This window comes from Paenibacillus sp. NEAU-GSW1, from assembly GCF_009737085.1.
Classification (GTDB): Bacteria; Bacillota; Bacilli; order Paenibacillales; family Paenibacillaceae; genus Pristimantibacillus.
In genome coordinates this window covers 115,343-173,013 of record NZ_WOVL01000003.1, presented here as the reverse complement: position 1 = coordinate 173,013, position 57,671 = coordinate 115,343, and the positions used below count along the sequence as shown (strand labels likewise).

The following is a 57,671-nucleotide window of genomic DNA, read 5'->3' as shown; positions in this document are numbered from 1 at the left end:
CGTTTTCACATGTACCATCTACATTTGTTCTGAAGATTACAGACTTGCTAAGACAGATAGACAACCGTGACAATTTACTGGAAGGTGTCCTTCCAGACGTTAATATTTATGCCGTGACGGTTAAAGAGCAAATGGCTCATTTAATTAATGTACTTTGTAATGAACAACGAAAACATCAGACAGCAGAGAAAATGCTGCTAATCATCGATGGAATTGATGAAATCCCATATTATGAGGGGATATCAATCATGGGCTTGATCCCAACAGCAGAAATGCTGGATCCGGGAAATTATATCTTATTGACCTGTCGTACGAATGAAGAATTATCACCTTTTACGAAGAAGCAGCTTAATTTAACAACCTTCTCGGAGGTTATTGCTCTTAATAAAACAGATCATCATTATCGGAACTTGCTAGTAAGGTTCATCCGATCTCGTATCAAATCAAATGCTGCGGAAGAAGCTAAGTTAATTGAAACATCGGATGGCAAGTTGGTATATCTTCAAATTATAATAAGGGCTTATATGGAGTATGGGATCGACTGGGTCGACACTCAACCGGTGGTGGCGGAAAAGCATTATATAAACATATTGAAGAAACTCTATGGTGAGCCCTATTTTCAGAACATGCTTCGTATGTTAATTGCGATAACGCTGTCCCCGACGGGTTTATCAGTAAAGATGCTCTCTCGCCTGTGCGGAGAAGAAGAAATTAGCTTTCGTTTTCTTTGTTTCCTCCAAGAACTTCTGCCATTGGTTAATATCCAACGATCGACTAAAGGGAATCAGTTTAGTATTCACAAGATAGAAGCGGTAGAGTTTGCCGATGAATATAAGGATGTTCAAGAATATCTTCTTTCTTTATTTTTGAAAGAATTGCACCTCCTATCGTTCAGTAAGGGAAGGCTGTCCTATGCAGAAGAAGATCTTTATTTTGTACTGACTTTATTAAATATTATTATTCGAAATGAGTACGCTAGGACAAGTGAGGAGTTTATCTCTATATTCCCCTCTATTATTGAACATTTAGTGAATACGCTGTCTGAACACAGCGGTGTTCTAGACGAACACCTGAATCAGGGGTTTTATCTGCTCTATCTGCAGATTAACAAGGTTGTTCATGAAATTTTAAAGGTAAAGACATCGTTTAACCATGAGATGTATATGCGTTTGATGAATCTTCTGTGCATAGAATTGCTTAGCAGTAATTATTTGGAATGGGCAGCGCGCTATTTAGAAGAGGGATTAAATCTGTTAAGTCATTATGGTCATGCTATCAGCATAGCAATGCGATCTGAATGCTACAGCAAATTAGCGATTCTTCATTCCAAAATGGGTAATAAGGATCGCGCAGAAACCTATTTTCAATTGGAGGATGAAGTAAACGCCGAGTTGGACAAACAGTTGAGTAAAGATGTGAAAGGTAAGTCAGCAGCGTTTATTAGAAATGTTTCAAGTAAAATTGCGCAAGCGGTGCACTATAAAAATAGAAATCAGCCTATAATGGCTAAATTTCAATTAGATCGCTTACTAGAAGAAATAGTAAAAGCAGAACAGAATAATTTACCCCAACAATACATTATGGTTGCGAAAATCGATGTATTTAAAGCATATGGAAATACGATAAAACGCACAGATCCCAACAAGGCGTTTGATTACATTCAGAAAGCGATAGATTTATTTCATAAGTTAGACGAGTACGGTGATGAAAAGATTGATGTGGGTGCAGATATTTGTGATTTGCTGCTAAATTTAGGTCAGGTATATCGTCAATTGAATCAATATGATGACGCTATGGAATGTTATGATAAGGCGATTTCCATTCATGAGGATCAAAGTCGTTCCGGCAAGACGCGAAATCTAGAAGAGTTGATGAGTCTGTATAACAGTAGAGGTAATCTTGAACGTGACCGAGGGAGAGATGAAGAGTCAATTGACTTTTATAGCTTGGCATTACTACAGCATAAGATTGCAATTAAAGAAGGTAAACACATTAATAATAATTTATATCGTAATGTGCTATTAAGTCGATATGACGCTTATCTGAAATTAGGAGAGAAAGATAAAGCAAATATGGATTTAGATTTAGCTAATCAAATACCGTATGACCCGGAGTTAGCCGCTCAAATGTTAAAGGGGAAATTATAATAAATGGACGAGGGACACAGACACAGAGCAGCCTGACACAGCCCCTGTGGAGTCCGACGGCAAAGTATCTAGCAGCGTTGCATCGTCGGCTTCAGGTGCCGAGAAATCGGAGATCGTATCTATGATACCGGACGTGAAGAAAGTTCATTTTTACAGATTCAATTCGTCGGAGGGCAACTACAGCGATTATATTGTGAACGACTCGCTTATGTAGAGAGTCATTACCCGGCGATCGGAACGAAGGAAGGTCGTTATATTGGCGATCTGTCCATGGGCGGCTGGGTGGCGCTGCACAATGCGTTCACGCATCCCGATCTGTTCAGCAAGGTCGGCGGACACAGTCCTGCGATGACTTCTGAATTTATCAGGGGTCACCTTTCGTTCAGTAGTAAAATATTTACTATTAATGTAGAATATTAGTAGTTAACGAAACGACTGCGAGGGATAGTGTGAAAGAGATAATTTGGTTGTTTGTGATAATTGTGTTGTTGGGCGTTGTTTCAGGTTTTATGCAACCGAAGAAACGGAAGAGAAGCGTGAAAAAACGAAAAACAGCAACCAATAGAAGCACTTCACGAACTGTTAACAGCAGCTTCAATCGTGCTTCGAAAACATGTAGACCGGACGAAGTAATACTAACATCACCGCTAGATGCTTTGAATGGAGTAGAGTTTGAAAGACTGCTTGCATTATATTTCAGAGATCAAGGCTACAAGGTTCATGAGGTCGGTGTTGGCGGAAATGACGGTGGAGTGGATCTAGTCATTGTGGACAAGCGTGGGGAAAAGACGGCTGTTCAAGCGAAATGTTACGCAGATCACAATATGGTTTCAGTGCAGACTGTTCGGGAATTAGTCGCGGCTAAAAGGAATCACGATTGTATATTGACGTTGCTTGTGACGACATCGGATTTGACTGGTCCAGCTAAGAAAGAAGCAGATCAATTTCGGGTGGAGTATTGGCATGGCGGGGTTGTCGATCAAAAACTGAAAGTTTGGGAGAAATGGCAACCTATAAAGAAAATGAACGTGAGGTGAAATCTTATAATGGATTATGAATTGCGTGATCTGTTTGTGGAAATGAGAACAATCGCATATTATGAGTTAGCAATTGAGTCTGATTTCACCAAGCGAACATTAGATTTAGTCTACAAACGCATCCGTCAAAAGAATTTTATCGGTATGTTTATTCAGATATAAAACTTAAGCACTCCCAAAAAATATCCGTATCATCACACTCCGACGAATCGTGTTTTTGCACAACCACGGTTCGTCTCCTCCCCAAAAAGCCCGACCGCATGACGCATGAGGTCGAGCTTTTTTCATTTCCTCAGAATCGATCCATATTTATAGAGTAGCGGCATTGCAACGATGGTATCCTAGGTATAAGGAATTCGTTTTCTTGAAATGAGTACCCTTGGGAGGTAATGACTATGATCAACGTTCTTAATGTGGATGGTCAAAAATTAACCCCATGTGTGCTTGACCGGGCGTGGAGGGAAGTTAATCGAGCACGTGCCATATGGATAGACGAGCAGACCATCCAATTACTATATAACCCCTTTTTATTTCGGGATTATCGAAGAGCTGCGCTGAAACGGGATCATTACACATGCTTGTGGTGTGGACGTCCCGGAATGACGGTTGATCACATTATCCCTTCAAGCAAAGGCGGCTCGGATCTCCCCCGAAACTTACTCGCAGCTTGCATGGAGTGTAACACGAAGCGGGGAAACCGTTCAGCGTTCTCCTATTTTAGAAAAAAGATAGGGTCCTCACCGAATAGGATGAAGTTATTTTATCGTATTCTGAAAGCCAGATTTCACCATTATGTGAACGGATGAAAGTGTGCTTGAGACAGCTGCTGCACCCCATTTGCTAGACATCATCTAACAGTGGGGTGCAGTTTCAATGAGGATGTGGTCAGCAGCCCGAACAACTTTTCATGTGCCCGTTTAGAAACATGTAAAAGATTGAATAGACTGCAAGCTTAGTCCCGTGTACATCCAAAACCTTCCGTTCCATTGGAACCCTGAAACCGAGGTGCGTCCTACGAAAACCGGGAAAAACCAAAATTGATTTCCATTCCTGAGCCAAACGTACGTATTTCGAAACAAACAACCGGCAATCGCTCCCGGGTCGACAGCGAAGGGTGTAACCGCAGGTTGTTGAGGGATGAAGCTCGGGGGAGGTGAGCTGGGTCCCATAGTGCCTGGCTGTCCTCCCGGTCCTGACGGTCCTCCCGGCTGCCCAGGGAATCCTGGAAATCCTGGGGGTGGAGGCGGAAAAAATGACATGATCTTGTCACTCCTTATTGGATGGGCTAAAGCATTGTATGTAGGAGCGGAGTGATGGGAATGGGCATATAGTGTTTTTTCTTATCAACTCTCGCCCAAATTAAGATGTACGGAGTCCAGTATAGTGCTTGATGTCGACGGCACGTTCGTCTGAGAGCTTCAAGTTGCGCAGTACGTACCTCTCGTTCATGGGAATCCCCCGTTTTATTTAAGTCGGATGTGTTGCTTACTCCCAAGATAGCATAGAAAACAGAATAAAATAATATAACGTTATAATGTTTAAATTGGATAAAAAGAGCGTACGACAGCGGCATTACGCCGTTCGTACGCTCTTATTCATTTTACTCCGTATACGTCTTCAATGGCGTTTTCGCCGGTCCTTCAAGCACGTCGCCCCGATAAGAGAAGCGCGAGCCGTGGCACGGACAGTCCCATGTCCGCTCGCCGGCGTTCCATTCGACTTCGCAGCCCATATGGGTGCAGGTCGTATCGACGAGATGCAGCGTGCCGTCCGATTCACGATAAGCACCAGCCCGTTTGCCGTTTACTTGAACGACCGCGCCTTCGCCGCGCTCGACCTCCTCGGAACGGCGTGTTACCCATTCCAGCTTCCCCTCCAGCAAATGCTTGGCAACGTTGGCATTTTGCGTGAGGAACGTCTTCACGTCTGGATCGGCGTGGAAGCGGGAGGGGGTAAACAGCTCCTCGTAGCGGCTCTCTTTCTCAAGGATGAGGTCCTTCAGCAGCAGCGCGGCCGCCGTGCTGGTTGACATGCCCCATTTGCGATAGCCGGTCGCAACGAATACATTCGGATTCGTATGCGAAGCGCGGCCGATGTATGGGATTTTGTCCAGTGTGGTCAAATCCTGGGCTGACCAACGGTAAGCGATCTCGATGTCGTCGCCGAAATTTTCGCGGGCGAACTGTTCCAACGCTTCGTAATATTGGATCGTGCAGATGCCCTGGCCCGTCTTGTGGCGTTCGCCGCCGACGAGGATCAGTCGTTCTCCATTGTAATCGACTTCACGAATGGAGCGAGGCGGATCGTCGGCGCTGATATACATGCCTCCCGGGTATGTTTGCTCTGTGCGTACCCCTAGCACATAGGACCGTTCCGCGTACATGCGGGCGAAATAAAAGCCGCGCACGCTATAGAACGGAAAGTGCGAGCAGGAGGCTACCGCCTTGCAATTTATCGAGTGTCCGGTACTCGTCTGCACTGAAGAAATGGGATTGCCGTGATCTACATTCAGTGCGGTCGTCTGCTCAAAGATAAGTCCGCCCCGATCGATAAAAGCTTGAACAAGATGCTTCAGATAAGCAACGGGATGAAAACGCGCTTGTTTTTCCATGACAATGGCGGCTTTAGCGGTAATCTCCAATGGAATTTCATTTTCTCTTCTTCCCGGAATGCCAAGCTGTCTGTAAGCCGTCCATTCCTTGTCAATGTTTAAAACGTTCGTATCGGAGGTCGTATAGACATAGGCATCCTCTTCCGCGAAATCGCAGTCGATATGATTCTGTTGAACATAACGGCGGATAAAATCCAGCGCTTCCATGTTCGCATCATAATAGAGGCGGCTATTCTCCAGTCCAATATGATGGATGAGCTCGTCGTAGATCAGATCATGCTGCGCGGTTATTTTGGCCGTCGTATGCCCGGTTGTTCCGCCGAACAGATGCCCGGCTTCCAGCAACGCCACCCGCTGCCCTTCTTCGGCCAGCAAATAGGCGAGCGTAATGCCGGTGATGCCGCCGCCGACGACGCAAACGTCGACATCAAGATCCGAAGACAGCGGTTCGAAAGCTTGCTGTGAAGTCGAGCTGAGCCAGAAGGATATTGGCTGCTCGGGCAGACCGGACGGGGATAGCCATTGATTGTTGTCCATGGATTATGAACTCCTGTTTGTTATTTTCAACTATTACTTCACCATTGAATATATTTCCACATCGTTTGTTTTTTATGTGTCCATTTAAGCTCTACCATCTGAGCGGCTGGGCTTAATCGTAAAGATGGCGAGAATGGAAGAGACCAATGCACATCCTGCGAACAGGTAAAATAACCATTTATCGTGAATAACTGAAGCAATCAGTGGTCCGAGCGCAACGCCGATAAACCGGGCACTGCTATACAATGATGTAATCGTACCGCGTTGCTTTTTCTCGATTCCCTCCGTAATAAGCGCGTCAAGACTCGGAAGGACGAGGCCAATGCCAATCCCGCTGACGAGAATAAGCGTAATAAGCAGCCATAGCTTATGGGGGTTTATAAACCCGCAAATCAACATCGAAGACATAAGCAATAGAAGCCCGATAACGCTGAGCGCCTTCATCCTCCGTTTGTTTTCGCCAATGATTTTACCTGTGAAATAGGATAAAACGCAGATGGCGCTTAACGGTATGGCAAGCATAAATCCTTTCCGTATGCCATCGGTTTGAAAGTTATCTTCCAGTGTAGATGAAAGGAAATACAGAAAGCCAAACATCGTAAACATAACCAGGCAGCCTATTGTAAAGATTGCATATAGCCACCTATTGGTTGAGAGCAAAGAGGCGGTATTGCGGATGAAAGTACGAAATCTTTGCGATTTCGCCGCTTTTTCGTCCGTGCTGGCGTTTTCGGACTTTGGGATCTTAACCAGGAAACCTACAGCGAGAATGGAAATGACCGATATGACCGGAACGATTGCTAAAGGCAGAAACCAAACGACTAAGGCAAGAGCGGATCCTAATATGGGACTAAGCACCTTGCCGAATGTATTGGAGGTTTCAATCATGCCTAGTCCGCTGCTCACTTCGTCTTTGCTCTTGAACATATCGCCGACTAAAGGAATCACGATCGGGAATGCTCCGGCAGCTCCGATTCCTTGAATCGCTCTCCCGGTCAAAATAATGGCATAACCGCCGCTATGACCATTCATCAGCCAAGCAGCCAAGCCCGAAATGAATCCGCCTGCTGTTACTATGGATAAACTGATGAGAATAACTCGTTTGCGGCCGACGCGATCAGATAGGTAACCTGCGATTGGGATACATACTATTGAAAAGGCGGCATACACCGTTATGATCAAACTGGTTTGAAGTGCAGATATCTTTAATTGCCGCTGCATCAAAGGAAGTATCGGAATCAACATGGAATTCGCAAGCGTCATTATTAATGGAATCGAAGATAATGCGACTAGATCAAGTTTTTTCTTATTAGCTTTCATTACAGGAGCTCCTTCTTAGGCGCATTGTCGATCTCGAATTGTCGTAACAGCAACGATGCCTTCATCGATCCAATTCATGTAGGTTCCCTTCCGCAGTCGCGTCTTATCCAAATGTGAAATTTCGCGGCTTTCTCTTGTTGACTGCATAATACTTCCAATGTATATTTAGAGTAATTACTCTAAATTGGGAGTTGTAACTCTATTGCGTACAGCAGAGCGGATCATTCATACGGCTGTTCAACTGTTTAATGAACACGGCACGGGGAAAGTGTCGACGAATCACATTGCCAGTACGGCTCAGATGAGTCCGGGAAATTTGTATTATCATTTTAAAAATAAAGAAGAGATTATAAGAGCCATACTCGTTCAAATGTACGCGAAGTGGAACTTTGTATGGTTCCTCCCCAATGAGTCGAAGGTAACCCGTGAGGATTTGCGCAATCGTCTTATCATGAACTTTGAAATTTTGTGGGAGTTCCGTTTCTTTTATCGGGAGGCCATTGCGTTATTTCAGGCGGATGAGCAGCTCAAGCAGAAGCATATTCAGATGATAGACAGCCGGATGGCGGAACAGGAAACATTCGTTCAGCGATTTATTGAAGCGGGCGTATTAACGATTCACCCTGACAAGGACAATCTTCGTCAGCTGCTGACCGCATGCTGGATCGTCGCCAACAATTGGCTGGCTTTCCTGGAGATGAACGGCTCAGTCATTACAGCCGAGCATTTTCAAGAAGGAGTGGAGCTGATATGGTCCATACTAACCCCGTATTTAGCGATTAAACCTGCAGAGGAGGAGTCGTCATGGTGAGGCTGTCTCGCAGAAATTTTCTGAAGAGCGCTGTTGCGGCAGGGGTACTCTTGTCGGCAGGCGGCGTCATTCGAGCCATTGATCAGGGGGGATTCGCAACGGGAAGAGGCGCTGCATACGAGCCTTGGCACACATGGATGGAGGAAGAGGCAGGAAAAGACCCGATGCTCAGGCTGGTAAGAGCCTCTATTCTGGCAGCTAATGCCCATAATACACAGCCTTGGCTCTATCGTCTGAATGAACAGGGGATTAATATCTATGCGGATATATCACGAAATATCGGAACGATGGACCCGCTGTTTCGAGAAATGAATATCAGTTTGGGATGTGCGATCGAGAACGCAATCATTTCTGCCAAAGCCTATGGCTATGATGCGAAAGCAACGATAATCCCCGGCCAATTTGACAGCATTCATATTGCTAACATTGCGCTGACGCAAGGTTCGCCAGAGCAATCGGAGCTGTTTCATGCCATCGGCAGTCGCCACACCAATCGTGCGGCCTATGATCGGAATAAACAAGTAGACTCGGACGTATTGCAGCAACTGGACCGGCTAGCCGATGATCTGCCTGACGTGAAGGCAGTTTGGTTTGCGGACGCTTCCCTTAAGGAGAAGTTGGGACACTGCATTATTCGGGCGACTGAAGCTATTGTTAACGATCCTATTCAAGCGGGCGACAGCCATAAGTGGTACCGGCATGATTGGGATGAGATCCAGAGGCATAAAGATGGAACTACCTTGGATGCGACCGGGAACTCTGCATTGACTCGATTTTTTGGGAAGCTAACGCCCGTCTCGGAACAAACCTCAAACAACTATTGGCTGAAAATGACCAAGGAGATCCATGTGCCAACCGCAGCCGTGTTCGGCATGATTCTTGTCAAAGATCAATCGGATCGGGTACAGCTGCTGCAAGCGGGAAGGCTATGGCAGCGCATGCACTTATGGTCTGCTGTACATGGACTGGCCATGCAGCCATTGAATCAACCGCATGAACGGCGAGATCGTGAATTTCAGCTTGGAATTGAACCTGTTTTCGGGCAGGCTATAATGGAATTGACGGGGGAACCGGGGTTTGAGGGAGTATTTACTTTTCGTGCCGGCTACCCGGTCAGTGAAGGGCTAGCGAGCCCTAGACGATCGGCAGAAGAGGTTTTACTGGCTCGATAAGCTGTCTATTCATCATTTTTAGGAGGTGTACAATGATCTATCTGGAGACGGCAAGATTGCAATTACGCGACTGGGAGGAAACGGACATAGAGCCGTTCAGTCGGCTGAATGCGGACGAAGAGGTGATGAAGTATTTTCCTAAAACCTTATCAACTGAAGAAACAAAGGTGTTCTATGAATCCATTGTATCCGAGTTCAAAGAATGCGGATTTGGGCTATATGCCGTAGAAATCAAAGAAAGTAAAGAGTTTATAGGGTTTATTGGATTCCATAGGGCAAATTTCGAGGCTGATTTTACACCGTGTATCGAAATTGGATGGCGTCTGAAACAAGAGGCATGGGGAAAAGGGTATGCGACGGAGGGTGCGAAAGCTTGTTTGCAATATGGCTTTGACAAATTGGGCTTTACTGACGTTTATAGTTTTACGGCCGATGTGAATGCCCCTTCGAAGAGCGTTATGACGAAGATCGGAATGAGCTTCCTTAAAACCTTCAATCACCCGAAAGTAGATAGAAATAGTCCTTTATACAGACATGTTTTATTTCATGCCGATCTTGATTGTTACCACTCATAAACACTTTTATGAAAGTACCGTTAATTGTGTCGTTACGACACTTGCGCAAAAAAGCTCCCGCAGTATAGCGGGAGCTTTTTTGGTGAGGAGTGAACCGCATCCGCATGAGAATGTAAAAGAAGCGCATAAATTTGCAACAGCGCCTCTTTCTTTCAAGGCGGTCGATTCATTTTTGTACGCTATTGCTGAAATTTGTCAAACAAATTATAGTAGGAAAAAGAAGGAAATAAGAGAATCGATGAAAAAGAAAGAAGGGCTTTCATGACAACGATCGGGATTGATTTGGGAACTTCAAATAGTTTGGCGGCTTACTGGACGGAAGATGGACCGAAGCTCATTCCGAATGCGTTTGGAAGCTTTTTGACGCCGTCCGTTGTGAGCGTAGACGATAATGGAGAGATAATCATCGGCCAAATTGCCAAGGAGCGCCTTATTACGCATCCGCAAGTGACGGTGGCAGCTTTTAAACGATTCATGGGGACAGAGAAGCAGTTTCATCTCAAAAACTATATTCTTTCGGCTACAGAACTGTCGTCATTTGTTTTGCGGTCGCTGAAGGCTGATGCGGAGGCTTTTCTTGGCGAAGAAGTGACTGAGGCGGTCATAAGTGTTCCAGCCTATTTTAACGATGCGCAGCGCAAAGCGACCAAATACGCGGCCGAGATTGCCGGTCTTAAAGTGGAGCGTCTTATTAGTGAGCCGACTGCCGCCGCTCTTTCCTACGGTTTACACGAAAAATCGGATAACACGCAATTTTTGATTTTCGACCTGGGCGGAGGCACGTTTGACATATCCATTCTTGAATTTTTTGATGGCATTATGGAGGTTAAATCGGTCGCAGGCGACAACTTTCTGGGCGGAGAAGATTTCACCGAGCTGCTCGCCAGCTATTTTATGGAGGAAAGCGATCTTACATTTGAGCATTTGGACAGCAAAGCCAAATCGGTTATTTTCAAGCAGGCTGAGCTGTGCAAGAGGGAGCTTGGTGTAGGGACCACAGGGAAAATGGTGTATGAAACGCCTGAGAAAACCTATGAGGCGGCCATCAACTATTCACAATTCGAGAAGCTCGCTTCTGTATTAATTGCGCGGTTAAGAAATCCGATCGAGCGAGCGCTAAGCGACGCATCGCTGACGCTGAAAGATTTGGACGCGGTTATATTGATCGGCGGTTCTACTCGAATGCCGCTTATTAAATCGGTAGTAGGTAAAATGTTCGGGCATTTCCCGTTCTCGAACATCAATCCGGATGAGGCTGTTGCTTTAGGGGCTGCCGTTCAAGCGGCGCTGAAAAACCGTGACCAAGCGCTTAATGAGATGATACTAACGGATGTTTGCCCGTATACGCTGGGAATTGAGATTAGTAAAAATGTTGGCGGAGTGGACCGTTATGAAAATGGATATTTTTCGCCGATTATCGAACGAAACAATCCGATTCCGATCAGCAGAGTCGAACGGTATTGCACTCTTGGCGATAATCAAGAAACGATTAATCTGAAAGTATATCAGGGCGAGAGTCTGCGTGTAGCCAATAATTTGTTTTTAGGGGAGCTCGACATCGCTGTGCCCCGCAGAAGAAGTGGCGAGGCAACGATTGACGTTCGGTTTACTTACGATATCAATGGTATTTTGGAAGTAGAAGTTCAATCCGTATTAACCGGTCAAGCGCAAACGCTCATCATCGAAAAAAACGCGGAAAAAATGACGCCGGAACAGTTGGCCGCACGTTTGGCTGCATTAAAAGATATTAAAATTCACCCGCGCGATCGCTCGGAAAACCGTTTGCTTGTCGCTAGAGCCGAGCGGTTGTATGAAGAAGCTATAGGGGTAAAGCGCGAGAAAGTGATGTACTATATGGTGCAATTCGACGGTGTGCTTGCCCAGCAAGACCCGCGGGAAATTGCCAAGGCGGCGAAAGAGTTCAAACAGTTTTTAGATTCGATTGAACAATTTCGCGACTATTAGAGAAAGAGGTTGCATAGATGAATTGCTGGGCGATACTCGGGATTGAACGCACGTCGGATACAACGCTAATCCGAAAAGCTTATAAACAGAAGCTGCTCGTCCATCATCCGGAAGATGATCCTGCGGGCTATCAAACGGTAAGAGCAGCTTATACGGCAGCGATGAACGAGGCGAAAAGGGCAGCGCGTTCTGCTCATGCAAACAATGATGCAAATCCTTATGCTCCTGCGGATACAGAAGCTGAAACAGCTGAGGATGCTGATGTGGGAGCGGACAGACTGTCCGACTTCATTAATCGCCTTGAAGATGCTTCCGAGCAGGACGAAGCTTATGAGGGCGAGGCGCGTCCCGTGGTGCAACGCCGCTACTTCGCTGCTGAAACGCAGGATAAGATTCAAGCAGTCAATGATTTCATGACGCGTTTGATGCGTCTTTATAATGATCATAATCAAAGAAACGACCTCGAGGCTTGGAAAGAGCTGCTTAACGATGACGTATTATGGGACCTCCAATCAAAGTCAGTTATAAAGGATCGAATGCTGCAATTTTTTTCACAGCAGCACAATTTGAATGATGATATTTGGAAACTGATAGAAGCCCATACAGCATTGTTTGATACAATAACAAAAAATTCAAACAAGTATCCAGCCCGCTTTGTTGATACTTACGCGTTAGCGACTCAAAAAATAGCAGTGTCCGGCAGCCGGAAACAAGATGCGGTGTCTAAGTCAACGATCATAAAAACACCAGACGTAAGCTGGTGGAAATACTGCTTCTACATGCCTATTTCTTGGATCATACTCGCGATTATCGGAAGTTTTATTGTTATTCCGATCTATTTGCTCACGGTATTCATCCGTATCGTCCTGTTCGTTAAAATGCGAAATTGGAAAATTATTATGCGGGAGTATACATTCACCTATAGCAATAGTTGGGGAATACGTTCTCATTTTAAATATATCGACATTCTCAAAGTTGTTCAAAAACATAATATCGTTATTGTTTATCTGAAAAGAAAAAGAATTCGCATCAAAGCGGATAGAGTCGAGCATATAAACTATCTGCTTGCAAAAATGAGCCGGTATGGAACGACCGATGGAAATGCGATTAATATGAGGGAAAGCGTGAGTAGGTAAGCAATGAGTGAGCTGGCATTTTCTTATATTGAATTTTCATTCTCTTCTCTTAAAACATTTCATAACCTATCAGAATTGTTTGCATACATTAAGCTAAAGAAGCAAAAGGACATTCAAATTACTGATTTAGAACAAGATCTACTATTATTCGATTTCTTCGGAGAACAAGAATTGAATTATTTTTGGTGGCCAACGGAACAAGAACGCAAGAGGTTTTGGGATGAATATGTAAAGCTTCCTCTTGAGGAAAGAGATGCGCATTTGGCACAAGTGCCATGGGATTATGAAACCGTCTTTAGTGAAATCGGGCAAGGCGAATATGAAATTGTAAGTTGTAATCTAATAAGCAACAATAGAGGTCGTCTTAGTTATTGCCCGCATGCGTTTCCATATGGAGGAGTTGAACCGCTAATCGAAGCAATAAAGTGCTTCGGAGCGGAAATAATCAAAGTAAGCGATTGGAAAAAATAGTTCCAATTCGCCTTCGCGATCAAAACCGCATCCGTTTGAGGATGCGGTTTTCTGCGTTTAATCTAGTATTCCCAATATGACAAGGATGTGTTATACATAGTTAATGGGTCTTTTTTACTATATTGGAACCTCAAAAATCTGTAGGGAATTGGTAAGGGAGGACAGCAGTGGCGACATTACTCGGAATACTATTAATGATCTTTCTAATATATCGTTTGTACAAGCTTGTTCGAATGTTGATGATGCCTCAATTTTGGTTAGGATTAGTGCTGAATGTGGTCTATTTTTACTTAGTTGGCCTTCTTTTTAGCGCCTTTGATGAAATAACGTTTGGCGCTGTTGTAGGAGTGGGTTTTTCCGCATTACTTCTCTTGGTCGTATTTGCTATGATTATTAAGCCTATGCGACTGCCTCTCTATTTCGTATTAGGGATCGTCACGTTAGGTTTACTCGTTGTTAATATTGATTTTGATTTTGACGCTGGAGGCAGCGATATTGCGATGCCTCTAGATGCTATTCCACAGACCAATGAACTTGCAGTCGCAATGGCTAATGATCCAGGAGCTGCGAGTGTTTCAAATGGCGATAATCTTCATCATGTAGCGCCGCATTGGGTAGACGGGTATGTCCGAGACGATGGAACTTTTGTGCAAGGCTATTGGCGAGATGGCGATGGCAATTCGCTTACATCTCTTTCTGAAGGAGAGGGTGGCGGTTACAGCCGTTCTAATCCGGATGGTACTATATTAAATAATTTAAAAAAGGGGACATAGTAATTGAAGAAGCTGATACTTATGCTTGTTGCTGTATTTGTTATGGCAGGGTGCGCTGCGAATGAATCGAAGGAGGGGATATCGGCTCCTGCGCCCACATCATCAACAAAATCACCTGAACCAGAATCTGCCAAAAAGATGACAGAACAGGATATCGCACTAAGACTGAATGAGGTTAGGACCAAATTTGCCAATGAGTTCGCTCTGGACGAGGCATTATTGGCAGAACCGCTTGAGTATGATGTCACGAATGATGGCGAAGCTGAAATTGTATTGTTTACTAAAAAGCAATTTAATGACGGCTTAGAGAATTACTGCATTGCCGTATATTCGCTTCAGGACGGAATACAATTATTTGCAGGACAGTACGAGGCCAGTGATGAAGTGTATGTGACTCCGATTGCGAATCCTGCTTATCGTAATAGTCTTGCTGTGATCAAATTATATGCTGGAGCTTCTTCAACCAATTACACTGCAGAAGTTCTTGCATACAAAGGCGATACGTTAACTGCAGTTGCTAGTGTTAGTGCAGAGGTCGGCGAGCCTTACCTTGAGAATATAATTATCGATGTAGATGCCGACAACTTTCAAGAATTTAAAGGGTACGGCTATGATCTTGGACCAGGCTCGGATCGGCTCTCCCGCGCAGATGGCGTAATGGAAGAGCTAGTGTTCAAATGGAGTGATTCAACTTCTTCCTATGAAGCAGCTGCAATTGGAACTGATGGTTTGTTAGATGATGAACGAAACTCCATTGGAGAGATCACGAAGGATAAAGCGATCCAAATTGTACAAGTCGCTCAGAAGCTTCAGTATGATTGGATGTCCCCGATTGAGACTGAAGAAGGCGTAAAGGAGCTTATGAGACCGTTCTTCTCCAACAACTTCATCTATGAATTTATGCAAGACGGTGCTTTATTCAGCGAAGAGTATAACGGCTATCTTCAGAAATATACGGAAACAGGGGATATGTCCTGGTTAATGCCAACTTATAATGACGATGCTGAATTAGAGAAATCCGCTGACGGCATTCACGCTTATCTTAAGCAAAGTATTGAACAACAATCTGAAGACGGTTCGTACTATGTACAAGCATCGACTTCATTAGTCAAAACAAAGTATGGTTGGATGATTGATAAGATCGAGTACTTGGAGTAAGTAAGCAATGACGTGTTCAAGACGCCGGGTTACAATAAACGGCTCGTCTGAATACGTCTTTTTTATTACAAGATATTGGTCTCTTATTTCAAAATACGCACCCTCCTCAAACTTCGCTGTCTTTTGCCGCATCAATTGATCAGTTAAGCTCGAATCCAGGGGGTTTTTAGTGCCGTTTCGCATGTCGATTTCCCGGACTTATCTCCTAAGAATATGAAGGCGGCATTCCCCGATTCCTCTCCGTTCCTGTCGATTCTTGTTCATTTTTTCCATTCATTTGGTGATAACGTCTCAGAATAGACGTGGGATGACCCTATTCTATGGAAAAAATATCCTACTTTTCTCACAATACAATAATTAAAACTAAATGTTATAATTAGTACAATTTCCTTATATTATAAATTTTGTCTAAGGACTGGAGGAACGCCGTTCGATGAACACTAATGTTTCTGCTAACGATTATGATTTTGTACCCCGCCTGCATGACCGCGTAAGTGCCTCTCCATTTTACAGGAGTAAGTTTCCTGATGGACTTGATCATATCGAAGCGTTTGGGAGCATTCCTATAACAACAAAAGCAGAGCTAAGAAATGCAAGCATTACAGATATACTTGCTGTTGATCGCGCGCTTATTTCGCACTATCATGAGTCCTCTGGAACAACAGGCCAGCCTTCCTCTTCATGGTTTACTAGAAATGATATTATTCGCAACGCCGCACAAATCAATTTATCGGGCATTCGCCTTCAAGATACGGACATGGTTTTAATCCGCTTTCCCTATGCTTTGTTCCTTCCAGCCTTCTTGATTCAGGAGGCCTCCTATCAGATGAATGCGAGCATTATTCATGCAAGCAGCCGCAATAACGTTACTACATATCCAAAGATTCTCCAATTAATGAGCACGCTCGGCGTCACTATATTTGCAGGATTGCCCAGAGAGCTGGAATTATTGGCCGAAACGGCTCGCTTGCTGGACTATTCGATCCCAGCCCAATTCCCGTCGCTTAGAGCGATTTGGGTAGCAGGCGAGTTGTTAAGTCCCAAACGGAAGCTGCACTTGGAGCAGCTGTGGGGAGTGCCGGTCTATAACCTTTTTGGCTCCACAGAGACTGGCAATATTGCGGTCATGTGTGAGGAAGGGAACTTGCATTATTCAGAGGATGAATTCTATATCGAGGTTCTTGAAGAGGACCATCGTTCACCTAAGCCAACAGGAGAGAGAGGCAGAGCCATCATTACCACCTTGCAGCATGAAGCTTCTCCGCTTCTCCGCTATGAGAATGGCGACATTGTCTCTATTCAACCAAGCCAATGCGCTTGCGGCTCGTCCAAGCATGAAATTAGACATTACGGCCGTCTAAGCGAACGAATAGAAGTTCATGGTCAAATTATAGACAGTTATGATATTCAAGAGGCAATCTATGGACTTCAACCGGTCCCGGTTGCATGGCGGGTGAAAGAATGCAAGGAAGATTTCGAATTGATGTTGGAATTCAACAATGAGGAAGAAGCAGATACAAGCCATATCGAGTCCTATATTAAAACGCAGTTGGGACAGGGATTCCGCTGTACCTTTGTCAGTGAGAATACGTTGTTAAATCGGGCGGAGCTTCTAACGGTGGATGCAGGGAGAAAGCCGCAATATATTTCGAAATTGGATGATTCCCCCGAAAAAACAATGTTTGAAGAGGGGAAAACGTTATTTTTGGACGGCGGCTATACAAAAGCGATGGAGTTGTTTCAAGAGGTCATCAAACGAGATGCGAAGCATGCGGATGCGTATGCCTTTCAGGCTGCATGTCTAGGCAAAATGATTGAGCAAGGGAATTTACTGAGCAAGGTGAAGCTATTGCCCAACCTTAAACGATCAGCGGCATTAGCCGTGCAAATGAATGAGTTTTCTCCGCTGGCAAGAGGGGTGCTCGGTCTTATGCTGTTGAAAACACCGGAGGAATTCGGAGGTGATGTGCGCAGGGCGCTGAAGCAATTTAAGTTAAGCCTCTATTTGGGCTCGCAAGATCCGGATTTATGGCTATATCTTACGGAAGCCAATATGAAGTTAAATCGAATATCCGATGCAAAAGAAGCTTTGCAAAAGGCTCTGCAGCTGCAGCCCGCTAGCAAAACAGCGCTAGACCTCCAAAAAAAGTTGAATAAGAAAGGATGAGAGCATGAACGTTCAATATAAAAAAAGACATCCTTCTGACATCGCACAGCAGTGGTCCAATACTTTTCTTTCCAAATTAGAGGAGTACTTTAACCGATATGAAGAGCAGGGAATAACAATTGAAATGTTAACGCCAAGCGAATTGGAGCACTATCATCTTTTCGCTATTAACTTAAATCTAAAGCATGTGTGGGAGCATAATCCCTACTATCGCAAGCAGCTTGAAAGCAGCGGCTTTACTGAACCTAGAATAAGCTCGCTTAAACAATTTTATCAAATTCCTTATTTGCTTAAGGATACGATTCGCGGAAATAAAAATTTACTGCTGTCCGTAGAGCCCCATAGAATATGCCAATATCATTTAACCTCAGGCACAACGGGCAAACCGATTTTCACTGCGCATACATTGGCTGACCAGTATTATCACGATGCCATTGTCACTTATCCCAATCTATTTCATGGAAATTCCTCCTCCGATATTGTCGGCATTGCCTTGCCCTATGAGTTTGCTCAGCCGGCGCTTGGCTTTCAACGCATGTATCAATTCTCTTACGATGCTGCCGTTGTCTCTCTGGGCAAAGGGGGATATATGGCGCCGGTCGATAAATCAATCGAGGCGCTGAGAGATTTCGAAATTTCGATTCTAGTCACGACGCCTTCTTATGCTGCATTGCTGGCGGAAGAAATGAAGAAAATGAACATAACGATGGATAGCCTGAATGTTCGAAAGCTAGTTTTAACAGGTGAAGGCTGTTCGCCTGCGTTTAGCAATCGTCTTAAACAAATTTGGGATTGTGAAATCCAGCAAGTATACGGTTCTACCGAAATCGGCATGATGGGCATTCAGAATGACGGAGAGCAAGGCTACCATCTGCTTGAGGGCGGTCTTCTCATCGAAATTATTGACCCGGAAACCGCTTTGCCGGCAGCACATGGCCAAGTCGGGGAAATCGTAATCACCTCTTTATTGAGGGAAGCAATGCCGTTTATCCGATACCGCTCCGGAGACCTCGGCTATGTGGAGGAGCCGCAGCCTGGAGACAGCATTCAATTGAAGAAGCTGCATTTAAGAGGCCGGATGGGCGGCGAGATTACGGTTGAGGGAGTATCTTATTCGCCGCTCATGCTGGAGCATTGCCTGCTTATGATTCCGGAGGTCGGTCTGTGGTATCGCTTTATATTGTCAGATGAGGAATTAACGATCGAAATTGAAGCTGATATAGCGGCTGACGATGAAGAGCAATTTTTAGATCAAGTTAGAAGCCATATGTACAATATGGCAGGCGCGGTTTGCAAGGTTGTGCTTAACCTGCAAATTCCTCGCCAGTTTAGCAAAGCCCAACGCGTTTTCTATCAATCTTAATAGGGGAGGCAATATTTATGATTTTGGATGGACATGCCCATATTTCAAGAGAATCGTACTCCAGCGTGGAGAAGCTCTTTGAGCTTATGAATGCGGCCCGTATTGATCAAACGGTGCTGGTTCCGGGAGGCACGGTCGATGTGCGCCGAATGACGAACTATGTAATAGGCAAAGAGAAGCCGGTTGCGATGGAGCCTCCCAATGATTATGTTCTTGAACTGGTGAAGAAATATCCGGATAAGTTTTATGGCTTCTGCAACATCAATCCGAATCAATCGGAAAATGACGCTCTAGGCGCATTGCAAGGCTGGTTTGATCAAGGCATGTCCGGTCTTAAACTGTCGCCAATGGTTCATCAATTTTCATTGCTGGGCAAGGTTTCTAAGTCGTTGGCTGATTTATGCGGCCAGCTCGGCATTCCTTACTACACGCATACGATGTTTCAGGCTAGCGCAAGCACAGCATCTGTAGCCAAGCTGGCAGCGGAGTTTCCAAAAACGACGTTTATTATCGGTCATCTTGGCTTCGGCCCATGCGATGTAGAGGCAATCGAAACGGCAGAAAGCAAAGATAATGTCTATTTGGAAACCTCTACTGCAAATTTTCTGGCTATTGAGCAAGCGGTGGAACGCTGCGGTTATGAGAAGGTTATTTTCGGATCGGAGTATCCGCTGTCTAATCCCCGTGTTGAACGCGCCAAAATCGATGTGTTGAATATTCCAGACAATCAGAAGGAATATATTATGGGCAAAAATATGCTTAATCTGCTGCAAGCATCCGTTAAGGTGGTGTAACCCTATGATCGGTGTAGAAGCGTTATCCCGGTATGAGCATATTTCCAGCTGGTTTAAAGAGCTTGATGCCAATGGCGAATCTATTGAAACCTTGGATCGGGTTAAAGTGAATGCGTATCATCAATACGCGATCCATGCATTGCTTAGTTATGTTTGGGACAGCAATAACTTCTACCGCGACCGGCTGAAGGCTGACGGCTATGACGGACAGCAGCTAAGTCTGGATGAATTTCAGAACATATCGTTTATGAATAAAGACACTTTAAAGGAGCACTTTAAAGAGATCCTCACGAAGAAGCCCCTAGCCCAGATCAGCAAATCAACAGGCACCTCAGGGGGCAAGCCAACTTATATTGGGCATACGCTCGATGAGCTTTACAACTACTATTTCTTGCCCAAATACCCAACTCTTATGGAGAAAGCAAAGCACTCTATTGTTGCGAACGCTCTCCCTTACGAAATGAGCTCGTCGGCATTAACGTTCCATCATGAATTTTCCCAGTTGCTCGGCTGTACGATACTGCCCGTAGGCAAAGGCGGAGCCTATTCGGAGCCAGAGCTTGCCCTTCAATTTATGCAGGATTGGAATGCGGATATTCTAGTGACGACGCCATCCTATGCGGTAGAGCTGTATGAAGCGGCATCCAGTCTTGGCATAAGTACGGAAACAGATATCAAGCTTCGTCATATTTATTTAACGGGCGAAGGCAGCTCCAATCATTTTCGCAATCGGATCGAGCAATTATGGAATTGCTCTTCTACGATTCTGTACGGTTCGCTGGAAGCGATGCTGATAGGGCTCGAATGCGAGGAGAAGGACGGTTTCCATATTGCCGACGGTCATCTATATATCGAAATTATAGACCCGGAAACGGGAGCCAGGCTTGAGAACGGACAGCAAGGAGAGCTGGTTGTAACTACTTTATTGCGCGAAGGCATGCCGCTTATTCGATACCGGACAGGCGATATCGCATTTATCGACGAATCGGAATGCGCATGCGGAATTTCGCTGCCAAAACTGCATTTGCGAGGGCGGACAGAGGATCAACTTCAGCTGTCGGGACAGCGTTATTCTCCGTTCTACTTAGAGAACCTTATTATGCAGGAGCCAGAGATGGGGAACAGCTACCGGTTCGTCATTACGAACGATCATGTGAAGCTTGAGGTTGAGCCTCGCAGCAAAGACACCGATCGAACGATGCTGCAGCGTAGTCTTCAATCTTTGCTGGAGTTTCATATTAATGAAGAGATCGAGATTGAGGTTGTCGATAAGGTTTTGAAAAATAAAGGGAAAATGAAACGGGTCGTATACAATTCCTAAACTATGGAGGAACTATGAATAAAATTGTATGGTATGACGCAAGAACGAAACATAGCAATATGGACAGTTTAATCGTGCTCGTTAATCAATCCAGCGGCTTTGACGGCATACTGTATCACGCCTCGGGAATTACAGAGGATACGTTCAAGCATTCTAATCGTTTGTACATAGCCGTTCAAGTTGATGAGATTGAATCGTTGGAGTCTCTGCGTTCGGATTATCCGTTGGACAAGGTCATTATCGTATCCATGGACAAGCAGGTGCTGGCGCAAGCGAAGGGCGAGGGGCTGCAAACGGCTTATTACGCCTATATTTATGACGAGAACTCAATGAATGCCGCTTACCTGGAGGGAGCCAACCACCAGTATGCGATCGTAGAGTTCAAGCATGAGACGAACATCCCGCTGGAGCTGATTATTGCCAAGCTGCAACAAGCGAATGTAAACATTTTGAAGCTTGTGCAGACCGTAGACGACGCACTGGTCTCCAAGGAAGTGATGGAGGTTGGCTGCGACGGCATTATCCTTAACTCTGCGAGAGAGTCGGATATTGTAGAGCTTAATTCGATAGCAGAGCGTATAGACCAAGCGAGGCTGGAAATTGTGACCGCGAAGGTGACTAGAGTTCAGCATCTTGGTCCAGGGGAGCGGGCATGTATTGATACGACAAGTCTGCTCACGAAAGAGGAATCGATGATTATTGGCTCGACATCGGGCGGAGGGCTGCTCGTTTGCAGTGAAACGCACTATTTGCCATATATGAACACAAGGCCTTTCCGCGTAAATGCCGGGGCGGTTCATAGTTATGTATGGTGCCCTAACGACACAACCGCCTATATTACAGATTTGAGAGTGGGCAGCTCCGTTTCTGTCATTGATATTCATGGCAAAATGCGAACGGTCAACGTTGGAAGAATGAAGGTTGAAGTGAGACCGTTGCTGCTCATTGAGGCAGAGTATGAAGGCCAGAAGATCAACGCCATTGTACAGGATGATTGGCATATTCGAATTTTTGACGGGAAAAGACAACCGCAGAACGCGACTGCATTTAAAGTCGGGGATGAAATACTTGCCTATGTATGCGAGTCCGGCCGGCATGTCGGCGTCAAGATTGATGAAACGATTACCGAGCAATAATCGCTTTTATTCCATATAAGAGGGGAACGGTATACACTATGGATCAAAAAACATTACGGTTTCATCGATTGTTTCATTCCGTATCGGACCGCTCGATTTTATTGCCTTTAGATCACGGCACAACGACAGGTCCAACCTTTGGCCTGAAAAAAGTTCCTGAGATTGTATCCTTGGCTGCGCAGTTCCAATTGCAAGGAGTCGTCGCGCATAAAGGTGTCATCCAATGGGCGGTAGACAGCGGAAGAGAGGCTAAAAATGTAGAGTATCTGCTGCATTTATCCGCTTCCACTTCGCTTTCCGGCCAGCCATCTTTTAAACAAACGGTATCGACCATTCGGCATGGGCTGCGCATAGGCGTTACAGGCATTTCTATGCATATTAATCTTGGCGTTCCGAACGAAGCTGAAATGCTGAAGGAGCTTGGCCGCGTTAGCGAGGAGGCTTATCAATGGGGACTGCCTTTGCTGGCGATGTTTAACATATACGAGGAGTCCGGCAAGCAAACACGGTCGTGGAAGAAGCTGGCGCATGCCGTGAGAATTGCTGGAGAACTGGGTGCTGATCTGGTGAAAGTTCCCATGTGCAGCGATCCGGAATATACAAGTGAATTAATCCAAGCCTATCCAATTCCGGTCTTATTGGCTGGCGGGGAGCAAAGCAATGACAAGCTGGGCATGCTGTCCAGTATTTATCAAGCTCTTCAGGACGGGGCCAGAGGCATTTGCATGGGCAGAAACGTATTTGAGGACCGCGATCCAAGGGCGATGTGCAGAGCTCTTCATGCACTCGTTCATGCGGGGGCTGCTCCAGAGGAAGCGATGATGATCTATACGCAACCCACATTTAAAGAATTAAGTGTTATTTAGTAAGCGTCTCTTTAAAGGATGGTGTTGAAAATATGGCAACGAAAAAACAAGCCCGGAGAATTATGCTGACCGTTGATAACGAGGACAACGTGTTTCAGCCCTTAATCGATTTTTTCGCCGAGCTGGATGAAAAAGAACGAATGTTTGAGACCCTTGCCAAATCGGACATTCGGCAGTATCAGCTGAAAGCTCTGAATCTTACGTTAAGTCATATATGGAATAACAATGCATACTATCGCAACGAGCTTGTCCAGGCCGGATTTATAGAGCCCAAACTCGAGAGCTTAGAGCATTTGGCGTTTGCTCCGCTGTTGCATAAGGATGTCATTCGGGGAGACTTGAAGAAGCTGTTGTCCAGCGAACAGAAGGATATCGGACAAGTCCATGTTACTTCTGGCACGACAGGAAAGCCAATCTACACCTTATTCACTTTAAATGATCAATTTGTATATGAGATTTTGCCGAAATACGAAAAGCTTTTTCCAGAGAGAGAGGAAGATATAATAGCCGTCGCGCTTCCTTATGAATTCGCTCTCCCTGGCCTAGGTTTTCAAAGGCTGTATCAGTTTGCGTTTGGGTCGATGATCTTATCGCTCGGCAAAGGCGGTTATATGGCCCCCGTAGACAAGTCGCTGGAGTTAATGAGGGAATGCCATGCGACCGTAATGGCGACGACTCCTTCCTACGCGGCCCTGTTGGCGGAAGAAAGCGGAAAACTCGGGATCGACCTCAAGCGGGATATTGGACTGAAGCGGATCGTATTGACGGGAGAGGGATGCTCGGATACGTTCCGCCAGCGATTAGAGCGGCTATGGGGCTGTGAAGTATCGTTCTTTTACGGCTCTACCGAATGCGGGGTTATCGGAATCGAGTGTAAGGAGCATAGCGGATATCATGTAGCTCAAGGCCATGTCATGGTCGAAATTATTGATCCGGCTACAGGCGAAGTGCTGGAGCATGATGAAATAGGCGAAATTGTAGTGACGACACTTTTACGGGAAGGCATGCCTATGCTGCGTTATCGCTCCGGGGATGTAGGCTATTTGCAGAAAGCGGCTTGTAAATGCGGGAATTCGATGGAAATTCTCCATTTGCGGGGAAGGATGGAAAACCAGCTCTATTTACAGGGAGAGGAATGTTCCCCGTTCTTCTTGGAAACCTTCCTGTTGGAAATTGAAGACATCAGCCTCTGGTACCATTTCAAAGTGACTTCCGATGAACAGCTCATTATTGAAGTGGAACGAGTCAACGAGAATATTAGCGATGCGGAGCTTATAAAGAAGATAGAGGATCATATGAATGAACGTGTAGGCATTGATTGCTCAGTAGAAGTTGTTCGCGATATTCCAAGAACATACGGAAAAGCAAGCCGAGTACATTTTAGCAAATAATCGAGATCATAGGAGTGTCGTGGAATGGTTGAGGACAATAAATTCTATCCAGGCATGCTGCACTTAAAGAGGGAAGAATATGAACTGGCCCGCGATTTCTTTCAGTCCTTGACGGATCAAGAACCGAATAATGCCGAGGCGCATGCGTGGCTGGCTGCTGCATATGGACGTCTGCTGGAGAATGGAAGCCTGTTGGAGAAGGTCATGCTATTGCCGGACTTCGAGAAAGAGGTAGCTACAGCATTAGAGCTGGATGCTGAGCTTACACTGGCCAGAAAGGTGAACGGCTTGAGATTGCTTCACACGCCTAAAGAGTTCGGCGGTGATCCGGAAGAAGCGGCTAAAGAGCTTGAATATGCTATCGCTAACGGAGAGAAAGACAGTGAAGCGTATTATGGACTTGGTCTTGCTTATCTAGCTACTGAGCTTAAGGAGAAAGCGGAGGCTGCTTTTATCGAAGCGCTGCAATACAATCCCAACCATGCCGAAGCTCGGCAACAACTAGAATTTATTCATAAAGGAGCGACCTTATGAATTTAATAGAGGTCAAGAACGTCAAGAAGCAGTATGACGAGAGAGTCGTGGTAGACGGTTTAAGCTTTGAAGTGAAAAAAGGAGAAGTGTTTGGCTTGCTCGGCCCTAACGGAGCAGGCAAAACGACGACAATCTCCATGATGAGCGCCCAGCTGGATGTGAGTGGCGGCACGATTCTCGTAAACGGCATAGATGCCAATAAGGAAGCTTTTCGCGTAAAGTCCATGGTAGGCGTGGTGCCGCAAGATATTTCCTTATATTCCGTGCTTAGCGCAAATGACAATCTGAAATTTTTTGGCGCAATATACGGACTGAAGCGCAAGGAACTGAAACAAAAGGTCGATTGGATTTTGGATCTTGTCGGATTGAAGGATCGCGCCAAAGATCCTATTAAAAATTATTCGGGCGGGATGAAGAGAAGAATTAATATTGCTGCCGCGTTGCTTCACGATCCGGATGTTGTTTTTATGGATGAGCCGACGGTTGGCATCGATCCGCAGTCTCGCAATCGAATTTATGAATTAATTCAGCATTTGAAGGAACAAGGGATGACGATCGTTTATACGACGCATTACATGGAAGAAGCAACTCTATTATGCGACCGGATAGCCATCGTTGATAATGGACGCGTAATCGAATACGGCACGACAGAAGAGCTTATTGCGAAAGTGCATGGCGGCATTCTGGAGCTAACTCTTCAAGCGGAGGCTGCGACTGCGGCTATTGAGGCAGTACAAGGTTTGAGTCATGTGGTTTCAGCGCAAGGGTCTAATAATAAATTATCTATCGTTGTTGATGATGCACAGGAAGCGATAGGCACAATCGTGCAGCATCTTAAACAATGCTCAATTCAGGTTACCGGTATGCATATGAAGCCACCAACCTTAGAAACGCTGTTTCTGCATCTTACTGGTAAAGAGCTAAGAGATTAATTAACGACTTGTTGCGAGGAGAGAAAACATTGAAATTCATACCTATCTTAAAGAAGGACCTCATAGTGCTATTGAAAGATAAAGGCGCAATTATCGTGCTTTTTATATTGCCGATCATGTTTATTAGCGTGATGAGCTTTGCGCTAGGCGCGGTTTATGCCCCCGACTCCGATAAGGGCGTAAGCATCCCGGTTGTTAACCTTGATGGAAGCGGTGAATCCGTTATGTTTATAGAGTCGCTTCGCAGTGTAAAGGGACTGGATATTATAACCGAAACGAATGAATCCAAACTGACAGAGTCCAAGGCAAAAGAGCTGGTGAAAAACGGGAAATATGCGATGGCCTTATTTATACCAGATCAATTTGGCGAAAAAGTACTGCTGGGTGACGAGGTAGCTCTTATAAGCTATGAAGACCCTGCTCAAGCGAGTACGACTTCTGTCGTAAGCAAGGCAATTGAAGGCGTATCGCAAACCTTTTCTGTGCAATTTACCATTTCGAATCTGGTAGATGAACAGGTAAAGGGGATTCAGACCACATTTGACTCCAAGCTCGATGAGATGCGAACCGTCTATGATAATAGATTGAAGGAAGAGATCGAAAAAATCGCTAAGCAAGCGCAGATTCCCATTGATGTGCCGGCTTCCACAACCGATACCGGCAATCAGGATACGGTCGATTATGAGGCGATAAAGGCCGATCTGACAGAGAAGGCATCCAGTTCGATGTCGGAGCCGAGCATTAAAGTGAATTCTACTTTTGATAATATCGAAAAAGTGCCGCAGCCGGACGCTTTTCAACAGAACGTTCCCGGCTATACGGTCATGTTCGCTTTCTTTACGGTCATGTTTGCGGGCAGATCCTTTATTCATGAAAGAAACGAAGGCACATTCCGCAGAATACTATCTGCTCCAATCAATAGACTTCAGCTTTTTATAGGTAAAATGCTGCCGAACTATTTTATAGGCATCCTGCAAACGATGGTGATGTTCTGTTTCGGTCATTTTGCTTTCGGCATGTCTTTAGGAAGCTCGGTAATTGGTTTGCTATTGATTTCCTTAAGCATGGTGTGGGCCAGCACAACTTTAGGGATGCTGATTGCTTCGATTGTGCGTACGGAGTCGCAAGTAACCGGCTTCTCTATGCTTATTGTTCTTACACTTGCTGCACTGGGCGGAACAATGGTGCCATTATTCATTATGCCTGACATTATGCAGAAAATTGCGCTCGTTACGCCGCATGCATGGGCATTGTCGGGCTATCAGGATTTATTGGTGCGCGGCATGGGGGCTACAGATGTGTTAGGCAATGTAGCTGCGCTATTTGCCTTCGGATTCATATTCATCCTCGTTTCGATCTGGCGGATGCGCTTTGATGATTAGAATAAACATAAATGGAGGATCGTTTCATGCAGCTTGTGAGTAATGCCATTGAATGGTATGCGGAGCATAGCCCTGATCGAATGGCAGTAGCTAGCCCTACTAGTGAATTGACTTATAAAGAGCTGAACGAAACGATCAACTTCTGGACGCATTATTTGAGGGAGAGAGGCGTATCCGCCTCAAACCAAGTTCTTATCTTTATGGAGAACGATACTGCGTTTATAGCAGCTGCAATCGCTCTAGTGCGGATGGGGTCCGCTATTGTGTTTATGAATACTGGACTTTCAAATGATGAAGTATCGAAGCTGTGTCAGGAGATACAGGTTGATTATGTTTTAACGGAGCGAAAGTTTTCTCAGCTCGAGGGGCATTGTGGTAAAAGCGCCGGCAAATCTCCACATTTCGTATACAAAGAACCTATTCAAGCGGCTCATGATGAGAGCGATCCGACTATGTATGCCGCCTCTAATACGGATTCAGAGCAAGCTCAACAGTGGTTAACTTTCTTTACCTCGGGCAGTACCGGCAAGCCGAAGGGAATTACAATCAGCAAATCAAAACTCAATGTGGCTATGAGCAGCTATTCGCTGCAACGGCCGTCGGCCTATTTCTTGGCAAGGCCGCTCTTCTTCAGAGCGCATTTTAGTTCACTGTGCTTTATGCTTCAGGAAGGCAAAACGATTATTGTATGCGCTGACGCTGCGTCCCAATCTATCTATCGCCTGATTGAGAAGTATAATGTGAGTCAAATTATTTCCTCCCCCTATGATCTTCTGGCTTTAGTTAATTGGATGGAGGCAGAAGAACTCGCTTTCCCGAATAGCATGAAGGAATGGGTGTCCACGGGAACGAGCCTTCACCCCAATGTCAGGGCGAGATTACGCAAGTTCTCCTCAAGCATCCGGCTAACTAATTTATACGGGTTGAGTGAAGTTGGCGCAATTTCAATGATTGAGCATTCGCAATGGGTGCACAAAGAGGGATCGGTAGGCCGTCCATCCTTCTTTGTTAAAATTCGAATTGTCGATGAGGAACTTAATGAACGGCCAATAGGAGAGAAAGGAGAAATTTGTGTTTCATCGAGTTTTGTGATGGACCGCTATTTCAAGGATGACACTTTAAACAAAGCCTCCTTTACAGACGGATATTTCCGCACAGGGGATATTGGCTACGTAGATGCGGACGGATATTTGTATATTGAAGGCAGAATGGATCAATCGATCAATCGCGCCGGGTATATGTTCCACTTGGCTGAAGTGGAGAATGTGCTGCGAAATCACGGAAGTATCGAGCAGGTTGCCGTCGTGCGCAGTATCAATGAATATGGCTTGCAAAGTCCGGTTGCTTTCGTTCAGCCTGTCAGGGGCTTGGATTTGAATGCCAGAGCTGGACTTGCGGATGATTTATTTCAATATTGCCGTGACCGATTGTCTTCATTTAAGATTCCGGACCAATTTGTGCTCGTGGAGCAAATGCCTTTGAATGAAGCGGGGAAAATGAACACGGCATATCTTCAACGGATGTTGATTAAAGAGGGAGTGAAAGCAACGTGACGAGAGAGCTGGAGAGAATGAAAAAAACCATCATCAAGTTGCTGCTGCATTCAGATAACCGAACGACGGATTTTTTGGAAACGGTCGTAAATGATTGTTTGCACCCTATCGTGATTGAACAGAAATTGAAAGATAACTCCGCTAATGATGAGAGAGCCATTATTGTGAGAGAATCGGTACTGATTGCCGAGAAGAGCAAAACGACGATTTCGCACAATATAGCTCTGGTGTACCCGGATGCGATCCCGTTAGAGTTGTATTCCAAACTGCTGCACAAGAAAGAAGGTATAGGCAAAGTTATTCGAACTTTAGGTCTAAGTTGTTCGAGACATATTCGAGAGTCTGGATGGAGGCGGAATGAGGAAATCATTAATTTGTTTGGGGAAAGCATGACCTTGTCTTTTGATGAAAAAGGTATGATTCCTTATAAGGAATATACGATACATTTTGACGGCTTTAGTTCAGTAGGCATTCATCTGATCGAGTATTTTAATCCAGCTATGTTTCAAATCGACGTACCCGTTAAGCATTTGAGCATTTGAAAGGGAGTACGGCATAATGTACAAGCGCAGTAATTTTTTATTTGTCTGGATATTGGCAGGTGCTGCCGTTATTGCGGCCATATTTATTTTACTCAGTTATTCCGGCCTTTTTACAAGCAATAGTACAGTAACGGCAAACAGCGGCGAGAGTGTTTATACAGCAGCGCCTGAAGAAAAGGACGCGCAGCCGCGAGATCAAAGCCAGGATCAGGAACAAGGTCAAAATCAGGATCAACCCGATAAAGGTGATGATGAAGAGGCTCGGACAGATGCTCCGCCTGAGCCGCTTGAAGAAGACAGTGCGCCTCAGGAAACAGATGATTTGACCTCAGCTCTTGAATTGATGGGGCAAGAGGAGTATGGACAAGCAGTGCCTATTCTTCTGAAGATTACGGAGCAGGAGCCCGAGAACGCAGAAGCATACGCATGGCTCGCTGCATGCTATGGAAGCATCATCGACGAAGTCGGCCTGTTTCAAAAGCTGAAATATAATCGGCTAATGGAAGAAGCGCTGGATATGGCTGTAACGTTGGAACCTGACTCCGCGCTTGTTCATATGGTGCGCGGAAACCGTTATTTGAACGCGCCTGCCGAATTTGGCGGCGACGTGGAAAAGGCGATAGAGGATTTTACTTACTGCATTGAAAATGGAATGGAAGATGCGGATATCTATTACAGCCTGGGTCAAGCCTATGAAAAAAATGGGGAACCTGAGCAAGCCGCACAAGCCTATGAAAATGCGCTTAAGCAAGATCCGGATCATACGGAAGCCAGTGAACAGCTGGATAGGCTAGGCGCATAATCATAGCGAGTTTCACGGGGTTTCCCATTCGTCATCCAAGTGGCTGGCTAATGGGAAACCTCTTTTTCATGCATTAACGGCGGCGCGCACGAACCTTGCGCTTTCGTCCTTTTTCTGACGCCAGCACTGGCTTTAAACCGAGGGATTCCACAATTTCCTCTTGCGTAAACGGCTTCTCACGTCCCCATTGCTTAACCCTTACCAAATAAGGGCTATCCGCATTTTTCATATGGTAGAAGCCCGGAATGCGCATTACTCTGGACAGGTTGGTGATGAGCGGGTCGGAGCTGAATTTACGGGCAAGCGCTTTTTGGATCGGAACGAATTTTTCGATAGATCCGCCTTGGATGACCCAGTAAACGTGAAAGCCGTTTTTCGTTTCAATGATCATGGTGTCCTTGAGGCTGCTCCGATGTTTGTTCATAAACTGCTTCTTTAATGCGGCTACCCGCTGTGCGGTTCGCTGCGCCAGAAGGCGATATTGGCCGTTTTTGATCTGTGTAATTTCAATAGACTGAAACTGCTCTGACGGATCGGCCATGATCGTTTTTAAATGCTGCTGAATGTGTTCTTTCGCCTGTGCGGTGAAAGCTACTTTATTCAGATCGACGTCGATGAACTGTGCCCGGATTGCTTGGAACGGGCCTTTTGTCGTTTCCCGAGCGTTGATCTCCATAAAAACGGCATACCCTTTCCGGTTTTTGACGAGAGCGTTGATCAGCTTGTTTTTCTTGGAAAAAAGCGTCATTCGGGGAACGAGTCTTTCCAACGAGTGAAAAGGTTTATGCAGCGGCATCGCCGGAACATCGGCGGAAGCGCTAAAGCGGCGAGGCGTTTTTTTGTCATCGCGTATAAGTAGAAAGTGCAGCCGGTCATTCGGTTTGCAGCCAAGCTTTTGCATGAAACGGTAGGCGTGATTGTTATACGTTCGCTTCACTCTGTAGCGCATAGCAGAGCCTTGTGCCATTGAACCACATCTCCTTAAAGTTTTGCAAAGCAACACTTCGCATCGTAAGCGTGAGCTTAAGGTTACGTTAACGTCCGAGGGGCAGCGTCTCAAACAATCATATTCTAGGAAAAAGTCATCCGTGTAAGGTGAAGCACCCATTTTTACGGCGGTTTTCGTTTTAATGACCTGATAAAAGAGTTACCTTATTCGCCAATAGGCCGTAATATAGGAAACGGTAAGGAGGGATTTTCGCTTGTATATGAGGAAGTCTGGCAATAAGGTAGTTTTAGTCGTTATTCTTGTCGTTCTTGTTGGAGCAATTCTCTTTTTCTGGGCTAGCTGGACAAAAGGAGAAAGCTTACATAAGGAAGAAATCTATCATACGATTGCTCAAAAGAACGGGTCTGTTGTGAAAATAACGGAAGTGAAGCTGGAGGATACCCCTTTTACTGCGACAATGGAGAGTCGTAAGGGAAGGCGAGGTAATGACACTACGTTTTATCAAATTATTTACGTAATCAATGGCTCTGAACATATCGCATGGTTTAGAGGCGTAAATGGGCCGTATACTCAAAATAGAGAAACAACGGACGCCTATGGTGATGTTATAGAAGAGATTCCGGAAAATAAATCGATCATAAAAGAGTATGGGAAGCGTTGGATTTTTGATGAATAGCCGATCCGAAAGGAGTGAACCGTCCTATGCCTTTTACCATCGTTCGAAACGATATCACGAGCATGCAAGTCGATGCCATCGTTAATGCGGCGAATACGTCACTCCAGATGGGGGAGGCGTATGCGGCGCGATCTTTCAAGCGGCGAGGCAGCGATAGAAGCGATCGTAGAACAAGAGTTTAAACGAAAAAACCGCATCCAAATGAGGATGCGGTTTTTTTGGTAAAAAAAGGTTGACAATCACGCCACTTATTATATACTCAGTATATAAGTACTCGGTATATATCTAATGAGGGGTGATTCTCTTGATCCGTGTTGATCGGATAATTAAACAGTTTGAAACAGAAGGGCAAGTACAGCCGGTACTCCATGGTATAGACTTGCATGTGAAAAGGGGCGAGTTCGTAGCGATCATGGGACCAAGCGGCTCCGGAAAAAGTACGTTATTGCAATTGCTGGGGGGCCTTGAGAGGCCATCCTCCGGCGAAATTCATTTGGACGACGTTAATTTATCCGCAATGAATGAAAGGGAGCGTACATTATTCCGCAGGCGCAATATCGGATTTGTCTTTCAGAACTATCAGCTGCTGCCAACCTTAACTGTAGAGGAAAATGTGGCTTTTCCGCTATATGCGGAACGCGCATCCAAAATGGAAACGAGCACTCGTGTAGCCCGCTTGCTTGAGGTCGTTGGCCTGACAGCTCAGGCAGGAATGTTCCCGGCCAAACTGAGTGGCGGTCAGCAGCAACGGGTAGCCATTGCAAGGGCGCTATCTATGAAGCCGCGTGTAGTGCTAGCCGATGAGCCGACCGGCAATTTGGATCGGCAAAGAGGCCAGGAGGTTTTGCAGCTTCTTTCTAAGCTTCACCGTGAAGAGGGGCTGACAATCGTTGTAGTCACTCATGATATGTTCGCTGCTGGATTTGCTGATCGTATTATAACGGTACAGGATGGGCGAATTGTTCAGGAAGTCAGTCGAACGGAGGTGGTGCGCGATGAACTCATGGCGGATCTCGTGGAGAAACTTAACACGTAGAAAGCTTCGAACATTTTTTACTTTCTTAGCGATTTCGATTGGAGTAGCTTCCACTTTGGCCGTCACGAGTACGGTAGATATGACCAAGCAAACGGTAGAGCAATTTCTAAATTCATTCAATGAGAAGGCAAACATGCGCATCAAGGGCACAGAGTTTACATTCTCGGATACCGTATTAGCCGAAGTCGAGAAGACCCCGTATGTAAGTGCTTCATTAGCCCACTTGATTCAGCCGGCTAAGCTTGAAATAACGTCAATTCCGGCTCAACCTAACGATCCGGAACAGAATGCCAAGGCGGTGCTGCACGGTTACAGCAGCTATGATAGCAAAATTCTCGACTGGCGGGTCGTAGAAGGCAATCTGCAGGACAAAGGCTTAGTACTAACCTCCAATGCGGCAAAGCTTTGGGGAGTATCAGTCGGTAATCAAGCAACTTTTGAAATAGGGGGAGCCCTGCATACGATTGCTGTATCAGCCATCGTTTCTGCTAACGACGTGTTGAGTACACCTTCTGGATGGAAAAGCTCGCTTGTCAGCCGCTGGCATGTTGCCGTCCCTTTAGAGCTGCTTCAAGAGTGGTCAGGTCTAAACGGTCAAGTGCGCGAGATTCAGATTAATATCTCCGATGGCCATAGGCCCGAAGCAACGGTACAGCTAGAATCCCTATTAAAGGCTTATCCCCATACGTATTTGGATCCGATTCTTATGAGTGAAAACGACTTAATGTATGGACTTGACGATATCTATTCGGCGTTGTACATGTTAAGCATACTTGGTCTGCTTATGAGCGCTGCAATTTTATTCAGCTCACTGTATGTGAGTGTGTCCGAACGGCGAAGGGAATTTGCCGTAATGAAGACGTTGGGTTGCACAACAGGACAAATTGCATGGATTCTCTTGCAAGAAATCGCACTGCTCGCTTTTCTCGGTACATTTGCTGGGCTGGTATTGGGAATAGGCTTATCATTTGGCATGACCTATGGATTCATGGAAATGTTGAACGATATTCAAGAAGCTGCCCGACCTGGAATGTCTATTTCGTGGAAAGCCATTCTTCTGTCTATCGCTGCGGGGGTTGGCTGTACGATGTTGGCAGCTTTAATTCCGCTAATCGATGCGGTACGAACTAGCGTGGCTTTCAATCTTCGCCAAACGGTTCAGGAGCGAGATTCTAAGTTCGGTTGGATTGCTGTTGCGGCAGGCGTGATCCTCTCGGCAATTGGCCTATGGATGTCCGATGCGCAGCGCGTGCTGCCTCTTTTTGCAGGTATACTGCTGCTATTTCCATTGATCATGCAAGGTATGCAGTTCCTTTTATCTCCCGTATTGCGTTTGTTTTTTCAATTTGAGGGGACGGTTGCAGCTACTGGCATTAGACGGCAGCTTCGTCGAACCTCTATAACTGCCGGTATTGTATGTATAGGATTGGCCTTCTTATTAGCGATTGGTTCTATTCGCATTGCAATGGAACAGAGTGTAGAGAAATCTGCAAGATCCATGGTAGGAGGAGATTTGATCGTCAACACAACAACTCCAATTACTGCGGAAGATCTGCGGAGGGCCCGAGAAGTCGAGGGCGTTGCCGGTGCAACTCTGAATAAAGAAACCTCTGTCGTATGGAAAGACGAGAAAGGATCGCGTAAACTGTTGATGAGCGGGGTGCAGGAGCCATCCAATGAATCCATCCCTACGTTTACATCGAAAGACGAAACGATCCATTCTATTATTGAGAAATTGAAAGAACCGCATACAGTAGCATTAGGACATGCCGTATATAAGGGCTGGGGCAAGAATATCGGGGATATGATTACATTTAATACGCCAAACGGAGTACATACATTGAAAGTGGTCGCTGTCGTTTATTCGATTCGCGATAACGGCGATGTTGTTTTCGTATCGGAGGATCGGATCGGCAGTGAATTTGGCGTTAAAAACAGTACCCGTCTGGATGTACTTGCCCAATCTGGTGTTTCCTCGCAAGTTTTATTGGAACGTATGGAAGAACTGTTCAAGGAACGACTATCCGGCTTTAGATCCCTCGATGATTATATGCAAAACCGGAGGGAGGATCTGCTTATTCCCTTTGCGATGATGAATGTGCTCTTGGGATTGATTGTTATTATATCAAGCGTTGGTGTGCTAAATACGCTGATGATGAATGTTTTTGAACGTACGCGAGAAATCGGGACCATGCGCGCAATTGCGAGTACGAGATGGCAAATTCGCAAGATCGTACTAGGGGAGGGGTTCATCATCGGAGTGACCTCAGCGATTGTTGGCATTATACTGGGGCTATCTTTCTCGTATTCCATGGCTGAAGGGAATGTGATTGCGGGGATGCCATTATCTTTCCAGATTTCATGGGGACAAATCGGACTTGTCACCGGTTTTGGAATTGTCGTTTCATTAGGATCTGCTTGGTTGCCTGCTGCTTTAGCTTCACGCGTTCCCTTGTCGGAGGCATTGCGTTACGAATAGCTGATCGGAGGTTTCTATGTCAGTCAAACATGCAATACTCGGGTTCTTATATCAAAAGCCGCGGCATGGATATGAGATCAAGACCGAATTCGAACAGATGGTGCATAAGCAATGGCCTCTCAACACAGGACAAATCTATACGACCATCGACCGTCTTGTCAGAGATAAATTTGTCGAGCCTCTGGAAGGTGAAGATCAGGATCGTAAGCAGTATATGATCTTGGAGGAGGGCAAAAAAGAGCTTCTAGATTGGCTGCTTCAACCTGTTGAACGTTCTTTGTTTAAGGACGAGTTTTACTTTAAATTGCTCTGCGCCCAGAAAATCAATTATCAGGACATTTCAGCTATGATTAACGGCCAGAAAGCGAAGACGATGCAGTCGATTTTGCAAATGACACGCGTCAAAACAACGCTAAACGAGACAAAAGAAGCCGCCATGTTGTTGCTTCTTGAAGGCAGTCTTCTTCATCTGGAGGCTGATTTGCGATGGCTTGAGCTCGCCGAGGCAGCCATAAATTCAAAGTAGGAGCTTGTTGCAATTAATAACGAGCAGCGAATTGCGGTTTTTTACAGCCGAGGTTCGCCTCCGCCATGAGAACCCAGTCCGCATGAGGACTGGGTTTGTTGTTTATCTGATATTTGCTTGAAGTCATGATCTATGAAGTATTTGTTTCATTCGTTCCTTCTGTAACGCCTGGTACATCCATCAAACCTTCACTCCTCTTCCGTGGTTGCATGAACACGAATATTATGGTGATGCTATCGGAAACGCATGTATGAATAAAATCCCAAATGAAAACGCTTTACAATCACCAAATGAGCGCATATAATCATAAACAAGAACAAACGATCACATATGAGCAAATAATGATGATAATTATTTCAAGTGAGCATTACGAAAAGAGGTTAGAAGCATGCTGTTTGAGGAAGAACGGAAGCAGAAGATCATCGATTATATACAGAGCCATGGCAGAGCGTTAGTGCCCGAGCTTGCGGAGCTTTTCGAGGTATCGGAATCGACCGTGCGCAGGGATTTGAGGGAGTTGGAAGAAGCTAAGCTGCTCCGCAGAACCCATGGAGGCGCGGTGTTGATTCAACCGGATACGGCTGAGCCCTCCTTTGTGGAGAAAGAAGACCGCTACCGCGTCCAGAAGGAAGCGGTAGCACTGAAAGCGATGTCCTTTATTGAAGAAGGGGACACGATTTTTCTCGACTCGGGAACAACGACGTATTGCATGGTCAAGCACTTGAAAAATTTTCGGAAATTAACTGTCGTCACCAACTCGAACATGGCTGCGCAGGAACTGAAGCAAATGAAGCATCTTGATTTGATTCTTACCGGCGGCACCTTGCGGTTCGAAACGCAGGCGATGGTGGGCCCGATTGCGGATCGGGCGATCGATTCCATCCGGGTCGATAAACTGTTCTTAGCCATTAACGGCATCGATCCGGAAGTCGGGCTGACGACACCGAATCTGTTAGAGGCGGAAACGAAACGGCGAATGATCAAATCCGCGAAACAAGTGCTGTTAGTAACGGATCACAGCAAATTCGGGAAGATTACGTTCGCCAAAGTGGCCGAGTTGTCAGACGTTCATCATTGCATTGTCGATGACGCGATAGCCGAGCAAGCAATTAGAGAGATGGAATCAGAAGGAATAAACGTAACGATAGTAAGGAGAACGGAACAATGAAGACCATCCATACGGTAACCTTAAATCCCGCACTGGACAAAACCGTAACGGTGGAAGATTTTGCGTTTGGCGAGTTGAACCGCATTAAGACGGTACGGACGGACGCGGGCGGCAAAGGCATTAATGTCGCGAAAGTGCTGCAGCGTTTCTCGGTACCTGTCATGGCTTGGGGGTTGCAGGCCGGCCATGAAGGAAAAGTGATCCTGGAGAAGCTTCGAGAGCGCGGAATTCCTAGCCATTTTATCGAAGCGGAAGGGGAAACGCGCACTAACCTTAAGGTCGTCGACGAAAGGACCAAGCGAACGACGGAATTGAACGAGGCCGGCTTCTCGCCAAGCGAAACGCATCTCGAGCAATTTATCCAGCGCTTCGAACAGAGCCTTGGCGAAGCATCGTTCGTCGTCCTGGGAGGAAGCTTGCCGCCAGGGACGCCTGTTGATTTCTACCGACGGCTGATTGAATTGGCCAAACGTTCGGGCGTACGTACCATCCTGGACGCGGACGGGCAGGCGCTTGCACAAGGCATTGAGGCTGTACCTTATGCCCTTAAGCCGAACATTCATGAATTGGAAGCGTTGCTCGGCTCCGCGTTGTCGACCGATGAGCAAATCGTATCCGCAGCGCAAACGCTGATTCGTAAAGGAATTGCTTATGTCATGGTGTCTATGGGAGGCGAAGGCTCTATTCTTGTCAGCGAGAAGGAGGCAATTCGCGCCAAGCCGTTTCCCATTACCCCTTTGAGTACGGTTGGTGCAGGGGATTCCATGGTAGCGGCAATGGCCTACAGCTTCTTGCATAACAAGTCCTTCCAGGATGTAGCAAGATGGACGTCGGCAGCAGGGACGATTACCGCTTCGAAGTCAGGAACTGAGGTTTGCACGCTCGGCGAGGTACAGGACAAGCTGGAACTTGTCGATCTTTTCCGGTTACCGATCAAGGATTAAACATCAGGAGGAGAAAACAATGAAGAAAATTATCGCTGTAACAGCTTGTCCTACGGGCGTTGCGCATACGTACATGGCTGCGGAATCACTTGTGAAAGCGGCAAAAGAGAAACAAATCGAGCTGAAGGTCGAAACCCGCGGCGCGGTTGGCGTTGAAAATGAGATCACGGAACAGGAAATCGCTGAAGCGCATGCTGTCATCCTTGCGGCCGATACGGATGTGCTGGAATCCCGTTTTGCAGGAAAGCCGGTTGTAAAGGTCCGTGTTGCCCAAGCGATCAAAGATCCAAAAGGATTAATTGAACAAGCGTTAAATATGCAGGCTTCTGAACCTAATGATTATCTTAAGCAAGTAGATAAATCTAAAGCGGAACGCAGCTCTTCGCGAACAGGCGCTTACAAGCATCTGATGACCGGCGTTTCGGCGATGCTGCCGCTCGTTGTGGCGGGTGGATTGCTGATTGCTCTTTCCTTCATTTTCGGAATCGAGGCCTTTAAAGAAGAAGGAACGCTGGCAGCAGCATTGATGAGTATTGGCGGAGGCGCCGCTTTTGCACTTATGGTTCCCGTTCTTTCCGGTTTTATCTCGTTCTCTATTGCCGAGAAGCCTGGACTTGCTCCGGGATTGGTTGGAGGGATGCTGGCTTCCCAAATCGGCGCGGGCTTTATCGGCGGTATCGCGGCAGGCTTTTTGGCAGGTTACTTGTCGAAATGGTTGAAGCATTCCATTAAACTGCCTAAAAACCTGGAAGGCTTGAAGCCGATCTTATTGATTCCGTTAATTGCAACGGCGGTTACAGGCTTGTTGATGGTATTTGTTATCGGGGAACCCGTTAAATTTATTATGGACAGCTTGACGGAGTGGCTAAAGTCGCTTGGTTCTACAAATGCTATTCTATTAGGATTGCTGCTTGGCGCAATGATGGCCTTCGATATGGGCGGTCCGGTCAACAAAGCGGCTTATACCTTTGCGGTAGGGCTTCTGGCTAGTGATGTATTTGGCCCAATGGCAGCGGTGATGGCAGCGGGAATGACGCCTCCGCTCGGATTATGGCTCGCAACGATGCTGGCACCTAAAAAGTTCACGCAAGATGAGAAGGATGGCGGCAAATCCGCAGCCGTGCTTGGGATTTCCTTTATTACGGAGGGAGCGATTCCTTTTGCCGCTGGCGATCCGTTCCGTGTCATTCCGTCCCTAATGGTCGGCTCGGCTGTTACGGGAGCGCTATCCATGCTGTTTGGAGCAACACTGCGAGCGCCTCATGGCGGCATTTTCGTACTGCCGATTCCGAACGCAGTATCCCATTTGGGCTTGTACGCTCTAGCCATTCTAATCGGAACCGTCGTTACAGCCTTGATGGTAAGTATTTTGAAAAAACCGGTGAAACAAGAAGTAGCAGGAGGGGTTTAATATGAACGTAAGTACACTGCTGGACAAACAATCGATCTTAATTCCTTTGGATATTACGGACAAATCGGAATGCATGCAAGCAATGGTGGACGCTCTGGCGCAATCCGGATGCGTTACCGATAAGTCTGCCTATCTTGAAGCCGTTATGAACCGCGAGAAGACGGGTTCTACCGGAATTGGCTTTGGAGTAGCTATCCCGCATGGCAAATCCGCCGGAGTCAGCAAGCCCGGCTTAGCCTTTGCGAAGCTGGCGAAGCCGACAGACTGGGATTCGCTTGATGGAGAGCCCGTATCCGTTGCCTTTATGATCGCGGTACCGGAAGCAGCGGCAGGTAACGAGCATCTGCAAATTCTGATTGCAATATCGCGCAAATTAATTGATGAGGAATTCCGCAATAAACTGTTCGCCGTTCAGGATTCAGAGGAATTGATCGGCTTGCTGCAAACGATATAGAAGAAGGAAATGGAGAAAAATATGTTAACTACAGAAGTAACTATTCGTAATACGACGGGCTTTCATATACGGCCAGCACAATTGTTTACGGAGCAGGCGGCAAAGTTTCAATCACAAGTAAACATTTTGCTTAAAGATCAAGGAGTGAAAGTAGACGGCAAAAGCATTTTGGGACTCATGACGCTGGGACTTGCGCAAGGAAGCGTCATTGAGATTTCTGTCGATGGCCCTGATGAAGAGAAAGCGTTGGAATCGCTTGTGCAGCTGGTTGAAGGCGGATTTGGAGAGGTTTAACAACAGCGTGAAAACGGAGAGGAGGCCCGGGAGTTGAACATTCAAGGCTTAGGGGTTTCAGAAGGCATTAAAATAGGAAAAGCGTTTGTCTATTCGCCTGTGCGTCTGGAGGATGTCAAAGATCTCAAAACCGATGATCCGGACAAGGAAGCGGGCCTGCTTCATACCGCCAAAACGCTATGTTTAGCCGATTTGGACGCTTTAGTTGCACGGGCGAATGATATTCTCGGAGAAGAGAAGGCTGTTATTCTCAAAGGCCAGGTCAGTATGCTGAATGATCCTTCTTTTTTTCCGCCCATGGAGAAATTGATTCATAACGAAAAGTGGACGGCGGAAACGGCAGTCCGTATGGTGACGTTACAGACGGCTGGCCTATTCGAAAGCATGGCGAGTGAATATATGCGGGAACGGGCTGCGGATGTTCGGGATGTGGGCAGCAGGCTGCTCTCGTATGTACGGGGACGGCAGGGAAGCCAATTATCCGATATTCAGGAAGAAGTCATTATCGTCGCAGACGATCTGTCCCCCTCCGATACCGTTCAATTGGATAAGCAGTTCATACTTGGTTTTGTTACCCGAATTGGCGGCAAAACCTCGCATACGGCGATCTTGGCGAACTCATTGGGCATAGCGGCTATTCTGGGAGCAGGAAGCAGCATTGAACAAATTAAGGACGGCGATTTGCTCGCGATTGATGGGGCAACCGGCATTTGTATCGTAAACCCCGATATCGAGACGATTGAGGATGTGCGGGAGAAGATGCGTCTTCAAGAAGAATCCCGCCAACAATTGCTAGCCTATGCGGATAAAGCAGCGGTCACTGCAGATGGCTTTAAGGTCGAAATCGCAGCGAATATTGGAACGCCCGAAGAGGCAATCGGCCTGCTGGACACAGGAGCGGAAGCAGTCGGTTTGTACCGTACGGAGTTTTTGTTCATGAGCCGCAGCAGTATGCCGGACGAAGAAACGCAATTTCAAGCTTATAAATCTGTGGCGGAAGCGATGCAGGGACGTCCCGTCATTATTCGGACGCTCGATATCGGTGGCGATAAAGAGCTGCCTTATTTGGAGCTTCCTCATGAGCTGAACCCTTTTCTAGGCTATCGCGCGATTCGATTATGTCTCGATCGTCCGAATCTGCTGGTCACTCAGCTGCGGGCTATTCTGCGGGCCAGCGCTTACGGCAATCTCAAAGTGATGTTTCCGATGATTTCGGGGCTTGAAGAGTGGAGAAAAGCAAAGGGGATTTTCGAAGAGGTCCGGGAGCAGCTTCGTTCTGAGGCCGTCCTGATGGCGGATAAGATAGAAGTCGGCATTATGATCGAAATTCCGTCCGCGGCGCTTCAAGCCGACCGTTTCGCCAAGGAAGTCGATTTCTTCAGCATCGGCACGAATGACTTGGTTCAATACACGCTTGCCGTGGACCGAATGAACGAGAAGGTCTCATATCTGTACGATTACTTCCACCCGGCAGTCATTCGGCTCATCAAACAAGTAATTGACGCATCCGACCGACATGGCAAATGGACAGGCATGTGCGGAAGCATGGCCGGAGATCCATTGGCAGCGCCGTTATTAATGGGCTTGGGGCTGCATGAATGGAGCATGTCTCCATCCGCCACTCAAAAGATTAAGCGCCAAATTATCCATTTAACCCGCAGTGATTGTCAGGCGCTTGCCGAACGAATCCTGGATATGGATACGCCGGCAGAGGTTCGCAGAGCATTAGAGGCTTATCAAAAGTAACTGTTATCGTAAAATCATTCCAACAAAAGCACCGTGTATACAGCCTAAGAGCTGTTTATACGGTGCTATTTTTATTTAACATGGACAGGGGTTCATTTCGGTTAATCCACTATACAGACGATATATTCTCCGCGACCGTTTCCTGACTTGATAACACCTAAGTCCTTAAGTTTTGTAATATTCTTGGCAATACTTGAGGAAGAAGCTTCTAGAGTATTGTCAAACAATTGTCTATGAAATATCTCTTCGTCATCCATTCTGCTAATCAATTCGAACATTGTTTTTGCATGCCCTCTACCTAGCAATTCGCGAATATGTTTTATTCTATCGTAACGTTGCAGTTCTTTGAGAACCTTGGTAAGTGATGCATTGACGCACTCTAGATAAAAAACAATGAATGGTTTTAGGTTACCTTGAGTCGCAGCCATGAGTGTATCATAATAATCTTCGATTCTTTTATCAAAGAATTCTTCTACACTAAATGCATCCTTTATTGTGGCAAGGTCGTTGTGTATTAAACCAACCAAAGTAGAAAATGCCCTAGCTGTTCTTCCATTACCATCGGGAAAAGGATGGATGTAACCTATTAAATGATGAGTAATTCCAGAAATGATGAGGGGATGGAGCTTTTTATCAAGATTGGCATTTGTCGTCTCATATGGGTTTGTATATCCGGTTACACTAGTGTAAAGCCAAGAAAAGTAAGCCCGCATGAGGCGCGGAACTTCATTAAATGCTGGAGGTTGGTAACTGACATGCCCATCACCATCTTGAAGAGCTACCGGAATATTTCTATATCCTACTGGATAACCGGTTAAGTCGTTCATTAAAGTATATTGTATTTTTTTTAGTACAGGTTCATCCATGTCGGAAAAATCTTTGTTTGGATCTAAGCTATAAATATACTCATAAGTCTCAAAGACGTTTTTAACTTCGATTTGTGCTTTTTGTTTAATGGTCAGTGGATTCTTTTTGTAATTCTGATAAAGTTGTACTACCTCTTTGAACTCCAGTTTATTCTGCTCAATTTTGGTAGTAAAGTGTGCTGTTCTAACCATAGAGTTACGTAAGATAGTAGGCGTTAAGGGATGGCTTTTTAAACCGAGTCTTGCTAATGCCCCTATATTTCTCTCTGCCTCTAGGATGAGTTGTTGTATTTCATAATCAAAGGGATTGATATTCGGATGAAAGACTAATCTGTCTTCCGAAGTATCGAAGTGCTCATATGCAAATATATAAGTCATTTTTACACCGCCTTTTACACGTGAAAACCCAATTAAATCAATGGATTCATCTTATTTTTATTATACTCAATTACACCTATTATGTACATCTTTGGATGCTGTTAAACTAGCCCATTTATTCTTTTGAAAAGTTGCCATCATAAATGTAAGTTGATTATCTTTTTATACTCCTGCATGTGAAGTAATGGAGGAATATATGTTTGAAAGAGGGATTTTAGAATTTAAGAACTAAGCAGTTTCTTAAAACGATATTAACATCACACTCCGGCGAATTGTGGTTTTGCACAGCCACGGCTCGCCTCCACCATGTAAATCCGCAACCGCATGAGGTTGTGGATTTTTGCTTTCATGAGTCTATAATATTAAATATAAGGTGCACAAATATAATGAATATTTGTTTTATTCGTTAGGGAGCGTAAACGTGGAAAACATACAGCAAAAGTATGAAGAGGCTTTGGCGGAAATAGAAAAACTCAAACAGGAGATCAATTCCCTTAGGCACCATATAAGGAAGATTTCGCTGGAGACTAATTGGGTAATTCAGGGAAGTCAAGAAGACGGCGATGCAAATGTTGAAGTTATCCTGCCCGTGCAAGAATCTACTCCTTCCACAGTTCATCGTCTCTCTAACGTGGAAGCGAAACTGGCGTTGTATAAAAGTTATTTTCGCGGTCGAGAGGACGTCTATCCTATTCGCTGGAACGGGAAGAATGGCAAGTCAGGTTATTCACCGGTTTGCGGCAATGAATGGACAGCCGTCTGTCAGAAGCCAAAAGTAAAATGCTCAGTATGTACCCATCAGCGCTTCCTTCCAATAACGGATGATGTGTTATCCAGACACCTGGATGCACGCGAGGATCGAACGATTGGAATATATCCGATGTTAGAGGATGAAACTTGCTGGTTTTTGGCTATGGATTTTGACAAGAAGAATTGGAAAGATGATGCTCTTGCTGTTATGCAGGTGTGTAAGCATCATAATATCCCAGCGGCCTTAGAACGTTCCCGGTCAGGGAATGGAGGTCATATATGGATTTTCTTCATGGATCCGATTGCTGCCTGTTTGGCAAGGCAATTAGGCACTCTATTATTATCTTTAACGATGAGGCAAAGATATCAACTTACTCTGGATTCCTATGATCGATTATTTCCTAATCAGGACACCCTTCCCAAGGGGGGATTTGGTAATCTTATTGCCCTGCCGCTCCAAGGTGGACCACGTAAAAATGGAAATAGCACCTTCGTGGATGAGTCCCTTGTACCTTATGAGGATCAATGGCGTTTTCTCTATGAACTTGGGAAAATGTCCGAAAAGGATGTAATGCGTTTCATTCAAGAAAATCGCTCTGCAGATCAATATAGTGCGAATTTCTTGCACACTAGTGATGAAGAAGATCAACAGCCATGGGAGTCAAGCATTATAGCGGATTCTGAACAAATACCAGACTCCTTACCGCAGAATATTTCGGTCATCTTGTCGGACAGGCTATATATCGAGAAGAAGGATCTTACGCCTATCGTAATCCATCGCATTATGAGAATGGCGTCCTTCTCGAATCCGGACTTTTATAAAACACAAGCAATGCGTCTTTCCACTTACGGAAAGCCGAGAGTGATTTCTTGCGCAGAGATCCTTTCGCAATATATCGTGTTGCCAAGGGGATGTCTAAGTTCGGTTACTGATTTTATTCAAAAGAATCATTCATCTATTCAACTTGAAGATAATCGTTTTGCGGGTCGTTCTATCCAAGCTAAGTTTGTTGGGCAACTAACGACATTACAGGACACTGCAGCTCGCTCGATTCTAGTGCACGATACTGGAGTTCTATCGGCGGCCACAGGATTTGGAAAAACAGTAGTGGCAGCAAGTATTGTTGCAAATCGAAAGGTAAACACCCTTATTCTTGTTCATCGCAGAGAACTAATGGAGCAGTGGAAAGAGCGGTTTCAAACATTTTTAGACATGCCAAAAGGATCGATTGGAACAGTCGGGGGCGGCAAAGATAACCGTACGGGGATAGTTGATATAGCCATCGTACAAAGCTTGAATTATAAGGGCATGATTAAAGAGTATGTAAGTGATTATGGACAAATTATTGTGGATGAGTGCCATCATGTCTCAGCGTTCAGCTTTGAGCAGGTGCTTAAGCAAGCTAAAGCGAAATTTATATTCGGGCTTACTGCGACACCGAAACGACAAGATGGCCAAGAGGCGATTGTAGCGATGCAGCTTGGTCCCATTCGAATGAGAATCGATACGAAGATGCTAGGCAACGTTAGAGGCTTTACTCTAACGGTTATTCCTCGATATACGATGTTTCGAATGCCTGCCGGCACTACATCTTCTGATATTCAAAATGTGTACCAGAGTCTTGTAGCGGATGAGGAACGAAATACGATGATTTTTGATGATTTGCTTAAATGTTTGGATGACGGCAGGTCACCTTTGTTGCTAGTCGAGCGCACGGTGCATGCTGAATATTTTGAGCAAAGATTGAAGGGTTTTGCGAAAAATGTAATTGTTCTGCGCGGAGGAATGGGGAAGAAGCAAAGGGAGGCAATCCGCGAGAAAATGGCGAGCATTCCGAATGATGAAGAACGAATTTTCATTGCGACCGGGAAGCTTATTGGCGAGGGCTTCGATGATCCTAGATTGGACACCTTGTTTCTGGTTCACCCGATTTCTTGGTCGGGGACTTTGCAGCAATATGCTGGCAGGCTGCACCGCGCCCATATCAACAAAGAGGAGGTCAAAATTTTTGACTACGTTGATCTCCAAGTTCCTGTTTTGATGAGCATGTACAAGAAAAGAGTGAAGGGCTATCGCAAAATGGGTTATCGAGGTGCAGAGCTGCTATGAGTTGAGTTTATCTTTTTTTGACGACTTGGATGTACAAGTTATTCAAGGAGCGTACAAGCTGCGGGCTACCGCTGCTGTACGCTCCTTTTATTTTTACTCCTTATGGGTCTTAATGTTTTTTTAGCCGGTCCTTCGAGCACGTCGTCCTTATACGAGAATCGGGAACCGTGGCACGGACAGTCCCAGCAAGCCAATAAGCGAGCGTTAATGCCGGTAATGCCGCCGCCGACGACGCATACGTCGATATCAACGTCGGACGACAGCGGCTCGAATGACGGCTGTTCAGTCGAAGTGAGCCAGAATGATGATGGCTGCTCGGGTAGCCCAGACGGGGATATCCGTTGATTGTTGTCCATGGATTGTAAACTCCCAATAGTGTATTTTTTCACTATTATTCTGTTACCCAATATTATTATGGGGAATTAGAGAAAGGAGAGGGAGCGAGGCCAGTCGTAGGCGTGTTGCCTTTATATGTGCAGGATTTAATACTTACAGATCAAGGATCACTATAACTCGAATTTAACTTTTGTGCGATTTTTTTTACAAAATATCGATTTCCAGTATGTAATTCATGTCGTGCTTATTTTTATTTATTGAATGATTAAGTATGATAGCATTATCACGTATGTATTCGAGGGTGAATCTCATGCAGCTAACTATATTCAAATGGAAACTAAAGCTAACACTATTTATAAAATTTGTAGCATTGCTTGTCATTTTCCAAGGAATTATTATTACCTTGAACGGCAACTCCCATCGGGTAAGCGTTCAAGTCATCGAACAGGACATTCGCACATCCTATTATAACCAATTGCTCTTCTTCATGTCTCAAGTAGAAAATCAGGTAGATCAGCTGGCGGTCAATGTGTTGGAACTAGAAGAGGATCCCACGATAAGGCAATATTTGAATTCATCCATATCGGAAGATTTATTTGATGCGAATAAGCTTAGGTTAGATGTTCTTCAGAAAATTAAGCTGCAAAGCGCATCTACCAACTGGCCTATTGATATTTCAATCTATTCTTTATCGAGAAAAGAAGTCATATCGACAAAAGCAGGAGTGAGTTATGACGAACCTGTTGGATCGCTGGCAGAAGAGCAGGGAGAACGAGTATGGCGATATAAAAAAGAAAATGGGCAGAGCTCCGGTTACTTCTATACGGATCGCATAGGCGGTCAATATTTAATTGAGGCTCGATTTCCCGATACGTATATTCGAAATATGATTGACAACTACACGCAGGACCCCAAGCGTACGACCCTATTGTATCACTCTTCATTCGGTTTCATTGGGGCGGGCGATGAGGCTCAGCCTTACCTTGAACAAAGCTGGAGAGAGCAAGAGCCTGTTCTAGGCAGCCGTATTATCGAAAGTGATAAGCAGCCTATACTTGTAAGCACTGTAAAGACCGAAAGCCTAGGCTGGTACTTAATCGATTACATTCCGTTATCCGAAGTCGTTATGCCTATTCAAGAGAGCCGGAATTTTTTTATATTAGGTACGGTGACCTTGCTGCTCTTGGGTATTATGATCGCGCTGCTCGCATACCGACAAGTACAGACTCCGATTAATCAACTCATGTTAAAAATAAAAGACATTCGTACAGGCAAATATGCTTCCCGATTGGATTCGAATCGGAAAGATGAATTTGAAGCTGTATTTACGGGGTTTAACAGTATGGCCAATCGGATCCAGGAATTAATTGAAACCGTTTATGAAGAAAAGCTGCGCACCAAGGAAGCGGAACTCAAGCAGCTGCAATCGCAGATCAATCCGCATTTCCTATATAATTGTCTATTCTACATTAAGAATATGGCAAAGCTAGGTGCTGAGGAAGAGGTGGTCGCAATGGCATTGAACCTCGGAGAGTATTATCGCTATACGACAAGACTGGAGAATCCTATGGCAACGCTGGAAGAAGAGCTGCAGCTTGTACGAAACTACTTAACGATTCAATCCATGCGGGCGAAGCGGTTCCAATACGAAATTCAAATCGATGATGGTTTGCTCCCATTTCAAATACCAAGACTGTTGATTCAGCCTCTTGTGGAGAATGCGATTATCCATGGAGTCGCTCCTAAAGAGGACGGCGGCATGATTCGAATAACCGGAACCTTTATTCCGGGAGGCTTCTTGCTTCGGGTTGAAGATGCAGGAATTGGAATGAACAACATGCAATTGGAGAAGCTGGGCGCCAAGATGAAACAGCCGTTGTCGGAAGAATCGGGATACGGGATATGGAATACGCATCAAAGGGTAAAGAATATTTTTCATGAAGGTTCAGGACTGGAATTTGAAGCATCGGAGTTAGGCGGGCTTCTAGTTACCATTCGTTGCATTGTACATCAAGAGGAGTGAAGCAATGTTAAGTTTGCTTATCGTAGATGACGAATCGTCAGTTGTGGATACATTAGCGTATACAATAGATTGGGAACAGCTTAATATCGATACGGTGTATAGGGCATATTCGGCTAATGAAGCGCTGCAGTTGATGACGATGCATTCAATTGATATTATGATCGCCGATATTTATATGCCCGGTATGTCGGGAATTGAGCTCATCGAGCAAGTGTATAAGCACCACAAGCATGTAAAATCGGTATTGTTGTCCGGATATGCTGAGTTTCAATATGCGAAGCAAGCGATGGCCTTCAATGTGTACGACTACTTGCTTAAGCCGGCAAGCGACGAAGAGGTTCTAAGAGTAATTGGAAGAGTAGCGCAGCAAGTGAGACAGGAATGGCAGGAAGTGGTTTCCCATGATCGGGTTGTTCATACGTTAAAAGAAAGCCTGCCGGTGCTGAAAGACAAGCTGTTGAACGAATTGCTCGTCATTCAGCATTCCAAGGAGTCGTTAACCCATTTGCTCGATTTGTACGAAGTGCCGTTTCAAATCGGAAATTCGATTAACATCATGTTAATTCGGCTGGAGGAAAGCTTTGCTGAATATAACGACAGAGATATTTATTTGCTCGAATATGCCATTATGAACATTGCTGACGAGGTATTTAAGGATTCTTTCAAGCTCTGGTCCTGCAGAGACTCGAATAACTACCTCGTCATATTAGCGCAGGGAAGAACGGCCCTATCGCAAAGTGAGGAAGCCAAAAAAATGGAGTCGCTCTCCCTTCAATTGCAGCGTAATATCGGTCTTTATTTGAAAAGGGTGGTTTCGATTCTCTTAAGCAGGAGCGGAATATTCCCGGATGATATTTATTCCTTATACAGTCATCTGATTAACCTGGTAAGGAGCCGGCTTGGCAACGAATCGGGCTGCTTTATTCCCGGGGATATCCCGGAAGCCGAACTGGAATTTCATCCCGTGCATCTTCTTCATGAAACGCCGACATTTCACCATTTGCTAGACAGCCATCAGTGGGATGCGTTCACCTTGAAGTTGGATCAAGTATTGAATACGCTTAAGCAGCAATCCAATTTATCTGAGGAGCATGTTCAAGAGGCCAATATGGTTATAACCGGCGCATTTTATCATTATGCGCATAAACATAACCGGCTGCTTAGCGAGCTGGTAGGAAGCGCTGATATTCTTGACCGTACGGTGCGCTCCGTGCATCATTTATCGGAATGGGCGTATTTTGTCTTAGACAAAATCAAAACAAACGCTTTGGTGGAAAAGAGAAGCTCCAAGGAAAAATTAATATGGAAAGTTAATGATTATATTGCTAGAAATATTGGAACAATCTCTTTGCAAACGATTGCGGATGCCGTATATTTGCATCCGGTGTATTTGTCACGTCTCTATAAAGCGGAGACGGGACAGAGCATAAGCGATTACATCCATGCACAACGTATGGAGAAAGCGGCGCATATGCTCAAACAAGATTCGGTTCGAATCTATGAAATATCAGAAAGCTTGGGATTTAAGAATGCGGCGTACTTTAGCAAGGTGTTCAGGGAGCAATTCGGAATGACGCCGCAGGAATATAGAGATCAAATTTAAGCGGAGTGGAAGTGAGCAAGATGATTACAATATATGATATCGCTAAGCGGGCAGGGGTCTCATCGGCAACGGTCTCCAGGGTCATTAATGGACGTCCGGATGTAAGCAGGAAAACACGTGCCTTGATTCTAGAGATTATGGATGAACTAGGTTATCACCCGAATGCAACGGCAAGGGGGCTTGCCATGAAGAAGTCCAAGATGATTGGCGTGTTTAGTCATGATCATCTTCATTCCGGACTGGTGCATCCTTTCCTGCAGGATGTGTTATCCAGCTTTCAGCATATCGTTGGAGCGAAAGGCTACGACTTGCTGATCTTTACGAACGATAACACAGATGCGATCGAGGAAAATCATTTTGAGATACGCGCTAGACAGCGGGATGTAGACGGGATCCTTCTATTCGGCATTGCCAGAGACGACAAGCAGCTCGAACAGCTTGTCAAAAGCGGAATACCGTGTATTTCCGTCGATTTGGACGTATATGGCCCGAGGGCGGGATACGTAACAACGGATAATGTAGCGGGCTCCATTATGGCAGTTCAACACTTATATTCGCAGGGTCATCGGCAAATTGCGTTTATTGCAGACATCTTCAACAGCAAGCCGGGGCAAGACCGATTTAAGGGCTTTCAGCAAGCGATGCGGTCATTAGGCTGCAAGATTAACCCAGGCTGGATTACGCATGCCGATTTTAGCGAAAACGGAGGCTGCGAGGCGGTAAATAAGCTGATTGCCTCCGGAAGTATGCCGACAGCGATTGTTTGCGCAAGCGACTCTATGGCTATTGGAGCCAAGAATGCGCTAGAGGAATACGGCTACGAAATCGGCAGAGGCATTTCCATCGTTGGGTATGACGATATATTAGCCCTGAATTACATTAAGCCAGGCATTACGACAATAAGGCAAAATCGTAACGAGTTGGGAAGAGCGGCTGCTCTCGCATTGCTTGAGCTCATCGATAATGAAAATGCCGTTCCGCAAATCATTCTGGTCCCGCCGGATATCGTCATTCGGCAAAGTGTGGAAAATCTCAATCCATAATCGTAACCGGTTACGGAAATGGACGGGAAAGTGTTATCAAATTCGTAGAAAAGTTGATAAAGAGTTATTTAGGCTTTACCGATTACTGATTACAATAAAAGTACATCGCAGGACACGTATGAAAATGATGATTTAACGAATCAGTTGCATAATGCTGCAGGTTGTGCGGCGGACATTCGTTATTTTCGTAACCGGTTACGAAAAATCTGCGATTACCTAAACCAAGAATCAGAATCGGGGGAACCGAGATGGGGAAAAAGAGAGCAAGTCTGACACTTCTAGTAATCATGGCATTGATGAGCACGCTCCTGGCGGCATGCGGCGGATCCAACAATGAATCCGGCACTAAAGCAAACCAGACGGAGAAATCGGCAGAGGGCAGCAATACTTCGGATGCAGGAAAGAAAGAGGACGTCACCTTAACCGCATGGATTATGCCAAACAGCCCTAAGCCGGAAGAAGAATTCATGGAGCTGGTTAAGCCCTATCTGGAACAAAATCCGAATGTGAAAATTAAAGCGACGGTATTGGACTGGGGCTCAGCGTGGACCAAAATTACGACAGCGGCAACAAGCGGCGAAGGTCCTGACTTGCTTCAATTGGGAACGACTTGGGTGCCTGCGATTGCAGCGATGAACGGTATTGAGGATCTAACCTCCCGCATTGCCGATGTAGGCGGCGAAGAAAGCTATTTGCCGGCAAGCTGGAATACGACAAAAATTGACGGAAAACCAGAAGTGTACGGCGTTCCTTGGTTTGTAGACGCAAGAGCGATGTTCTACAGAACGGATGCATTCGAGAAAGCTGGCGTAGATCCGAAGACGGCGTTTAAAGATTGGGACAGCCTCAAGGAAGCTATGAAGAAGCTGAACGGCGTCGAAATCGCTGGGAAGAAGATGGCGGCATTCGGCCTCTCCGGCAAGAATGACTGGAACGTGCCGCATAATATTTTCCCTTGGGTTTGGGCAGCGGGCGGAAAAATATACACCGATGGAAATAAGGAAGCGGCGTTCAATAGCGCGGAAGCCTTGAAGGGCGTTATGTATTATACAGGACTGGCGCATGAGGGGCTTGTTGACAAAACCTCCCTGGAGAAGAACTCCGCTCAGGTCGAATCCGACTTCGCCGAAGGCAAATCCGCAATCATCGTTTCAGGCGCATATATGGTGAAGAATTTGAACACGCCTGCAGATAAAGGCGGTATGGGCGATAAGGAAGCTGCGAAAAACTTTGCGGTAGCTCCGCTGCCGGCGGGTCCTGCTGAGCAATCCACCTTTATTGGCGGCAGCAACTTGACGATCTTTAAAGGATCCAAAAATAAAGATGCGGCTTGGGATGTGATCAAGTATTTGTCCACGGATGAGGCTCAATTGAATTACTCCAAATTTACGGGCAACCTGCCTGGTAAGAAGTCGGTTATCGATTCTCTCGGGGCAGACCCTAACTTTGCTTCATTCGTTGAAGCGACGAAATATGGCAAGTCTTACCCTTCCATCCCGCAATGGGGGCCGACGGAGACTGCTCTTGTCAAATATTTCGGAAACATCTGGGACATTGTAGCTGGTGTCAGCGGAACCTATAGCGAAGCTTCTGTACAGGAGCAACTGAATGCCGCTGCGAAGGAAGTTAACGCAATTCTGAATCAATAAAGAGTATAGGATGATTCTATTGTGTGCTATCGGGCCTATTGCCTGATAGCACACTTCATTAGAGGGAAGGGATACATTTGGAAACGAGAACAGCAACAGTTAATACTCCCCACAAGAAAACGGTTGGACAAAGGTTCAAAGCTAGTTTCAAGGAGCATCGCTTTGCGTACGGACTAATTCTCCCTACGCTTCTATTCATGATAATGGTGCATGCGATTCCTGTTGTACAAGGGATTTGGATGTCGCTGCTGAAGCTAAACCAATTTACGTTAGGCGAGTACCTCAAGGCGCCATTTATCGGAATCCAGAACTATTCCGAACTTCTATTTAATGAAAATAATCCCGTAAGACAGGGATTGGGATATGCCATTCGCAATACGGCAATATACACCGTTGTGGTCACTTTTACGGTTATGGTTATTGGATTATTTGTAGCGATGCTGCTGAATAGAGAGTTCCCAGGCAGAGGAATTGCGAGGGCGGCAATGCTGCTTCCTTGGGTCGTTCCTTCTTATGTTGTAGGCATTCTATGGGGATTCATGTGGCAGAAGGAAGGTATTATCAATCATATTCTTGTCGATATTCTGCATTTGATGGATGATAAGCCCTATTGGCTAATCGGTCCGAACACAATCTGGGCCATTGTTATACCATCTGTATGGAGAAGCTGGCCGTTCCTTATGATTGTATTCCTCTCTGGACTGCAAACGATTAATGACGACCTTTACGAAGCCGCTAGAATTGATGGGGCAGGAAAGGTCAGACAGTTTTGGAACATAACCCTGCCGCTTCTAAAGCCGATCATTGCTGTTCAACTCTTGTTCCAAATCATTTATAACGTTTATTCCTATAACATTGTTGCTATGATGTTCGGAAATGGAGCAGGATACCCAGGCGAATGGGGCGACTTGCTAATGACAGCACTTCAAAGGCAGACGTTTGGCTATTGGTCGTTCGGCGCCGGAGCTGCAGCCTCGTTCTTGCTAATGCTAGGTATGCTTGTCATTGTCGGTATTTGGTACCGCATCTTTAGATCGGAGTTGAGAGCTGAATGAGTAACCGGATGAGCGCCCGAATAAAGAAAAAGTCCGGGTATTATGTATTAAATACGATCACTTGGCTAATTGTAGCCATTATGATTTTTCCTATTTACTGGATGGTTAAAATCTCATTGCACTCTAACAATGAAATTTTGGATGGAATTACTGGCTTCAGTATTCCAAAGCCGCAATGGTCGAACTATGTTGACATGTGGAAGAATATTAACTTTGCCGATTTCTTCTTGAATAGTTTAATCATTTGTACGTTGACGATGATTCTATCCTGCATGTTTGCAGTTATGGCGGGGTACGCGCTTGCCCGCTTTAAGTTCCCAGGCTCGGGGACTTTCGGAATGAGCATTATTGCAACGCAGATGATTCCGGGCATTATGTTCCTGTTGCCGATCTATCTTATGTTCCTCGCGATCAAGGAGACGATTGGACTTCCCATGATCGATACGTACTGGGGGATGGTGCTTGTTTATACCGCATTCTATACGCCAATGAGCATATGGATCATGCGCAGCTTCTTCGTGGCCATTCCTAGGGATTTGGAAGAATCGGCATTGATCGACGGATGTACGAGATTCCAAGCGTTCGTAAAAGTCATCCTCCCTCTGTCCTTCCCGGGAATTATTGCTACGTGCGTATATGTCTTCTTAACCGCTTGGGATGAGCTTTTATTCGCCTGGGTACTGACAACAACAGCAGATGTGCAGACGATTCCGGTAGGGATCCGACTATTCGTTGGTCAATACAATAACCGATACGATCTTCTGATGTCGGCAGCGACTGTAGTTACCGCGCCTATCATTATCACGTTCTTCTTAACGCAGAAGTATTTTATTCGGGGCATGACGGCTGGTGCGGTTAAAGGCTAGTTTACAGTTTATTCGTTTTGGAAAGGTTGGATGATGGAAATGAGTGAAAAACAATTCCCGCCTGGATTTATATGGGGAACGGCAACAGCTGCGTACCAGATTGAAGGAGCAGGCTCGGCGGATGGAAGGACGCCTTGTATTTGGGATGAATTTGCGGCTATTCCCGGAAAAGTATATGAAGCTCATAATGGAGACGTAGCCTGCGACCATTATTACCGCTACAAGGAAGACATCAAGCTGATTGCGGAGCTGGGCTTTAAGGCTTATAGATTCTCAATAGCTTGGCCGAGAATTTTTCCTGAGAAAGGGAAACTGAATCCCAAAGGTATTGAGTTCTACTCGAATTTGATTAAAGAACTAAAGAAATATAATATAGTACCGTCTGTTACGATCTATCATTGGGATTTGCCTCTTTGGGTTCACGAAGAAGGAGGATGGACAAATCGACAAACGGTCGAATATTTCAAGCAATTTGCAGCCGTGCTGTTTGAGCATTTCGGTGAAGAAATTCCGATGTGGATTACACATAACGAGCCTTGGTGCGCATCGTTCCTTAGCTACGGATTAGGAGTGCATGCTCCAGGGCATACAGACTGGCAGGAAGCAACAGCTGCGGCGCACCATATCCTGTTATCCCATGGCGAGGCAGTACGAATGTACCGGGAGAAGGGGTATAAGCATCAGATCGGCATCACATTGAATCTGACGTATCAAGATCCGGCGACAGACAGTGAAGACGATCGAATGGCTGCATGGAGATCCGATGGATTTACGAACCGCTGGTTTATGGATCCTGTCTTTAAGGGCCGGTATCCGGAAGATACGATGGAAATGTTCAAGAAACACAACGTTTCTTTCGAATTTATCCATGAGGGAGACTTAGAGCTGATAAGCATCCCTTGCGATTTTCTCGGTATAAATTATTATACTCGGAACATTGTCCGGAATAATCCGGAGGATCTATTCTTAGGAGGAGCTTCGGTAAGAGGACCGGGAAGCCATACGGATATGGATTGGGAAGTTTACCCCGAAGGTCTGTATGACCTGCTGACTCGATTGAAAGACGAGTATACGGATCTGCCTATCTATATTACCGAGAACGGGGCCGCCTATGCAGACCAGGTCGTAAACGGCGTCGTAAACGATGAGGAACGTATTGAATATTTCCGTCTTCATCTTAATGCTGTCGGCAAATTTATAGAGGAGGGCGGCAAGGCAGCGGGATATTTCTGCTGGTCATTTATGGACAACTATGAATGGGCCTTCGGATATTCCAAGCGATTTGGCATCACATACGTCGATTATGAAACCCAGGAGCGTATACCGAAACAGAGCGCATACTGGCTTAGATACGTGATGACGAAAAATGCGATTTCATAATTTGTGAGATAAAAAAAAGCCGTTTGCGACTATCGCAAACGGCTTTTTTCTGAACCTTGGATTATGACTGCTTATCGGCGCCGGACGGGATTTCGTCTTTGAATGGAGTAAACTTCATCCCCTCATATTCTGCGGTAATTGGAGATCCTCCGTCATAGGCTCCGAGCCATTCATCGACACCCGTGCCATTCCAAAGATTCATCATAATTTTACCTGGCGTTACAGGCAAATTCTCTGTTGCTGTATGAACAAGCTGACCGTCGATATACCACTTGATCGAATCCGTTCTCCATTCGAATGCGTAGTCATGGAATGCTTCGGAAGCATCGAATCCGAGATCGATCATCTTCTCATGTCCGCCTACGCCATTCGTGTAATAATTGAGCTGAACCTTCGTGGTATCTTTCCCTAGAAACTCGATATCGATTTCATCCCAAGCTGTGCCAAAGGAAGGGCCGGTATAAGTAAAGAAGGAGGATACGATGCCTATGTTCTTGGCAGCTTTCATACGAACTTCATATTTGCCATAGTGGTAAGTATCATACGTCTTATATTCCGAACAAAGCGATTCACCCGAATCCGTCTTCGTTAGATTCAGCTTCATGGCGTTGTCCATGAATTGAATTTGGTCTGCCGACCACGTACAACCAAACGGATTGCCGTTGCCGTAACCGTTCGATTTTTCCCATTGCTCAACATTTTGCTCCTTAAATGACTGAACCCAGGTTTCGGCCGAGGATTCCGAGAGTGAATTCTCCGGTGATTGTTCTTTCGCCGAGCATCCTGCAACAAGCAATAAGAGTACTCCCAACCATGCAATTGACCTTCTTTTAAACATCTCTTCACTCCTAGTTATAAGTATATACTTATCCTAGGGGATAGGCTTTGGCACTAACAGAGCAAACATTTAACATAAGTAATAAATTATTTACTAATTGGCACCGTGGAGCTATACCACTGGTTTACTTCCTGTTCGATCTGCATGCCCCCGTTTGCAGACCAGCGGCGAACAAACTCATCGAAGAAAGAAATATCCTTTTTGCCGTATAAAATCTGAAGATAAGTCTCATGCTCCATCTGAAGAAGCTGCTCCCATTTCTCCTTCATGGTTGGCGTAGGCGGCCCCCAAAACTCCGTTGGTTTTCTGCGGGGCAATTGGGAAATCAGCGCTTGTTTTTCTTCACGCGCTACATTTTCGTACCATCTGGATGGGATTCTAGCGCCATCGTAAGTGAGCGTATACGCAGAAACATGGACGTAGCCGCCAGGAATGAGAGTTCGGTCTGCCGTTGGCTTTCCATTGACAACGGTATAGTCATAATCTTCTGCAAGGCCATACTGGTAGCTGCCTTTCCCCATGCCCTGATTTTCGAATAAATAGTTCATGTAGGTGAATAACAGTTCAGGTTTGGCCATGTTCTTATTGATGAGTA

At 45.6% G+C, this 57,671-nt stretch carries 51 protein-coding genes and 1 pseudogene (2 of these 52 running past the window's edge); 44 read left to right on the top strand and 8 right to left on the bottom strand.

Annotated elements, in window-relative coordinates; translation table 11 throughout:
- The 4 genes from GOM71_RS24820 to GOM71_RS24650 all read left to right on the top strand — a co-directional run.
- On the top strand, positions 1-2,147 hold the 3' portion of the coding sequence (locus GOM71_RS24820) for a tetratricopeptide repeat protein (RefSeq protein ID WP_156278279.1). Its footprint begins 1,240 nt before the window's first position; the window shows 2,147 of its 3,387 coding nt (coding positions 1,241-3,387); the start codon falls outside the window, past its left edge; its stop codon occupies positions 2,145-2,147.
- 81 nt (positions 2,148-2,228) lie between these two features.
- Positions 2,229-2,567, top strand: coding sequence for an alpha/beta hydrolase-fold protein (locus GOM71_RS24815; RefSeq protein WP_367649447.1), 339 nt, complete (start codon positions 2,229-2,231; stop codon positions 2,565-2,567).
- Between the two features lie 29 nt (positions 2,568-2,596).
- A complete protein-coding gene (locus GOM71_RS03015) occupies positions 2,597-3,184 on the top strand; it encodes a restriction endonuclease (RefSeq protein WP_367649443.1) in 588 nt (195 codons plus the stop codon).
- A gap of 389 nt (positions 3,185-3,573) precedes the next feature.
- Complete coding sequence (locus tag GOM71_RS24650) at positions 3,574-3,990, top strand: HNH endonuclease (RefSeq protein ID WP_156278278.1); 417 nt, start codon at positions 3,574-3,576, stop codon at positions 3,988-3,990.
- 111 nt (positions 3,991-4,101) lie between these two features.
- On the opposite strand, the gene GOM71_RS24265 is transcribed toward GOM71_RS24650, so the two are convergent.
- The 3 genes from GOM71_RS24265 to GOM71_RS03000 form a co-directional block, all read right to left on the bottom strand.
- A complete protein-coding gene (locus GOM71_RS24265; RefSeq protein ID WP_253944665.1) occupies positions 4,102-4,443 on the bottom strand; it encodes a collagen-like protein in 342 nt (113 codons plus the stop codon).
- A 341-nt stretch (positions 4,444-4,784) separates the two neighbouring features.
- Positions 4,785-6,332, bottom strand: coding sequence for an FAD-dependent oxidoreductase (locus GOM71_RS03005; protein WP_156278277.1), 1,548 nt, complete (start codon positions 6,330-6,332; stop codon positions 4,785-4,787).
- A gap of 84 nt (positions 6,333-6,416) precedes the next feature.
- Positions 6,417-7,652 (bottom strand): MFS transporter, encoded by a 1,236-nt coding sequence (locus tag GOM71_RS03000; RefSeq protein WP_156278276.1) that lies wholly within the window; start codon positions 7,650-7,652, stop codon positions 6,417-6,419.
- A 202-nt stretch (positions 7,653-7,854) separates the two neighbouring features.
- Here GOM71_RS03000 and GOM71_RS02995 point away from each other — a divergent pair, with 202 nt between their 5' ends.
- The 22 genes from GOM71_RS02995 (at position 7,855) to GOM71_RS02890 (ending at position 30,496) form a co-directional block, all read left to right on the top strand.
- Positions 7,855-8,463 (top strand): TetR/AcrR family transcriptional regulator, encoded by a 609-nt coding sequence (locus GOM71_RS02995; protein WP_173275129.1) that lies wholly within the window; start codon positions 7,855-7,857, stop codon positions 8,461-8,463.
- Positions 8,457-9,635, top strand: coding sequence for a hypothetical protein (locus GOM71_RS02990; protein WP_156278274.1), 1,179 nt, complete (start codon positions 8,457-8,459; stop codon positions 9,633-9,635). Before GOM71_RS02995 ends, GOM71_RS02990 begins: the two co-directional genes overlap by 7 nt.
- Positions 9,636-9,667: 32 nt before the next feature.
- The gene (locus GOM71_RS02985; protein WP_156278273.1) at positions 9,668-10,210 is read left to right on the top strand and encodes a GNAT family N-acetyltransferase; all 543 of its coding nucleotides are present in this window, start codon (positions 9,668-9,670) and stop codon (positions 10,208-10,210) included.
- 82 nt (positions 10,211-10,292) lie between these two features.
- Positions 10,293-10,475, top strand: a complete 183-nt coding sequence (locus GOM71_RS24040; RefSeq protein ID WP_156278272.1) for a hypothetical protein — start codon at positions 10,293-10,295, stop codon at positions 10,473-10,475.
- On the top strand, positions 10,472-12,175 hold the full coding sequence (locus GOM71_RS02975) for a molecular chaperone HscC (protein WP_156278271.1): 1,704 nt from the start codon (positions 10,472-10,474) through the stop codon (positions 12,173-12,175). The genes GOM71_RS24040 and GOM71_RS02975 overlap by 4 nt, the downstream gene beginning before the upstream one ends.
- Positions 12,176-12,192: 17 nt before the next feature.
- On the top strand, positions 12,193-13,311 hold the full coding sequence (locus GOM71_RS02970; RefSeq protein ID WP_156278270.1) for a J domain-containing protein: 1,119 nt from the start codon (positions 12,193-12,195) through the stop codon (positions 13,309-13,311).
- 3 nt (positions 13,312-13,314) lie between these two features.
- Complete coding sequence (locus tag GOM71_RS02965; protein ID WP_216651699.1) at positions 13,315-13,782, top strand: hypothetical protein; 468 nt, start codon at positions 13,315-13,317, stop codon at positions 13,780-13,782.
- 167 nt (positions 13,783-13,949) lie between these two features.
- Positions 13,950-14,555, top strand: coding sequence for a hypothetical protein (locus tag GOM71_RS02960; protein WP_156278269.1), 606 nt, complete (start codon positions 13,950-13,952; stop codon positions 14,553-14,555).
- A gap of 3 nt (positions 14,556-14,558) precedes the next feature.
- Entirely contained in the window at positions 14,559-15,713 is a 1,155-nt protein-coding gene (locus GOM71_RS02955) for a hypothetical protein (RefSeq protein ID WP_156278268.1), read from the top strand.
- 433 nt (positions 15,714-16,146) lie between these two features.
- Entirely contained in the window at positions 16,147-17,880 is a 1,734-nt protein-coding gene (locus GOM71_RS02950; protein ID WP_156278267.1) for an AMP-binding protein, read from the top strand.
- Between the two features lie 4 nt (positions 17,881-17,884).
- Positions 17,885-19,243 (top strand): phenylacetate--CoA ligase family protein, encoded by a 1,359-nt coding sequence (locus GOM71_RS02945; RefSeq protein WP_156278266.1) that lies wholly within the window; start codon positions 17,885-17,887, stop codon positions 19,241-19,243.
- Between the two features lie 17 nt (positions 19,244-19,260).
- Entirely contained in the window at positions 19,261-20,037 is a 777-nt protein-coding gene (locus GOM71_RS02940; protein ID WP_156278265.1) for an amidohydrolase family protein, read from the top strand.
- Positions 20,038-20,041: 4 nt separating this feature from the next.
- Positions 20,042-21,358 carry a phenylacetate--CoA ligase family protein gene (locus GOM71_RS02935; protein WP_156278264.1) on the top strand — a complete coding sequence of 439 codons (1,317 nt, stop codon included), beginning with the start codon at positions 20,042-20,044 and terminating at the stop codon, positions 21,356-21,358.
- A 14-nt stretch (positions 21,359-21,372) separates the two neighbouring features.
- Entirely contained in the window at positions 21,373-22,494 is a 1,122-nt protein-coding gene (locus tag GOM71_RS02930) for a 3-dehydroquinate synthase II domain-containing protein (protein ID WP_156278263.1), read from the top strand.
- 38 nt (positions 22,495-22,532) lie between these two features.
- Positions 22,533-23,360: a class I fructose-bisphosphate aldolase gene (locus tag GOM71_RS02925; RefSeq protein ID WP_156278262.1), complete on the top strand. Its 828-nt coding sequence runs from the start codon at positions 22,533-22,535 to the stop codon at positions 23,358-23,360.
- A 32-nt stretch (positions 23,361-23,392) separates the two neighbouring features.
- Entirely contained in the window at positions 23,393-24,751 is a 1,359-nt protein-coding gene (locus GOM71_RS02920) for a phenylacetate--CoA ligase family protein (protein WP_253944664.1), read from the top strand.
- A 24-nt stretch (positions 24,752-24,775) separates the two neighbouring features.
- Positions 24,776-25,285 (top strand): tetratricopeptide repeat protein, encoded by a 510-nt coding sequence (locus GOM71_RS02915; RefSeq protein WP_156278261.1) that lies wholly within the window; start codon positions 24,776-24,778, stop codon positions 25,283-25,285.
- Complete coding sequence (locus tag GOM71_RS02910) at positions 25,282-26,217, top strand: ABC transporter ATP-binding protein (protein ID WP_156278260.1); 936 nt, start codon at positions 25,282-25,284, stop codon at positions 26,215-26,217. Before GOM71_RS02915 ends, GOM71_RS02910 begins: the two co-directional genes overlap by 4 nt.
- 29 nt (positions 26,218-26,246) lie before the next feature.
- Positions 26,247-27,599, top strand: coding sequence for an ABC transporter permease (locus tag GOM71_RS02905; RefSeq protein ID WP_216651698.1), 1,353 nt, complete (start codon positions 26,247-26,249; stop codon positions 27,597-27,599).
- A gap of 26 nt (positions 27,600-27,625) precedes the next feature.
- A complete protein-coding gene (locus GOM71_RS02900) occupies positions 27,626-29,152 on the top strand; it encodes a class I adenylate-forming enzyme family protein (RefSeq protein ID WP_173275120.1) in 1,527 nt (508 codons plus the stop codon).
- The gene (locus tag GOM71_RS02895; RefSeq protein ID WP_156278257.1) at positions 29,149-29,694 is read left to right on the top strand and encodes a hypothetical protein; all 546 of its coding nucleotides are present in this window, start codon (positions 29,149-29,151) and stop codon (positions 29,692-29,694) included. The genes GOM71_RS02900 and GOM71_RS02895 overlap by 4 nt, the downstream gene beginning before the upstream one ends.
- 16 nt (positions 29,695-29,710) lie before the next feature.
- Positions 29,711-30,496 (top strand): tetratricopeptide repeat protein, encoded by a 786-nt coding sequence (locus tag GOM71_RS02890; protein ID WP_156278256.1) that lies wholly within the window; start codon positions 29,711-29,713, stop codon positions 30,494-30,496.
- Between the two features lie 73 nt (positions 30,497-30,569).
- On the opposite strand, the gene GOM71_RS02885 is transcribed toward GOM71_RS02890, so the two are convergent.
- The gene (locus GOM71_RS02885; RefSeq protein WP_173275116.1) at positions 30,570-31,463 is read right to left on the bottom strand and encodes a DNA-primase RepB domain-containing protein; all 894 of its coding nucleotides are present in this window, start codon (positions 31,461-31,463) and stop codon (positions 30,570-30,572) included.
- Positions 31,464-31,698: 235 nt separating this feature from the next.
- Between GOM71_RS02885 and GOM71_RS02880 the strand changes: the two genes are divergently transcribed.
- The 10 genes from GOM71_RS02880 (at position 31,699) to ptsP (ending at position 42,179) form a co-directional block, all read left to right on the top strand.
- Positions 31,699-32,121, top strand: a complete 423-nt coding sequence (locus GOM71_RS02880; RefSeq protein WP_156278254.1) for a hypothetical protein — start codon at positions 31,699-31,701, stop codon at positions 32,119-32,121.
- A gap of 304 nt (positions 32,122-32,425) precedes the next feature.
- A complete protein-coding gene (locus GOM71_RS02875) occupies positions 32,426-33,157 on the top strand; it encodes an ABC transporter ATP-binding protein (protein WP_156278253.1) in 732 nt (243 codons plus the stop codon).
- On the top strand, positions 33,072-35,636 hold the full coding sequence (locus GOM71_RS02870; RefSeq protein WP_156278252.1) for an FtsX-like permease family protein: 2,565 nt from the start codon (positions 33,072-33,074) through the stop codon (positions 35,634-35,636). The genes GOM71_RS02875 and GOM71_RS02870 overlap by 86 nt, the downstream gene beginning before the upstream one ends.
- Positions 35,637-35,652: 16 nt before the next feature.
- Positions 35,653-36,162: a PadR family transcriptional regulator gene (locus GOM71_RS02865; protein ID WP_156278251.1), complete on the top strand. Its 510-nt coding sequence runs from the start codon at positions 35,653-35,655 to the stop codon at positions 36,160-36,162.
- A 388-nt stretch (positions 36,163-36,550) separates the two neighbouring features.
- Positions 36,551-37,330 (top strand): DeoR/GlpR family DNA-binding transcription regulator, encoded by a 780-nt coding sequence (locus GOM71_RS02860; protein WP_156278250.1) that lies wholly within the window; start codon positions 36,551-36,553, stop codon positions 37,328-37,330.
- On the top strand, positions 37,327-38,274 hold the full coding sequence (gene pfkB, locus GOM71_RS02855; protein WP_156278249.1) for a 1-phosphofructokinase: 948 nt from the start codon (positions 37,327-37,329) through the stop codon (positions 38,272-38,274). Before GOM71_RS02860 ends, pfkB begins: the two co-directional genes overlap by 4 nt.
- 19 nt (positions 38,275-38,293) lie before the next feature.
- Positions 38,294-39,685, top strand: coding sequence for a PTS fructose transporter subunit IIC (locus GOM71_RS02850; protein ID WP_156278248.1), 1,392 nt, complete (start codon positions 38,294-38,296; stop codon positions 39,683-39,685).
- A 1-nt stretch (position 39,686) separates the two neighbouring features.
- Positions 39,687-40,139, top strand: a complete 453-nt coding sequence (locus tag GOM71_RS02845; protein ID WP_156278247.1) for a PTS sugar transporter subunit IIA — start codon at positions 39,687-39,689, stop codon at positions 40,137-40,139.
- A 9-nt stretch (positions 40,140-40,148) separates the two neighbouring features.
- Entirely contained in the window at positions 40,149-40,433 is a 285-nt protein-coding gene (locus tag GOM71_RS02840; protein WP_367649442.1) for an HPr family phosphocarrier protein, read from the top strand.
- A gap of 33 nt (positions 40,434-40,466) precedes the next feature.
- Entirely contained in the window at positions 40,467-42,179 is a 1,713-nt protein-coding gene (gene ptsP, locus GOM71_RS02835; protein ID WP_156278245.1) for a phosphoenolpyruvate--protein phosphotransferase, read from the top strand.
- Between the two features lie 101 nt (positions 42,180-42,280).
- Here ptsP and GOM71_RS02830 read toward each other — a convergent pair whose 3' ends face one another.
- Positions 42,281-43,423: a Fic family protein gene (locus GOM71_RS02830; RefSeq protein WP_156278244.1), complete on the bottom strand. Its 1,143-nt coding sequence runs from the start codon at positions 43,421-43,423 to the stop codon at positions 42,281-42,283.
- Between the two features lie 421 nt (positions 43,424-43,844).
- On the opposite strand from GOM71_RS02830, the gene GOM71_RS02825 reads away from it, so the two are divergent.
- Positions 43,845-46,283 carry a TOTE conflict system archaeo-eukaryotic primase domain-containing protein gene (locus GOM71_RS02825; RefSeq protein ID WP_367649441.1) on the top strand — a complete coding sequence of 813 codons (2,439 nt, stop codon included), beginning with the start codon at positions 43,845-43,847 and terminating at the stop codon, positions 46,281-46,283.
- Positions 46,284-46,348: 65 nt separating this feature from the next.
- Here the strand turns inward: GOM71_RS02825 and GOM71_RS25090 are convergent.
- A pseudogene (locus GOM71_RS25090) lies at positions 46,349-46,468 on the bottom strand (Rieske (2Fe-2S) protein); the annotation flags it as partial.
- 521 nt (positions 46,469-46,989) lie between these two features.
- Between GOM71_RS25090 and GOM71_RS02815 the strand changes: the two are divergent.
- The 7 genes from GOM71_RS02815 (at position 46,990) to GOM71_RS02785 (ending at position 56,238) form a co-directional block, all read left to right on the top strand.
- Positions 46,990-48,642 (top strand): sensor histidine kinase, encoded by a 1,653-nt coding sequence (locus GOM71_RS02815; protein WP_216651697.1) that lies wholly within the window; start codon positions 46,990-46,992, stop codon positions 48,640-48,642.
- Between the two features lie 4 nt (positions 48,643-48,646).
- Positions 48,647-50,245 (top strand): response regulator, encoded by a 1,599-nt coding sequence (locus GOM71_RS02810; RefSeq protein WP_156278241.1) that lies wholly within the window; start codon positions 48,647-48,649, stop codon positions 50,243-50,245.
- Between the two features lie 20 nt (positions 50,246-50,265).
- Positions 50,266-51,288 (top strand): LacI family DNA-binding transcriptional regulator, encoded by a 1,023-nt coding sequence (locus tag GOM71_RS02805; protein ID WP_156278240.1) that lies wholly within the window; start codon positions 50,266-50,268, stop codon positions 51,286-51,288.
- Positions 51,289-51,536: 248 nt separating this feature from the next.
- Positions 51,537-52,937, top strand: a complete 1,401-nt coding sequence (locus GOM71_RS02800; protein ID WP_156278239.1) for a sugar ABC transporter substrate-binding protein — start codon at positions 51,537-51,539, stop codon at positions 52,935-52,937.
- Between the two features lie 197 nt (positions 52,938-53,134).
- Positions 53,135-53,992, top strand: coding sequence for a carbohydrate ABC transporter permease (locus GOM71_RS02795; RefSeq protein ID WP_156278348.1), 858 nt, complete (start codon positions 53,135-53,137; stop codon positions 53,990-53,992).
- Positions 53,989-54,858: a carbohydrate ABC transporter permease gene (locus GOM71_RS02790; protein ID WP_253944661.1), complete on the top strand. Its 870-nt coding sequence runs from the start codon at positions 53,989-53,991 to the stop codon at positions 54,856-54,858. The genes GOM71_RS02795 and GOM71_RS02790 overlap by 4 nt, the downstream gene beginning before the upstream one ends.
- 39 nt (positions 54,859-54,897) lie before the next feature.
- Positions 54,898-56,238: a GH1 family beta-glucosidase gene (locus tag GOM71_RS02785; protein ID WP_156278238.1), complete on the top strand. Its 1,341-nt coding sequence runs from the start codon at positions 54,898-54,900 to the stop codon at positions 56,236-56,238.
- Positions 56,239-56,299: 61 nt separating this feature from the next.
- On the opposite strand, the gene bglS is transcribed toward GOM71_RS02785, so the two are convergent.
- Together bglS and GOM71_RS02775 are read right to left on the bottom strand one after the other, a co-directional pair.
- Positions 56,300-57,076 carry a beta-glucanase gene (gene bglS, locus GOM71_RS02780; protein ID WP_156278237.1) on the bottom strand — a complete coding sequence of 259 codons (777 nt, stop codon included), beginning with the start codon at positions 57,074-57,076 and terminating at the stop codon, positions 56,300-56,302.
- An 86-nt stretch (positions 57,077-57,162) separates the two neighbouring features.
- A protein-coding gene (locus GOM71_RS02775) for an extracellular solute-binding protein (protein WP_156278236.1) crosses the window boundary here: on the bottom strand, positions 57,163-57,671 show its 3' end. Its footprint extends 1,057 nt past the window's final position; only the last 509 of its 1,566 coding nucleotides appear in the window; the start codon falls outside the window, past its right edge; it ends in the stop codon at positions 57,163-57,165.

Bases quoted from the DNA above. Each gene is read 5' to 3' on its own strand.
- GOM71_RS24650 (WP_156278278.1), top strand. From the start codon at position 3,574: ATGACTATGATCAACGTTCTTAATGTGGATGGTCAAAAATTAACCCCA.
- GOM71_RS24265 (WP_253944665.1), bottom strand. From the start codon at position 4,443: ATGTCATTTTTTCCGCCTCCACCCCCAGGATTTCCAGGATTCCCTGGG.
- GOM71_RS03005 (WP_156278277.1), bottom strand. From the start codon at position 6,332: ATGGACAACAATCAATGGCTATCCCCGTCCGGTCTGCCCGAGCAGCCA.
- GOM71_RS03000 (WP_156278276.1), bottom strand. From the start codon at position 7,652: ATGAAAGCTAATAAGAAAAAACTTGATCTAGTCGCATTATCTTCGATT.
- GOM71_RS02990 (WP_156278274.1), top strand. From the start codon at position 8,457: ATGGTGAGGCTGTCTCGCAGAAATTTTCTGAAGAGCGCTGTTGCGGCA.
- GOM71_RS02985 (WP_156278273.1), top strand. From the start codon at position 9,668: ATGATCTATCTGGAGACGGCAAGATTGCAATTACGCGACTGGGAGGAA.
- GOM71_RS02975 (WP_156278271.1), top strand. From the start codon at position 10,472: ATGACAACGATCGGGATTGATTTGGGAACTTCAAATAGTTTGGCGGCT.
- GOM71_RS02970 (WP_156278270.1), top strand. From the start codon at position 12,193: ATGAATTGCTGGGCGATACTCGGGATTGAACGCACGTCGGATACAACG.
- GOM71_RS02965 (WP_216651699.1), top strand. From the start codon at position 13,315: ATGAGTGAGCTGGCATTTTCTTATATTGAATTTTCATTCTCTTCTCTT.
- GOM71_RS02950 (WP_156278267.1), top strand. From the start codon at position 16,147: ATGAACACTAATGTTTCTGCTAACGATTATGATTTTGTACCCCGCCTG.
- GOM71_RS02945 (WP_156278266.1), top strand. From the start codon at position 17,885: ATGAACGTTCAATATAAAAAAAGACATCCTTCTGACATCGCACAGCAG.
- GOM71_RS02940 (WP_156278265.1), top strand. From the start codon at position 19,261: ATGATTTTGGATGGACATGCCCATATTTCAAGAGAATCGTACTCCAGC.
- GOM71_RS02935 (WP_156278264.1), top strand. From the start codon at position 20,042: ATGATCGGTGTAGAAGCGTTATCCCGGTATGAGCATATTTCCAGCTGG.
- GOM71_RS02930 (WP_156278263.1), top strand. From the start codon at position 21,373: ATGAATAAAATTGTATGGTATGACGCAAGAACGAAACATAGCAATATG.
- GOM71_RS02925 (WP_156278262.1), top strand. From the start codon at position 22,533: ATGGATCAAAAAACATTACGGTTTCATCGATTGTTTCATTCCGTATCG.
- GOM71_RS02920 (WP_253944664.1), top strand. From the start codon at position 23,393: ATGGCAACGAAAAAACAAGCCCGGAGAATTATGCTGACCGTTGATAAC.
- GOM71_RS02915 (WP_156278261.1), top strand. From the start codon at position 24,776: ATGGTTGAGGACAATAAATTCTATCCAGGCATGCTGCACTTAAAGAGG.
- GOM71_RS02910 (WP_156278260.1), top strand. From the start codon at position 25,282: ATGAATTTAATAGAGGTCAAGAACGTCAAGAAGCAGTATGACGAGAGA.
- GOM71_RS02900 (WP_173275120.1), top strand. From the start codon at position 27,626: ATGCAGCTTGTGAGTAATGCCATTGAATGGTATGCGGAGCATAGCCCT.
- GOM71_RS02890 (WP_156278256.1), top strand. From the start codon at position 29,711: ATGTACAAGCGCAGTAATTTTTTATTTGTCTGGATATTGGCAGGTGCT.
- GOM71_RS02885 (WP_173275116.1), bottom strand. From the start codon at position 31,463: ATGGCACAAGGCTCTGCTATGCGCTACAGAGTGAAGCGAACGTATAAC.
- GOM71_RS02870 (WP_156278252.1), top strand. From the start codon at position 33,072: ATGGGCGAATTGTTCAGGAAGTCAGTCGAACGGAGGTGGTGCGCGATG.
- GOM71_RS02865 (WP_156278251.1), top strand. From the start codon at position 35,653: ATGTCAGTCAAACATGCAATACTCGGGTTCTTATATCAAAAGCCGCGG.
- GOM71_RS02860 (WP_156278250.1), top strand. From the start codon at position 36,551: ATGCTGTTTGAGGAAGAACGGAAGCAGAAGATCATCGATTATATACAG.
- pfkB (WP_156278249.1), top strand. From the start codon at position 37,327: ATGAAGACCATCCATACGGTAACCTTAAATCCCGCACTGGACAAAACC.
- GOM71_RS02850 (WP_156278248.1), top strand. From the start codon at position 38,294: ATGAAGAAAATTATCGCTGTAACAGCTTGTCCTACGGGCGTTGCGCAT.
- GOM71_RS02845 (WP_156278247.1), top strand. From the start codon at position 39,687: ATGAACGTAAGTACACTGCTGGACAAACAATCGATCTTAATTCCTTTG.
- GOM71_RS02840 (WP_367649442.1), top strand. From the start codon at position 40,149: ATGGAGAAAAATATGTTAACTACAGAAGTAACTATTCGTAATACGACG.
- GOM71_RS02830 (WP_156278244.1), bottom strand. From the start codon at position 43,423: ATGACTTATATATTTGCATATGAGCACTTCGATACTTCGGAAGACAGA.
- GOM71_RS02810 (WP_156278241.1), top strand. From the start codon at position 48,647: ATGTTAAGTTTGCTTATCGTAGATGACGAATCGTCAGTTGTGGATACA.
- GOM71_RS02805 (WP_156278240.1), top strand. From the start codon at position 50,266: ATGATTACAATATATGATATCGCTAAGCGGGCAGGGGTCTCATCGGCA.
- GOM71_RS02800 (WP_156278239.1), top strand. From the start codon at position 51,537: ATGGGGAAAAAGAGAGCAAGTCTGACACTTCTAGTAATCATGGCATTG.
- GOM71_RS02795 (WP_156278348.1), top strand. From the start codon at position 53,135: ATGATAATGGTGCATGCGATTCCTGTTGTACAAGGGATTTGGATGTCG.
- GOM71_RS02790 (WP_253944661.1), top strand. From the start codon at position 53,989: ATGAGTAACCGGATGAGCGCCCGAATAAAGAAAAAGTCCGGGTATTAT.
- GOM71_RS02785 (WP_156278238.1), top strand. From the start codon at position 54,898: ATGAGTGAAAAACAATTCCCGCCTGGATTTATATGGGGAACGGCAACA.
- bglS (WP_156278237.1), bottom strand. From the start codon at position 57,076: ATGTTTAAAAGAAGGTCAATTGCATGGTTGGGAGTACTCTTATTGCTT.